Annotated in this window: 49 protein-coding genes, 6 pseudogenes, 1 riboswitch and 1 other annotated feature (2 of these 57 cut by a window edge); of the genes and pseudogenes, 38 read left to right on the top strand and 17 right to left on the bottom strand. The window is 38.3% G+C overall.

Features of this window, described 5'->3' with window-relative positions:
* The 3 genes in view from MKX69_RS10890 to MKX69_RS10880 are tightly spaced (at most 18 nt apart) and all read left to right on the top strand, a layout consistent with a single transcriptional unit that may run on beyond the window.
* On the top strand, window positions 1–726 hold the 3' portion of the coding sequence (locus MKX69_RS10890; protein WP_341010158.1) for an exonuclease SbcCD subunit D. 396 nt of this gene lie to the left of the window's left edge; the window shows 726 of its 1122 coding nt (coding positions 397–1122); its start codon lies off the left edge, out of view; it ends in the stop codon at window positions 724–726.
* A gap of 6 nt (window positions 727–732) precedes the next feature.
* Window positions 733–3861: an SMC family ATPase gene (locus MKX69_RS10885; RefSeq protein ID WP_341010156.1), complete on the top strand. Its 3129-nt coding sequence runs from the start codon at window positions 733–735 to the stop codon at window positions 3859–3861.
* 18 nt (window positions 3862–3879) lie between these two features.
* Window positions 3880–7074, top strand: a complete 3195-nt coding sequence (locus tag MKX69_RS10880; RefSeq protein WP_010728073.1) for a DEAD/DEAH box helicase — start codon at window positions 3880–3882, stop codon at window positions 7072–7074.
* A gap of 185 nt (window positions 7075–7259) precedes the next feature.
* Here MKX69_RS10880 and MKX69_RS10875 read toward each other — a convergent pair whose 3' ends face one another.
* Together MKX69_RS10875 and MKX69_RS10870 are read right to left on the bottom strand one after the other, a co-directional pair.
* Complete coding sequence (locus MKX69_RS10875) at window positions 7260–8552, bottom strand: ISL3 family transposase (RefSeq protein ID WP_341008367.1); 1293 nt, start codon at window positions 8550–8552, stop codon at window positions 7260–7262.
* Window positions 8553–8726: 174 nt separating this feature from the next.
* Window positions 8727–9434: an HAD family hydrolase gene (locus MKX69_RS10870; protein ID WP_341010154.1), complete on the bottom strand. Its 708-nt coding sequence runs from the start codon at window positions 9432–9434 to the stop codon at window positions 8727–8729.
* Window positions 9435–10198: 764 nt separating this feature from the next.
* Between MKX69_RS10870 and spxA the strand changes: the two genes are divergently transcribed.
* The 4 genes and pseudogenes from spxA to pepF all read left to right on the top strand — a co-directional run bounded on the left by spxA (window position 10199) and on the right by pepF (window position 14791).
* Complete coding sequence (gene spxA / locus MKX69_RS10865; RefSeq protein WP_002296384.1) at window positions 10199–10597, top strand: transcriptional regulator SpxA; 399 nt, start codon at window positions 10199–10201, stop codon at window positions 10595–10597.
* 331 nt (window positions 10598–10928) lie between these two features.
* Complete coding sequence (locus MKX69_RS10860; RefSeq protein WP_002299370.1) at window positions 10929–11582, top strand: adaptor protein MecA; 654 nt, start codon at window positions 10929–10931, stop codon at window positions 11580–11582.
* A 226-nt stretch (window positions 11583–11808) separates the two neighbouring features.
* Window positions 11809–12807, top strand: a pseudogene (locus tag MKX69_RS10855) (competence protein CoiA).
* 175 nt (window positions 12808–12982) lie between these two features.
* Window positions 12983–14791 (top strand): oligoendopeptidase F, encoded by a 1809-nt coding sequence (pepF, locus tag MKX69_RS10850; protein WP_341010152.1) that lies wholly within the window; start codon window positions 12983–12985, stop codon window positions 14789–14791.
* Window positions 14792–14911: 120 nt separating this feature from the next.
* Here pepF and MKX69_RS10845 read toward each other — a convergent pair whose 3' ends face one another.
* Window positions 14912–15547: a ClpXP adapter SpxH family protein gene (locus MKX69_RS10845; RefSeq protein ID WP_341010151.1), complete on the bottom strand. Its 636-nt coding sequence runs from the start codon at window positions 15545–15547 to the stop codon at window positions 14912–14914.
* Between the two features lie 117 nt (window positions 15548–15664).
* The gene (locus MKX69_RS10840; RefSeq protein ID WP_341010150.1) at window positions 15665–16240 is read right to left on the bottom strand and encodes a CYTH domain-containing protein; all 576 of its coding nucleotides are present in this window, start codon (window positions 16238–16240) and stop codon (window positions 15665–15667) included.
* A gap of 130 nt (window positions 16241–16370) precedes the next feature.
* Here MKX69_RS10840 and MKX69_RS10835 point away from each other — a divergent pair, with 130 nt between their 5' ends.
* The 4 genes from MKX69_RS10835 to mgtE are packed head-to-tail and all read left to right on the top strand — an operon-like array spanning window position 16371 to window position 20130.
* Complete coding sequence (locus MKX69_RS10835; RefSeq protein WP_002289848.1) at window positions 16371–17075, top strand: GTP pyrophosphokinase; 705 nt, start codon at window positions 16371–16373, stop codon at window positions 17073–17075.
* Window positions 17053–17850, top strand: a complete 798-nt coding sequence (locus MKX69_RS10830) for an NAD kinase (protein ID WP_002289847.1) — start codon at window positions 17053–17055, stop codon at window positions 17848–17850. The genes MKX69_RS10835 and MKX69_RS10830 overlap by 23 nt, the downstream gene beginning before the upstream one ends.
* A gap of 1 nt (window position 17851) precedes the next feature.
* On the top strand, window positions 17852–18751 hold the full coding sequence (locus tag MKX69_RS10825) for an RluA family pseudouridine synthase (protein ID WP_341010149.1): 900 nt from the start codon (window positions 17852–17854) through the stop codon (window positions 18749–18751).
* A 17-nt stretch (window positions 18752–18768) separates the two neighbouring features.
* Complete coding sequence (mgtE, locus tag MKX69_RS10820) at window positions 18769–20130, top strand: magnesium transporter (protein WP_002294561.1); 1362 nt, start codon at window positions 18769–18771, stop codon at window positions 20128–20130.
* Window positions 20131–20191: 61 nt separating this feature from the next.
* Here mgtE and MKX69_RS10815 read toward each other — a convergent pair whose 3' ends face one another.
* Entirely contained in the window at window positions 20192–20833 is a 642-nt protein-coding gene (locus MKX69_RS10815) for a copper homeostasis protein CutC (RefSeq protein WP_002294560.1), read from the bottom strand.
* 108 nt (window positions 20834–20941) lie between these two features.
* Between MKX69_RS10815 and MKX69_RS10810 the strand changes: the two genes are divergently transcribed.
* The 5 genes from MKX69_RS10810 to MKX69_RS10790 all read left to right on the top strand — a co-directional run bounded on the left by MKX69_RS10810 (window position 20942) and on the right by MKX69_RS10790 (window position 26178).
* The gene (locus MKX69_RS10810) at window positions 20942–21808 is read left to right on the top strand and encodes a methyltransferase domain-containing protein (RefSeq protein WP_341010147.1); all 867 of its coding nucleotides are present in this window, start codon (window positions 20942–20944) and stop codon (window positions 21806–21808) included.
* 220 nt (window positions 21809–22028) lie between these two features.
* A complete protein-coding gene (gene trmL / locus MKX69_RS10805; RefSeq protein ID WP_002289592.1) occupies window positions 22029–22532 on the top strand; it encodes a tRNA (uridine(34)/cytosine(34)/5-carboxymethylaminomethyluridine(34)-2'-O)-methyltransferase TrmL in 504 nt (167 codons plus the stop codon).
* A 48-nt stretch (window positions 22533–22580) separates the two neighbouring features.
* Entirely contained in the window at window positions 22581–23240 is a 660-nt protein-coding gene (locus MKX69_RS10800) for a histidine phosphatase family protein (RefSeq protein ID WP_104832974.1), read from the top strand.
* 19 nt (window positions 23241–23259) lie between these two features.
* Window positions 23260–25848 (top strand): SF1B family DNA helicase RecD2, encoded by a 2589-nt coding sequence (recD2, locus tag MKX69_RS10795; protein ID WP_002318546.1) that lies wholly within the window; start codon window positions 23260–23262, stop codon window positions 25846–25848.
* A 102-nt stretch (window positions 25849–25950) separates the two neighbouring features.
* Window positions 25951–26178, top strand: a complete 228-nt coding sequence (locus MKX69_RS10790; RefSeq protein WP_341010144.1) for a cold-shock protein — start codon at window positions 25951–25953, stop codon at window positions 26176–26178.
* Between the two features lie 109 nt (window positions 26179–26287).
* Here the strand turns inward: MKX69_RS10790 and MKX69_RS10785 are convergent.
* Together MKX69_RS10785 and MKX69_RS10780 are read right to left on the bottom strand one after the other, a co-directional pair.
* A pseudogene (locus tag MKX69_RS10785) lies at window positions 26288–26917 on the bottom strand (response regulator transcription factor).
* The gene (locus tag MKX69_RS10780; RefSeq protein WP_445666855.1) at window positions 26914–28023 is read right to left on the bottom strand and encodes a sensor histidine kinase; all 1110 of its coding nucleotides are present in this window, start codon (window positions 28021–28023) and stop codon (window positions 26914–26916) included. Before MKX69_RS10780 ends, MKX69_RS10785 begins: the two are co-directional and overlap by 4 nt.
* Window positions 28024–28109: 86 nt before the next feature.
* On the opposite strand from MKX69_RS10780, the gene MKX69_RS10775 reads away from it, so the two are divergent.
* From MKX69_RS10775 to MKX69_RS10765, 3 genes are read left to right on the top strand one after another with little or no spacing between them, the layout of a single operon-like run.
* Window positions 28110–29042, top strand: a complete 933-nt coding sequence (locus MKX69_RS10775) for an ABC transporter ATP-binding protein (protein ID WP_002327282.1) — start codon at window positions 28110–28112, stop codon at window positions 29040–29042.
* Window positions 29043–29055: 13 nt separating this feature from the next.
* Window positions 29056–30201, top strand: a complete 1146-nt coding sequence (locus tag MKX69_RS10770) for an ABC transporter permease (RefSeq protein WP_002339879.1) — start codon at window positions 29056–29058, stop codon at window positions 30199–30201.
* Window positions 30188–31360 carry an ABC transporter permease gene (locus tag MKX69_RS10765; protein WP_002318551.1) on the top strand — a complete coding sequence of 391 codons (1173 nt, stop codon included), beginning with the start codon at window positions 30188–30190 and terminating at the stop codon, window positions 31358–31360. The genes MKX69_RS10770 and MKX69_RS10765 overlap by 14 nt, the downstream gene beginning before the upstream one ends.
* A 112-nt stretch (window positions 31361–31472) precedes the next feature.
* Here the strand turns inward: MKX69_RS10765 and MKX69_RS14100 are convergent, their stop codons facing one another.
* From MKX69_RS14100 to MKX69_RS10755, 3 genes are all read right to left on the bottom strand, one after another.
* Window positions 31473–32348, bottom strand: a complete 876-nt coding sequence (locus MKX69_RS14100; RefSeq protein WP_322742076.1) for an IS3 family transposase — start codon at window positions 32346–32348, stop codon at window positions 31473–31475.
* Window positions 32318–32899: a transposase gene (locus MKX69_RS14095; RefSeq protein WP_341008892.1), complete on the bottom strand. Its 582-nt coding sequence runs from the start codon at window positions 32897–32899 to the stop codon at window positions 32318–32320. The genes MKX69_RS14100 and MKX69_RS14095 overlap by 31 nt, the downstream gene beginning before the upstream one ends.
* A gap of 123 nt (window positions 32900–33022) precedes the next feature.
* Window positions 33023–33988: a diacylglycerol/lipid kinase family protein gene (locus MKX69_RS10755; RefSeq protein WP_002318552.1), complete on the bottom strand. Its 966-nt coding sequence runs from the start codon at window positions 33986–33988 to the stop codon at window positions 33023–33025.
* A gap of 537 nt (window positions 33989–34525) precedes the next feature.
* Window positions 34526–34572: riboswitch (PreQ1 riboswitch) on the top strand.
* 12 nt (window positions 34573–34584) lie between these two features.
* On the opposite strand from MKX69_RS10755, the gene MKX69_RS10750 reads away from it, so the two are divergent.
* Window positions 34585–35088, top strand: a complete 504-nt coding sequence (locus MKX69_RS10750; RefSeq protein WP_002318553.1) for a QueT transporter family protein — start codon at window positions 34585–34587, stop codon at window positions 35086–35088.
* Between the two features lie 55 nt (window positions 35089–35143).
* On the opposite strand, the gene cbpA is transcribed toward MKX69_RS10750, so the two are convergent.
* Window positions 35144–35788, bottom strand: coding sequence for a cyclic di-AMP binding protein CbpA (gene cbpA, locus MKX69_RS10745; protein WP_002294577.1), 645 nt, complete (start codon window positions 35786–35788; stop codon window positions 35144–35146).
* Window positions 35789–35949: 161 nt separating this feature from the next.
* Between cbpA and rpmG the strand changes: the two genes are divergently transcribed.
* The 5 genes from rpmG (at window position 35950) to MKX69_RS10720 (ending at window position 39098) form a co-directional block, all read left to right on the top strand.
* Window positions 35950–36102 (top strand): 50S ribosomal protein L33, encoded by a 153-nt coding sequence (gene rpmG / locus MKX69_RS10740; protein WP_002294578.1) that lies wholly within the window; start codon window positions 35950–35952, stop codon window positions 36100–36102.
* A 23-nt stretch (window positions 36103–36125) separates the two neighbouring features.
* Window positions 36126–36296 (top strand): preprotein translocase subunit SecE, encoded by a 171-nt coding sequence (gene secE, locus MKX69_RS10735; protein ID WP_002294579.1) that lies wholly within the window; start codon window positions 36126–36128, stop codon window positions 36294–36296.
* 100 nt (window positions 36297–36396) lie between these two features.
* Entirely contained in the window at window positions 36397–36942 is a 546-nt protein-coding gene (nusG, locus tag MKX69_RS10730; protein ID WP_341010136.1) for a transcription termination/antitermination protein NusG, read from the top strand.
* 76 nt (window positions 36943–37018) lie between these two features.
* Window positions 37019–37906 carry an alpha/beta fold hydrolase gene (locus MKX69_RS10725; RefSeq protein ID WP_002294581.1) on the top strand — a complete coding sequence of 296 codons (888 nt, stop codon included), beginning with the start codon at window positions 37019–37021 and terminating at the stop codon, window positions 37904–37906.
* A gap of 91 nt (window positions 37907–37997) precedes the next feature.
* Window positions 37998–39098 (top strand): lactate oxidase, encoded by a 1101-nt coding sequence (locus tag MKX69_RS10720; protein WP_341010131.1) that lies wholly within the window; start codon window positions 37998–38000, stop codon window positions 39096–39098.
* A 90-nt stretch (window positions 39099–39188) separates the two neighbouring features.
* Here the strand turns inward: MKX69_RS10720 and sdaAA are convergent, their stop codons facing one another.
* Together sdaAA and sdaAB are read right to left on the bottom strand one after the other, a co-directional pair.
* Window positions 39189–40061 carry an L-serine ammonia-lyase, iron-sulfur-dependent, subunit alpha gene (sdaAA, locus tag MKX69_RS10715; RefSeq protein ID WP_002294584.1) on the bottom strand — a complete coding sequence of 291 codons (873 nt, stop codon included), beginning with the start codon at window positions 40059–40061 and terminating at the stop codon, window positions 39189–39191.
* A 12-nt stretch (window positions 40062–40073) separates the two neighbouring features.
* Window positions 40074–40742, bottom strand: a complete 669-nt coding sequence (gene sdaAB / locus MKX69_RS10710) for an L-serine ammonia-lyase, iron-sulfur-dependent subunit beta (RefSeq protein WP_002319573.1) — start codon at window positions 40740–40742, stop codon at window positions 40074–40076.
* Window positions 40743–41084: 342 nt separating this feature from the next.
* Here sdaAB and rplK point away from each other — a divergent pair, with 342 nt between their 5' ends.
* From rplK to MKX69_RS10680, 6 genes and pseudogenes are all read left to right on the top strand, one after another.
* Window positions 41085–41507 (top strand): 50S ribosomal protein L11, encoded by a 423-nt coding sequence (gene rplK / locus MKX69_RS10705; RefSeq protein WP_002291638.1) that lies wholly within the window; start codon window positions 41085–41087, stop codon window positions 41505–41507.
* A gap of 103 nt (window positions 41508–41610) precedes the next feature.
* On the top strand, window positions 41611–42300 hold the full coding sequence (gene rplA / locus MKX69_RS10700; RefSeq protein ID WP_002294587.1) for a 50S ribosomal protein L1: 690 nt from the start codon (window positions 41611–41613) through the stop codon (window positions 42298–42300).
* Between the two features lie 78 nt (window positions 42301–42378).
* Window positions 42379–42506, top strand: a sequence feature (ribosomal protein L10 leader region).
* Between the two features lie 120 nt (window positions 42507–42626).
* Window positions 42627–43130, top strand: a complete 504-nt coding sequence (gene rplJ / locus MKX69_RS10695; RefSeq protein ID WP_002291634.1) for a 50S ribosomal protein L10 — start codon at window positions 42627–42629, stop codon at window positions 43128–43130.
* 52 nt (window positions 43131–43182) lie between these two features.
* Complete coding sequence (rplL, locus tag MKX69_RS10690; protein ID WP_002294588.1) at window positions 43183–43551, top strand: 50S ribosomal protein L7/L12; 369 nt, start codon at window positions 43183–43185, stop codon at window positions 43549–43551.
* Between the two features lie 105 nt (window positions 43552–43656).
* Window positions 43657–44348: pseudogene (locus tag MKX69_RS10685) on the top strand (TVP38/TMEM64 family protein).
* Window positions 44349–44429: 81 nt separating this feature from the next.
* Window positions 44430–45632 (top strand): MFS transporter, encoded by a 1203-nt coding sequence (locus MKX69_RS10680; RefSeq protein WP_002339876.1) that lies wholly within the window; start codon window positions 44430–44432, stop codon window positions 45630–45632.
* Between the two features lie 190 nt (window positions 45633–45822).
* Here MKX69_RS10680 and MKX69_RS10675 read toward each other — a convergent pair whose 3' ends face one another.
* A complete protein-coding gene (locus MKX69_RS10675) occupies window positions 45823–47355 on the bottom strand; it encodes an ABC-F family ATP-binding cassette domain-containing protein (RefSeq protein WP_002290558.1) in 1533 nt (510 codons plus the stop codon).
* 233 nt (window positions 47356–47588) lie between these two features.
* Between MKX69_RS10675 and nagB the strand changes: the two genes are divergently transcribed.
* From nagB to MKX69_RS10650, 5 genes and pseudogenes are all read left to right on the top strand, one after another.
* Window positions 47589–48290, top strand: coding sequence for a glucosamine-6-phosphate deaminase (gene nagB, locus MKX69_RS10670; protein ID WP_002287787.1), 702 nt, complete (start codon window positions 47589–47591; stop codon window positions 48288–48290).
* Window positions 48291–48666: 376 nt separating this feature from the next.
* Window positions 48667–49200: pseudogene (locus MKX69_RS10665) on the top strand (MgtC/SapB family protein); the annotation flags it as partial.
* Between the two features lie 94 nt (window positions 49201–49294).
* Window positions 49295–50254, top strand: a complete 960-nt coding sequence (locus tag MKX69_RS10660) for an IS30 family transposase (RefSeq protein ID WP_000222573.1) — start codon at window positions 49295–49297, stop codon at window positions 50252–50254.
* Window positions 50255–50262: 8 nt separating this feature from the next.
* Window positions 50263–50445, top strand: a pseudogene (locus tag MKX69_RS10655) (MgtC/SapB family protein); the annotation flags it as partial.
* Window positions 50446–50754: 309 nt separating this feature from the next.
* Window positions 50755–51893 (top strand): annotated as a pseudogene (locus MKX69_RS10650) (AI-2E family transporter).
* An 88-nt stretch (window positions 51894–51981) separates the two neighbouring features.
* Here the strand turns inward: MKX69_RS10650 and nrdF are convergent.
* The 3 genes from nrdF to nrdH form a co-directional block, all read right to left on the bottom strand.
* A complete protein-coding gene (gene nrdF / locus MKX69_RS10645) occupies window positions 51982–52947 on the bottom strand; it encodes a class 1b ribonucleoside-diphosphate reductase subunit beta (RefSeq protein WP_002287792.1) in 966 nt (321 codons plus the stop codon).
* Window positions 52948–52996: 49 nt separating this feature from the next.
* Window positions 52997–55156 carry a class 1b ribonucleoside-diphosphate reductase subunit alpha gene (nrdE, locus tag MKX69_RS10640; protein ID WP_002319007.1) on the bottom strand — a complete coding sequence of 720 codons (2160 nt, stop codon included), beginning with the start codon at window positions 55154–55156 and terminating at the stop codon, window positions 52997–52999.
* Window positions 55157–55314: 158 nt separating this feature from the next.
* Window positions 55315–55539, bottom strand: a complete 225-nt coding sequence (gene nrdH / locus MKX69_RS10635) for a glutaredoxin-like protein NrdH (protein ID WP_002287795.1) — start codon at window positions 55537–55539, stop codon at window positions 55315–55317.
* 400 nt (window positions 55540–55939) lie between these two features.
* On the opposite strand from nrdH, the gene MKX69_RS10630 reads away from it, so the two are divergent.
* Window positions 55940–56413 carry a FeoA family protein gene (locus tag MKX69_RS10630; RefSeq protein ID WP_002319008.1) on the top strand — a complete coding sequence of 158 codons (474 nt, stop codon included), beginning with the start codon at window positions 55940–55942 and terminating at the stop codon, window positions 56411–56413.
* On the top strand, window positions 56410–57671 hold the 5' portion of the coding sequence (gene feoB / locus MKX69_RS10625) for a ferrous iron transport protein B (protein WP_341010120.1). The gene runs 871 nt beyond the window's last position; the window shows 1262 of its 2133 coding nt (coding positions 1–1262); the start codon lies at window positions 56410–56412; its stop codon lies beyond the right edge, outside the window. The genes MKX69_RS10630 and feoB overlap by 4 nt, the downstream gene beginning before the upstream one ends.

Here is a 57671-nt window from a genome sequence, read left to right as displayed (position 1 = left end):
GCAGCGAGATTATATTTTGAAGATGACAATATCCGAACGATCAAGCAAGCGGTAGCCAAGGTGATAGATAAAATGCAGGAGCTTTTTGATTCAGAGAAAAAACAAGTATTGATTAGCCATTTTTTTGTAATGGGAAGTGTAAAATCTGATTCGGAAACGAAAATCGAAGTAGGCGGGTTGGATTCGATCCCTGGTGAACTACTTACACCGTTTGATTATGTAGCACTAGGACATTTGCATAATCAAGCTGCTTTGAGACAGGATAATGCTCGCTATAGCGGTTCCCCATTGAAATTCTCTTTATCTGAGATCAACCAAAAAAAAGGCGTATGGATCGTTGACCTGACAACAGGCCTGGAGTTGAATTTTAGGGAGGTCGAACCCCTGCATGATATTGAAGAAATAACAGCGAGTTTCAAAGAATTGCTGGATCCTGCCTTTTATCAGTCCGTCAATCGGGAGAATTACATCTATATCTATCTCACTGATAGAACGATCATCCCGAATATGATGAACCAGCTTCGGCAAATATATCCTCGTATTTTGGGGATTGAACGGGCAAACGGTCGAGCAGAACAAACAAAGCGCAAACGAAAAGTACTAGAAATGAAAGATCCTCAAAAATTAGCAGAAGCATTTTTTAGTGAAATGACGGAAGAGCAGCTAACTGCAAACCAAGAAAAATGGCTCGGAGAAACGTTGCAAGAAATCATGGAAATGGAATGATCAAGAATGAAACCGAAAAAATTACAACTTAAAAATTTTGGTCCTTTTATCAATGAGACCGTAGATTTTTCACGTTTGACAGAAGCACCGCTTTTTTTGATCAGCGGGAAGACAGGAGCTGGCAAAACAACGATTTTTGATGGGATCACCTTCGCACTTTTTGGTGAAACTTCCGGAAGACTTCGCTCTGGAAAAGAGATGCGTTCTTTGTTTGCTACACCAGACGAAGAAACAAGCGTGACTTTTTCTTTTGAACATCAGCAGATGAGCTATGAAATCGAACGAAAACCAGAACAAGTTTTAGCAAAACGAAAAGGAAACGGAACAAAAAAACAGGCAGCCAAAGTAACGTTGACCATTTTTGATGGGAAAGGAAAAGAAATCAAACAAATCACAAAACGTACAGAAGCAGATCAGTTGATCAGAGAACTGATGAATCTCGATGCGAAACAGTTTTCTCAAATCGTTTTACTACCCCAAGGAGAATTCCGTAATTTTTTGGTTTCATCAAGCAGTGATAAAGAGACTGTTTTACGTCATTTATTCGGTACTCAGTTTTTCCAACAGTTCAATGAGCGATTAAAAGAAAAAGCAAAACAACAGAAACAAAAATTGGATCATTTAGAGCAAGAACTGCATCTTCTGCAAAAAAGGTTTGTTTTAGTCAAAGAAGAGGAACCAGCAGCAGGGTTTGAAGCCGTTTTAGCCCAATGGACAAACCATCAGGCAATACTCGAAAAACAAATCACGGAAGAAAAAGAAGCTCTAACGGAACTTCAGGAAAAACAAAAGCAACTAGAAAATTCCTACTATCGTTTTGAAAGCTTGAAAAAAAGTTATGAAGAAAAAACGATATTAATAAACAAGCAAAAGGAATTAGCTGCTCAAAAAGACGAAATAGAGGAAAAGAAACGATGGATTGGGTATTATGAATTTACGCAACGATTAGTCGAACCAATCCAGCGCCTACAAGAAATAAAAGCTGAAAAAATAGAACTGTCACAAAAAAGTAGTGAGCAAACAAAGAAACTAGCGATGACTACGCAGAATTATGAAGAGTGGCAAAAAAATGAAGCAAACCGCGTACGCCGACAAACAAAAATCAAAGAAGCTGCTCAAAAACTGCAAAACAAACAGATGATGGTGCCAATTGTCGAATCCTTACGTAGTAAAAAACAAGACGCAGAACAATTAACAATTTCATTGGATAAAGAAGAATTGAATGCCGAGAAGCTGTATCAAAATCTCGTTATCTATCAGGAAAGAACTCGAATTCTTCAAGAAAATTTACTGGATCAGGAAAAACTGCAAGAAGATCGTCTTGCTTTTGGACAGTTAAAATATCTAGATGAAAAGCAGCAAGAAATAGAAAAACAAAAAGCAAAAGACACTAGGTCGCTCGCACAGATAAGAGAAGAACTCAAAAAAGCAACTGAAGAAATAACAAAAAATAGTCAGCTATTGAAAGAACAGACAGAACAAGCAGAACAGCTGAAAAGCCAATGGGCAAAGCAGCAAATTGCTCGTCTTCAGCTTTTTTTGCGTCCAGGGGAGCCATGTCTTGTTTGTGGATCAACGAAACACCCCATACAACAATCAAAACACGAACAGCCAAATAAGGAAGATATCTTAAAAGTAGAACAACAACTGGCAGAAGCTGAGTCTGCTGTAGAAAGAACTCAGCAAATCATTGCCAAAAGTGAAGCACATGAAAATAATCTTCAACAACAATTATCAGATTTAGAACAAAAAATCATGGCAACGAATATACAATTGGCTGAACAAGAAGAACACTTGCAACAGGCTTTGAAAAAGGCATTTCCTGAGATAACAGAACAAAAAACAAAAACAGCTCTTGTAGTAATCGAACAATCTTTAGATAGACGAAAAAGCAAGATGGCCAATGCAAGAATAGAGCTGGAAGAAATAAGACAACAAGCAGAAAAGCTCGAAAAACAATTAGCTGTCTACAAACAGCAGCAGACAGAAAAAAATAATCAGCTCCAGCAACTGCAAGGAGAAATCAAAAGTTTAGAACAACAATTGCAAGATACGGATAGTAACTGTTTAGAAGAGGAGATACGACGACTTGAAAAACAGTTAGAAAAAGACTCGAATCAACTAGCTGTTGAGCAGAAAGCAGGAGTGCAATTGTTGCAAGATCTTCATACGCTTCGGACACAGCTTGATCTTCAACATGAACAAATAGAAAAAATAGATGAAAAAATAGAAAAGGAACAAGAAAGAATAGCTAAAAAGTTAGAAAGCCAGTCGTATTTTTCAACAATTGAAGAAATCTGTGCATTTGCACAACAGCAAGCACAATATAAAGAAAACCAACGTACAGTTACTTCTTATCATGAAGAGCAATTAGTGACAGCTGACCGGCTGCGTCAATTAGAAAATATCCAGCTAACTGAGACATTCCCAGATACAGAAGAGATCAGCCAACAGTTAGAAGAGATAAGACGTATGATCGAAATAAAGCAAGAAAAGATATACGGTTTACAAGAACAAAAAATTAGTAATCAGAAAATCTACGATGAATGTCTTTCGATTTATCACACAAGCCAGACGAAATTAGATGAGCTTACGCAATTACAGCAGCTTTCGCAAACATTCAACGGAGAAAATCCTAAGAAGACTAGCTTGGAACGGTATGTGCTTCAGGTTTATCTTAAAGAAGTGTTACAAGTAGCAAATGATCATCTCCAACGTTTAACGAAAAATCGTTATCAATTTGAGCTAGCGGATACCATTGGCAGTTATCGGGGGAAAACCGGATTAGAAATCAATATCTATGATGATCAGGCAGGTATGTCTCGAAGCGCGCATACCCTGTCTGGCGGTGAGAGTTTTATTGCAGCACTTTCTTTAGCGTTAGCTCTTGCCGATGTGATCCAGACACAAGCTGGTGGTGTAGCAATCGATGCATTGTTTATTGATGAAGGATTTGGGTCATTAGATGAAGAAGCTTTGGAAATGGCAATGGAAGCTTTAGAAACGATCGAAAGTGAAGGAAGAATGATCGGCATCATTAGTCATGTAAGAGAATTGAAAGAACGAGTATTACAACAAATAAGAATTGATACAGAAGGTAGCGGACAAAGCAAAATACGCTATCAACTTGGATAAAAAGGGAGATTGGTAACTATGAAATGGAGTATTCCAGAAAAAGTCATTGCACGTGGACGTCAATACTTGCAAGAAGGCCGAGTGTTATCGGTTGTCCCTGACCAAGAAGAAAACGTGTGGCATGCAGAAGTCTTGGGCAGTGAATTGTATATGGTTGATTTGGATGGTACAGCAAAAGAGATAGATTACTGCCAATGTCCCTATTGGGAGGAACATAAATATTGTAAGCATACAGTTGCTGTGGAACTTTATTTACGGTCGAAAAATCTATCTCGTATCATGAAAAAAGACCAGCCAATGCTAGAACCGGTAAAAGCAACAAGTGAGGGAGAAATCATTGCAAAAGGTTTTTCTCGTCTAAAAACACAAAACAATCCTCAAGCGGTGCAACCTTTGATTATTGAATACCAAGTAGAAACGATCGAGACTAATCAGTATCACCCAGAGCTTTCTATTTTGGCACTTTACTTGCGTATCGGTTCATTGGCATCACCGAAAAAAACATATATCGTAAAAAACATCTATGATTTTTTACAAGCTTACGCAGAAAAAGAAACTTACACTGTTAATAAACAGTACCAGTTTCGTCTAGATAAACGGGCGTTTCAAAAAGAAGATCAAAAAATACTCACGCATCTTGCAGGAAGTGCTCAGACGCATCAATTATTAGGTACGAACGGCTTACAAGTCAAAGGAAAACTAGATAAAAGATATCTGCTTCTCCCAGTAGAACAAGCCCGCTTCCTGTTAGAGCAGATGAATCAGACTACACGTTTGCATCTGCAGATAAATGAACAAAACGATCAAGGAATACAATTTTCCGATCAAAACAAACCTTTATCATTCAAAGTGGAAAAATTTGGAGAAGATTATTTGCTGCAAGCATTGAATGATTTTGATTTTTTCTTTATGCATTATCAGTGGGGAGTTATCCAAGGGACATTTTATTCTCTGACGAAATATCAACAAACGGTTTATCAAACTTGGAAACAATTGATTCGCCGATTGGAGAAACCAGAAGTAGTGTTCAAGAAAAAAGAATTACCGTCTTTGTTTAAAGAGATTATCCCTCTGCTGTCAGAGATCGGCGACGTAGCTATTGCCCCTGCAGTAGAAGAGGAAGTAGCAGATATCCCCGTCGAATTTATTTTCTTTTTCCGAAAAGCAAAAGGAAAAATCCAAGCTCGAGTCGATTTCGTCTATGGCGAAGTCATCTATTCGACTGACCCGAAGCATGAGGTCTCGACAGATCAGACTTTTCAGGTGTTACGTGACACAGTAGAAGAGAAACGAGTACTTGATCTATTCAGAATGTATCGCTACCAGAAAAATGAAACTGGTTATGAACGTCCATTGCCAAGCGGGGAAGAACTATATGCCTTTTTCCGCACAGAACTATCTGTCTTCCGTCAGTTTGGTGAAGTCAGACTTGGAAGAAAATTGCGAGAGTTGTATTTAGATGCGCATAAACATCAACCGAAAATCGAAGTAACCGAGACCGGTTCATGGCTCGATATTCGATTCGATGTGACAGGGATAGAGGAGCAAGAAATCGATCATGTCCTGCAAAGCTTGCTGAGAAATGATGCTTTTTATACATTAGAAAATGGTCAGGTTCTTTCTTTTGATTCAGAAGAATTTCAACAAACAAGCCAAGTGTTGCAACAATTACGGGAATCGATACGTACAGAAGAAGGAACGATCCATGTACCTAAAAATCAAGGATTGATCATTCAAAATCAATTGGAAAAAAGCAATGCTACTTTTAGTGAATCGTTCCAAACGATGGTACAAGATCTCATTCATCCAGAAAGATACCAGGCACAGCTTCCCAAAGGATTGAATGCAACGATGAGAGATTATCAAAAGCAAGGTTTTCGATGGTTGAAGATGTTAGGTCATTATCAGTTTGGCGGTATTTTAGCCGATGAAATGGGACTTGGGAAAACACTACAGACAATTGCCTTTTTACTTTCGGAAAAAGAAGAACGGAAAAGCTTCTCTGCTTTGATCGTAGCGCCTGCGAGCTTAATTTACAACTGGCAGGCAGAGGTGAGAAAATTCGCCCCTTCTTTGAGTATCCAAGTAATCAATGGGAATAAAAAAGAACGTGAAGAATTACTGGCTAAAGACACAGATATCCGAGTGACTTCTTATGCCAGCTTAAGACAAGATCTAGCTAATTATCAGTCGCAAAAAATTGATTATTTGATTCTTGATGAGGCACAAATGGTCAAAAATAGCAGTACGAAAACTGCACAAGCATTGAGAGAATTAGCTGTACCTCAGCGGTTTGCACTGAGTGGGACACCAATCGAGAATAATTTAGAAGAATTGTGGTCATTGTTTGCAACGATTATGCCAGGATTTTTCCCGACTAAAACAAAATTCAGGGAACTTGCCGCAGAAGAAATTGCGCAAATGATTCGACCGTTTATTTTACGGCGAGATAAACAAACTGTGTTGAAAGACTTGCCGGAAAAAACAGAGATGAATCTATATTCTGCACTTACAGAAGAACAAAAAACTGTTTATTTAGCTTACTTGCGTCAAATGCGTGAAGAAATCACATCAATGGATTCTGAAGCATTCAAGAAAAACCGGATCGGGATACTTGCTGGTCTGACAAGACTGCGACAAATTTGCTGCGATCCTCGTCTGTTTATTGAAGATTACCAAGGCGGTTCCGGCAAGCTCGAACAAGTAAAAGATCTACTGGTAGCTGCCAAAGAGAACAAACGAAGAGTTTTGCTGTTTTCTCAATTTACAGGGATGCTGACTATCTTGCAAGAAGAGTTAGCCGAGCTAGGGATCTCGACATTTTATTTAAGAGGCAGTACGAAACCACAAGATCGGTTAAGTATGGTAGACGCATTTAATGCTGGCGAAAAAGATGTTTTTCTGATTTCCTTAAAGGCTGGGGGAACTGGATTGAATCTCACGGGAGCAGATACGGTCATCTTGTATGACCTTTGGTGGAATCCTGCCATTGAAGAACAAGCTGCTGGACGTGCACATCGGATCGGACAAAAAAATGTGGTAGAAGTGTGGCGTATGATCTCTGAAGGAACGATTGAGGAACGCATGGATTCACTCCAGCAAGAAAAACGCGAACTGTTCCAAAAAGTGATCCAAGGTAATGAAGAACAGTTGACGAAACTGACTGAAGAAGACATCCGCATGATTTTAAGTGTAGGAGAAATCGAGGAGTAAAAGACTCGAAAAAGCGTTCAGTAATGGGTAAGAAAGTCTTTCTAAAGAAGCAATTGTTTATTTGATTTAAAAAATAGCAAGGAGGCTGGGATTCCATTTTATCCCGGCTCTTTGTCAAATGATGTTGGTAAAGAGAAATCTTAGAATAATTGGAGATCAAGTGGATCAGTTCCTCTTGATCTTTTTTAGTTGAAAATCAATGCGTTGCCATGACGAATCATGATGCGCAATTTGAAATTATAAAAGCTACGAAAGCCATATGCATTTCGTTTTAACACTTTGATATGGTTGTTCAGACATTCAAGTGGGCCATTTGAATAACTTTGTTGTAAAGCATTTTTGATTTGTGGCAGAAATTTCTGGAACGTTCTCAAGGTCGTCTGATAGCCTTCGGGAAGCATGATATTATTGGTAAGTAGTTCTTCAAACGATACGTAGTCTCGTTCCTTTACAGCGTAAAGAAAGTCTTGATATAACTGATAGCCTACACGCAAAGCAGGGCTCCCTTTCAGTAAGCGATCCACAATATCGGTCTCTGTTAAATGAGCTTTGAAGCCAGGTCGCCAAAGGCGTCGAGTATAATCAAGCTTGCGTTCATCTTTTTGAAGAAGTTTCCAGTATCTTTTTAATTGCTTACCTAATTGATAGTGTTTTTGTTCTTTGCTTTTTAATAGTTGGTTCGTTTCTTTGATTCGATGATTGCGAAAGGTACGACCAATATGTTGGACGATGTGAAACCGGTCAATAATCAGCTGTGCTTTTGGAGACAGCTCTTTAACGAGCGATACATAAGGAGCGTACATATCAATCACGATCCATTCGACCGCTTCACGAATTTCTCGTGAAAAATGACTAAAATAACGTTTTAAAAAAGGCAGTTGTCGGTTCTCGACAATGTCCAATAAGCGCTGTGTTTGTCCATCCATCATGATGAAACTCATAGCACCTGAAACACCCCGAACTGATTTGAATTCATCAAAACAAAGTACCTTAGGTAACGGTGTCCGAAAAGGATTCAACGGACGATAAAATCGCTTCATAATACGGTAAACAGAAGAGACCGATAGATTTTTCTGAGCGGCGATCTCTGTCATTGAGGTATTTTTTTTCAGACGAGTCACGACAGACCAGCGGACTTTCTCACTGATGAAACAGTGTTTTTTCGCAACAGAAGTATCTGCGACAAAGGTCCGCTGACAAGCTTTGCATTTGAAGCGTTGCTTTTTCAATTCGAGGTAGGTACGGTATTCAGAAACATCGTTCATTAACAACCGGACGGTTGTTGTACCCCAACGCACAATATCTGAAGCAATCTGGTGTTTACAGTGGATGCATTCTTGGGCTGTATAAATCAAGTTTCCACGATAAATATGACAGATTTGCCCTTTGTATTTTTCTTTTGTGAGACAATTTTCGTTAAAAGTAACTGATAAGTCTAGAATATCTAATGTTTCTTTGATAAGGTGAGTGTAAGACATCTTGATTCCTCCTTTTGGGTTGGTTCGCCAAATTAATTCTAAAGGATTTCAAGGTGTCTTTTCTATATGTTTTGGAAAATAAAAAAGATGCTGGTGTCATCCACCAACATCAAAAAGTATAGAGCCTTTATCCCAGCTTCCTTGCTATCATTTTTTTATTTCTATTTTTAAAGGTTATACAAAGATTGTCTTCATTGTCTCTAACAGCTGATCAAAAGAAGAAATCTCGATATCGCAAATTGGAGTCTGTTCAATTTTGCGTTCTCGATGGTTGAACCAAAGCGCTTGCCAGTTAGCACTTTTTGCACCTAGAACATCATTGTCGTAATTATCGCCAACGTATAAGGTCTCTTCTGGAAGCATATGAAATTCTTTCTCAGCCAGCTGAAAAATCTCTTTTTCTGGTTTTTGGAAACCTGTTGCTTGAGAAATGAGCATATTGCGGGAAGGAATCCAATTGTTCAATTGAAGTTGCTTCAGTTTTTTTGTCTGATGGTCAGTCGGCCCATTTGTGATAATTCCTAATGGGACATTCTTTTCCTTCAAGAAATCGAGGGTTTTTTTGACCTCCTCATGCAAGCAGATATTATCAAGTTCTTCCTCGTAAATTTTTTGAAATAAGAGGCCATCTTCTTCCGTAATATGAGGGTAGTCTAAATCTTTTAGTGATTTGCTGATCCGATGTGCTCGCATATATTCTAGTGTCCAATCTCCTGCCATTACTTTTGGGAAGTTTTCATCACTATGATGGCGGAACCGGATATATAGTGGATGCATATCTGCATCTGAAACAAGCGGAACGACTCTTTTGACCGCGTTTCGAAATGGCTGCTGCTGATCATACATCGTATCATCAACATCAAACACAACTGATTTAATCAAAATTTTACACGCCTTTCGGTTTTCATTGATTTTTTCACAAATCCTTGACTATTGTAACAGAAAAAATTGTCTAAAAAAGCTGATAAATAAAGGTTTTTCTTACTATATTTCTATTTCCTTGACAGAATAAGGTTTTTATATTTCAGTTTTTTTCACTAAAAATCGTGAAACACGTCAATAAGTTTGATGAACAAATTAATCATTATGGTAGAAGTCGATTGATTTATTTTAATGCAATCTCTGTGGAATTTTCGAAAGATTTATTTTTTTAATACAGTCTCAATATAACTATTCAAACATAAAATAACGTTATTTGATTTATTTGTTTATAGTAAATTTTATTTAGTAATCATTGCTTTAAAATACTACGCTTATATAACAGAGAAAATAAGCGTTATAATAAAGAACAGTATTATTTAAAATGACAGAAAACATTACTATTAAAGAAATAAAAAACATAAAAAATCTTAAGAAATCGATTTCATTTAGCTTTTGAGATAAAATAATAGTACAGTTTTATATGCTGTTTCATATGTTTAGAAAATTTGAATTAGATTTGAAAACTCTAATTTTTAAATGATAAAAAAAGCGAGAGTGCTGGTTTTACTGTATATTAACCTTAGATAACTTTCATTTTTTTAAAAAAATTATGAAAAAAAGGTAGCTATTTAAAAGTTGATTATGTATAATAGAAACAGATGGGAGATTATTATGTTCTTCTGTTACAAAAAAGTGATTCTTATCACGAAAAGGAGTGGTGCACGTTGTTAACATTATATACTTCCCCAAGTTGTACTTCCTGCAGAAAGGCTCGTGCGTGGTTGCAAGAACATCAGATTCCATTTGTTGAACGTAATATTTTTTCAGAACCATTGAACAGTTCTGAATTAAAAGCGATTTTACAAATGACAGAAGACGGAACAGAAGAAATCATCTCGACACGTTCCAAAGTATTCCAAAAACTGAACATGGATTTAGATGATCTGCCGTTACAAGAATTATTGGAACTTGTGCAAAACAATCCTGGATTGCTTCGCCGTCCAATCATGATTGATGATAAACGTCTGCAAGTTGGTTTTAATGAAGATGAAATTCGTCGGTTCCTACCGCGCGATGTACGACAATTAGAATTACGTCAAGCACAATTGATGGCTGGATTATAGAAGGATAATACGAAACTTGGAAAAGACTATTACAAAGATAGTTTTTCCAAGTTTTTTTGTTTTTACAAAAAGTATTCTTGATTAGATGTATAAAAAGGTAGTAGAAGATGATGATTGCGCGAAAAATAGAGAGGAAAAATTAGCTGAAAAGTCGGCTATATAGTATTCGTCTGCCAAAAATGTTATAGTTAAATAAGATAGCTTGAAAGGTTGAAAAATCCGCTGGTTTTATTAAATTCACTTAACAGCGAGATTTTTTTTCTTTACATTTAAGCTGATTTCGCTACAATGAATCTATATTAAACATTGTGGCAAAGTGAGGTGTAGCAAAATGGAAATGGAACATATTAATGAAAATACGATCCGTGTACTAATTGGTCATGAAGATTTAGAGGAACGGGGCGTTTCATTTTTGGATTTACTTGGCAATCACAAAGAAATCGAAAATTTCTTTTATAGTATTTTGGAAGAAGTTGATATCGAAGAGGAGTTCCGAGGAAGCGAAGCTGTCACTTTCCAAGTTTTGCCAAAAGGAGACGGATTAGAACTGTTTATCAGTAAAAATCTTCCGGATGAAGAAATTTCTCAATCAGAAGATTCTACTGTTGATTCAGAAGATGTGAGTGACTTTCTTCGTCAGCAGATTATTGGCAGCGATCCGGAGGAAGAATTATCTGGAAGCGCCCTAGAAGAACAGGAAAGACAAGCAACTTTTGCTTTTGAAGATTTTGAACAAGTGATCCAACTTGCAACAGATGTCGAACTAGAGTCTGCTTGGACTGATTTGTATTTATTCGAAGAGCGCTATTACCTAGTCGTTCACTTCTGGATGGAAAATCTCAACCAAGCGGATGTAGAGAATCAGATTGCTCGAATTTTGGAGTTTGCTGAAAAGAGCGATCGTACACCAGAAACATTGAATGAATATGGAAAATGTCTGATGGCGCGTAATGCTATCGAGCGAACGAAATTTTATTTTGTATAAATCAGCATTATAGTAAGAGACTGTGACAAAAATTGTGTCGCAGTCTTTTTTTCGTATAAATAGTGTTCAAAAGCTTGCATCTGCGGTAACAAGCCCAACCAAACGAAAAATATTGGGAACTATTTTTGTTTAGCTGTTCTTATTACTTGATGCAGAATAGCTTTTTCACGCCCTCTTTTTTCGTGTAAATAAATTCTTAGACGTAAATAAGTTCAGAGGGAGAAAAATGCTGCTTGCAATGAATGAATATAATAAGTGCTGTTTTGCTAAACATGCAGAAAAAGGAAAGAAATATTATTGTCGTGGCTGTCGAAAAAGAGTGATTTTGAAAAAGGGAAAGAAAAAATGTGCTCATTTTGCCCATCAAAAATCAGATAACTGTTCGGTCTTTAGTGAAAGAGAATCAAAAGAGCACTTACAGTTAAAGGAATGCTTCATGGATTGGCTGGGACAGTCAGTAGAACCAGTATTTTTGGAAGCCTATTTGCCGAGGTTGCGGCAAAGGCCGGATATTTTGTTGGCGAATCTAGCAATAGAAATCCAATGTTCTAGACTGTCTCACGAGAGATTTATTGAAAGAACCCAAAATTATTTGAATAACAGTTACCAAGTATGGTGGATACTTGGGAATTCTTTTTTTGGACAATCGCAATTCTCATTGATAGAAAAAAGTTGCTGCTACTATAATAGAAAAAGAGGAGTGCATTGCTGGAAAGCTGATCTCAAGAAACAAAAGCTTTATTTGTATCATCATATTACAGAGACTGTATCAGGGCATATTTCCTTTTGCAGTAGCTGCTGGACTTTTTCTAGTAGCGACCTTAAAGAAATATTCACTAGTAACGAAATTAAAATGAACCAAATGAAAAAAATAGAAAAAGTGAGTGAAGATGGGAAGAAATAGCTGACACGCCAACTTATTCACAAGCAAAAGGATACAGTATCCATACAAGAACAATGCTACTTGCGTCATAAACATCTTTTGCATCTATCATCGTGGATCTATCAAAAAAGTCGGTTTTTCTTTTATTTACAAGAACAGGTTTTTCTTTATCGAATGTTGTACGAAGAAGCCTTGGAAAAACAGAAAGTTCCTGATTTCAACTCATGGCTTTGCCAAATAAAAGAACATAAAAGGGAATGGCTTTTTCCTATGATTGATGAAGAGATGGTCTATCAGCAGTTTTTTAACGAATGCATACACTTATCTTCTTTGAAAAAATAGTAAGTATAAAAATAGGCTAGGAATCGGTTTTCTATGTAAAACAAGATTTAGTTATGCTAAAATTGATGGAAGCAGACACATGAATGAGTAGAAAAGTTAGATGCTGTGACATGTGGATGTTAGACTATGATCTATTTTGATAGATAGAGCTAAGGGAAGAAAAGGAGTGGATTTCATGGAAGTAAAGCAGTTGCCAAAACGAGAAGAATTGCCTGAAAATTTAACTTGGGACTTGACCAAGATCTTTTCAAGCGACCAAGAGTTTGATGAGAAATATTTGGAATTATCAGAAGAGTTAAAACAATCTGAAAAACACAAAGGAACACTTAATCAAGGCGCTTCTCAATTTTTAAATGCGATTGAATTCGTATTGAGGGTTTATCGCCAAACTGAAGTCATTTATGTATATGCGCACCTTAAAAACGATCAAGACACTGGAAATACAGATTACCAAGCGCTTTATGCAAGAGCAAGCAGTCTGTTTTCGAAAGTTAGTGAAGCCGTTTCCTGGTTTGAACCAGAAATATTGCAATTGTCAGATGACCAGATTTGGCAATATTTCAAAAAAGAACCAAAATTGGAAGTCTATCGCCATTATATCCAGCAAATAGTAGATAATCGAGCCCATGTCTTATCTGCTGAGCAGGAATCTCTTCTTGCTGGAGCAGGTGAAATCTTTGATGCTTCAAGTGATACATTTGCTGTTTTGAATAATGCAGATCTAGTTTTTCCAACGATTGAAGGAGAAAATGGTGAAATAGTCCAATTATCTCATGGCGTGTATGGTCAGTTGCTAGAAAGCACGGATCGAAGGGTACGCGAAGCAGCATTTAAGGGATTGTACAGTGTTTACGAACAATTTAGAAATACATTTGCTTCTACTTTAGGCACACATATAAAAGGACATAATTTTAAAGCGAAAGTCCGTAATTACAGCTCTGCCAGAGAAGCGTCTTTGAGCAATAATCATATTCCTGAAAGTGTATACGATACTTTGGTAGACGTGGTAAACAAGCATTTGCCTTTGTTACATCGATACATGGAATTACGGAAACGTTTATTAGAAGTGGAAAAACTGCACATGTATGATCTTTATACACCGGTCTTAGGGGAAGCTCCAATTACCTTTACGTACGAAGAAGCAAAAGAAAAAGCTTTAGAAGCACTGAAACCAATGGGTGAAGAATACATGGCCATCGTAGAAAAAGCATTCTCTGAACGTTGGATCGATGTTGTCGAAAATAAAGGGAAACGAAGCGGTGCTTATTCTTCGGGAAGCTATGACACAAATCCATATATTTTATTGAATTGGCATGATACGCTGGATCAGCTATTTACGCTTGTCCACGAAATGGGACATAGTGTTCATAGTTATTTCACTCGTTCGAACCAGCCTTATGTGTACGGCGACTACTCCATCTTTTTAGCAGAAATTGCTTCGACAACGAATGAAAATATCCTAACGGAGTATTTATTGGAAACAGAAAAAGACCCTCGTGTACGGGCTTATGTACTCAACCATTACTTGGATGGGTTTAAAGGAACAGTTTTCCGCCAGACACAATTCGCTGAATTCGAGCATTTCATGCATACGGAAGATGAAAAAGGTGTGCCATTGACTAGTGAATACCTAAGTGATAGTTATGGTAAATTGAATGCAAAATATTATGGTCCAGCAGTCGAAGAAGACCCAGAAATTAAATTCGAATGGTCACGGATACCGCATTTTTATTATAATTACTATGTTTTCCAATACTCGACTGGCTTTTCTGCTGCTTCAGCACTGGCGAAGAAAATACTAAACCAGGAACCAGAGGCACTAGAGAACTACTTGGCTTACCTAAAAGCAGGTAACAGCGATTATCCTGTGGAAGTAATGAAAAAAGCAGGAGTTGATATGACACAGGCTGCATATATCGAAGATGCAATGTCGATGTTTGAACAACGTCTAAATGAATTAGAAGAATTGATCGATCGTTTATAAGGCTTTCTATTTTTGATTTTCTCGAATAGAAACGAAAAAAATACGTCGGCTCTCTTGTAAGGGAGTCGACGTATTTTTTTAATTAGAGAGCAAGTGTAAATGGCTAGTTCTTGAATGGAACTAAGAATCATTTGTATGTAAATGTTCACCATTAAAAACTTGATATGAGTTATCTGTTGTTTTACACAGCTCTGTGATTCTCCAAAGGCTACTTGTACCTTTTACTTCTACTAAAACACCAAAATCACGGTCGCAGGCATAATTGTAAACGACTGCAGAAGGGTGTTTTGTGATGCCCATTTCCCGAGCAATTTTTTGATCGGAAAAGAATGCTTCTTTAACGAAGTCAGACTGCCGATCTTCTTTAAACATATTCAAATCGCCGCCGATTTCTTCAAATATGGATTCAGCAAGTTCTTGAGAATATGGTATGTCATTACAGCCGACTGCTTCTTGCAATTTGATCAAAAAACGGCGGCCTTTTTTCTTTCCTTGAAACTGCGCCGCTTTGCAGTCTAATGCTGCAGAATAAGTCATTGAGAATAAGTGATTACGTTCCTCAAGATTGTTCTGAGAAATTCCTTTTTGTTGCATGACATCCCCAATTGTCTGCAAATTGACCAAAGGAAGAAAGCGAAATTGCATCTTTTCTTTTGATGGTGTCCCGTACTCTTCTTCGATAAATTGTAATAACTGTTGTTCCATTTCGAAACAGTATTCCCCTAAAGGATTAACAAATAAATAGATTTCGATCATATGAATCTCCCCCAAAATAGATTCTATACAACTAGTGACTAGATTCTTTCACAACCTATAACTTAACAGAAAAAAGTAAAAAAATGAACTCAAGTGCCTTGTGAAAATGAAAGGTTTCTAATTTTTAGCTTCAAGCATACGTTGGATCTTGTTCTTAGCAGGACGATAAGGTAAAGAAAAACGTTTTAAAAAATTTATAAAAGCAATTTTTCCCACAGATGCATCCCCTACCTCTAGTTCCAGTTCAAAATCGTGTAGATTGTCTCCCCAGCTTTCATCAATAGCTAAAAGTCCTTCTTCAATAGGGAATTCAGCCCGTTTTGTTGTAAGCTTTCCGGTTTGGATTAATGAAGCAGGATCGATATTCAAATCAGAAATTTTTTGAAAAACTGCGCCTGAACGAGGCAGACGTTTTTCGAAGATAAATGCTTCTGCTTCTTCTGTTATAAAGGTATCCGTTGTTTCGAGACGCCCTTTTTCAGCAGGTGTTTTTAATGTATATTCAGCTTGATGACCAACGAAACGGATCCGTAGGCCACAATTTTGTTTCTTCAGCTGTTCATCAACGGTATCGAAATAAATATTAGTCTGTACACGGAAATCTTTATCTGTTAATTGATAGTGAGCGATGAATATCTCGTACTCTTGCTTTGTCAGCATAGATTTATATTCGATTTCAAGCATTTGTGTCATTTGATCGACTCCTTTTTGTCTATTTTGCCTAATTTTCTTTTTTTGGTCAATGCATAAATCAAGAGTACGAAAAAACTTTGCATATATGGTAGAATAAACAATGAATGTTAATGAAGTAGAGGTATCAGCTATGGAACGAGATTGGGAAGCATTTTTAGCACCATATGAACAAACTGTATCAGAATTGAAAGTGAAACTGCGGGGGATCCGCAAACAGTTCCGTGAACAAAATCGACATGTCCCGATTGAATTTGTCACTGGGAGAGTCAAGCCAGTCGATAGTATTGTAACAAAATCACAATTACGGCATATTCCAATGGGACGTTTAGAAGAAGAAATGTCTGATATTGCCGGGTTAAGGATCATGTGTCAGTTTGTAGAAGATATCCATCAAGTTGTTGAGATCATCCGTAAAAGAAAAGACATGAAAGTTCTCCAAGAACGAGATTACATCACAAATAAAAAAGCAAGTGGCTACCGTTCTTATCATCTGGTGATCGAGTATCCTGTACAGCTGATCAGCGGTGAGAAGAAAATTTTGGCGGAAATCCAGATTCGGACTCTTGCGATGAATTTCTGGGCAACGATTGAGCATTCGCTGAATTATAAATATCAAGGCGTTTTTCCAGAAGAAATGAGTGAACGACTTCAGCGTGCGGCAGAAGCTGCCTATCAGTTGGATGAAGAGATGTCCAGTATCCGTGAAGAAATCCAAGAAGCACAGCGGTTATTCTCCCATGGAAGAGGAAAATCAGATGATGTCTACTATCGAACGCTTTTGAAGAAAGAAAGCGAAAGAGAGGAGGCAGGGGATGAAAGTAGCGATCGTTCATAATAAAGAAGCAAAGACTATAGAAGTGACAGAACGTTTGAACGCACTTTTAGAACAAGCAGGGATTCAACGAGATGATCATGAGCCAGAATTGGTCATCTCAGTCGGCGGAGACGGCACATTATTGTCGGCGTTCCATCACTACAGTCATTGTCTGAATGATGTGCGTTTCTTGGGCGTGCATACAGGTCATTTAGGGTTTTACACGGATTGGCGGGATTACGAGCTGGAAGAACTAGTAGACAGCTTACGAACGAACCGGGAACAAAGTGTTAGTTATCCCTTGCTGGATGTTCGGATCAGTTATTTGGATGAAACACCGGACCAGCATTTTTTAGCACTGAATGAATCAACGATTAAACGGGCCAATCGTACGATGGTAGCCGATGTATACATCAAAAACGAGCTGTTTGAAAGTTTTAGAGGAGATGGATTGACGATTTCTACGCCTACTGGTTCGACAGCATATAATAAAAGTGTCGGCGGTGCTGTGATCCATCCTAGTATCAATGCCTTTCAGTTGGCAGAGATTGCTTCACTGAATAATCGAGTGTTTCGTACTTTGGGTTCTCCGATCGTGATTGCCCATGATGAATGGCTAGAAATAAAATTGGAAAATACAGAAGATTATCTTGTAACGGTTGATCAATTGAATGTCGCAAAAGCAAATATCCGCTCAATTTATTATCGAATAGCAGAAGAACGGATCCATTTTGCTTCTTATCGACATATGCATTTTTGGCATCGTGTGAAAGATGCCTTTATTAGTGAGGATTGATATGCAGTTTACATGGGATTATGAGAAAGATCATTCTCAGCAAGTAAAATATTTTTTAAAAGAAAAAGGGATCTCAAAGGGTCTGTTAGCGAAAATAAAATTTCAAGGCGGTCAAATCAAAGTTAATGATCAAGTAGAAAATGTCTTGTTTTCTCTAGCTAAGGATGATAAGGTAACCATTGTGATTCCTGATGAAGGAGAACATGAAACCGTACTTTTGGATGAAACACCGATCGATATCGTGTATGAAGATGAACACGTTCTGGTAGTAAATAAACCAGCAGGCGTTTCGTCTATTCCTGCCCAATACCATCCAAATGGGACAATGGCTAATCGTGTAAAGGCTTATTATAAAAAACAAGGTTACGAAAACCAAGTAATCCATGTGGTGACGCGACTAGATCGGGATACATCTGGTTTGATGCTTTTTGCAAAGCATGGATTTGCGCACGCAAAATTAGATATGCAACTTCGTAAAAAGAAGTTTGTGAAAAAATATCAGGCCTTAGTCAGTGGAAGGCTTTCAGATTTATCGGCACATGGACATATCGATTTGCCGATCGCCCGAGATTATTCTTCGCTATTGAAGCGAATGGTCTCTGATGAAGGACGTTCGGCACAGACTGAGTACTGGATAGAGAAGCGACTAACAGAAATCGCGTTAGTTGATATCCAGCTGCATACAGGAAGGACACATCAAATAAGAGTTCATTTTTCCGCAATTGGCTGTGCCCTGCTCGGTGATGATATGTATGGCGGGCGAATGGATCTGGGAATAAAAAGACAAGCCCTTCATTGTTATGATCTGTGTTTTTACCATCCATTTACAGAAGAGTTGCTGGAGTTCAAGCAGCCTTTAGCCGCAGACATGGAGGCAGTTGTGAGACGGTTTGAAGAATAAGGCGAGGTGAGATTGGTCTGGATGAAAATCAAGAATTAGAGGAAAGATTTGCCCAGTTGACTCAAGATTTAAGGGAAAATAATATTCAGGCATTCAGAAACAGTTTTTTAGAGATGCATATCTATGAGCAGGGGCAATTCTACCAATCTCTTACAGAAGAGAACAGGCAGCTGATCTATTCCTATCTGTCGCCTAAAGAATTAGCGGATATGTTCGATGTGATTGAAGAAGACAACGAACATATGAAAGAATACCTAGATGAGATGCGTCCTAGCTATGCAGCTGATATGCTTTCTGAGATGTATACAGATAATGCTGTTGACTTGCTTAATACGCTGGATAAAAAGCAAATTGCTAAATATTTAAGTTTGATGTCGGCAGACGATGCCAGTGAAATCAAGGAACTTCTCCATTACGAGGATGAAACAGCTGGCGCGATCATGACAACTGAATTTGTTTCGATCGTAGCCAATCAAACTGTTCGCTCTGCGATGTACGTGCTGAAGAACGAAGCAGATGTAGCTGAAACAATCTATTACATCTATGTCGTTAATCAAGAAGGTCAGCTAGTAGGGGTTATTTCTCTGCGCGACCTAATCGTGAATGATGACGACGCAATGATTTCTGATCTGATGAGCGAACGAGTGCTTTCAGTTCATGTAGGCGACGACCAAGAAGATGTGGCACAAACATTTAGGGATTATGACTTCTTAGCTCTTCCTGTTACCGATTATGATGATCATTTGTTAGGAATCGTCACAGTCGATGATATCATCGACGTTATTGATGATGAAGCTGCTAGCGATTATTCAGGACTTGCCGGGGTCAATGTGGAAGAAATTAATGAAAATCCAGTAAAGGCAGCGTCTCGACGTTTGCCTTGGCTGATCACTCTGTTGTTTTTAGGTATGTCGACCGCTTCTTTAATCAGTCACTATGAAGACTTGGTAAGTGAAGCGAGTATTTTAGCAGTCTTCATTTCGCTGATTACAGGAACTGCCGGTAATGCTGGAACCCAGTCGCTAGCTGTGGCTGTTCGTCGACTTGCGATTTCTGATGAGAAAGATCATGGATTTGTTCGACTTGTTTTGGCTGAAGTCTTGACCGGCGTTGTCACAGGAGCTGTTACGGGGATCACGATTTTTCTAATCGTAGGTTTTTGGAAACATAATTTTATCTTGGGGTTTGTCATAGGGATGGCTATGCTATTTGCAATCACAGTGGCGAATCTTGCAGGTAGTTTAATCCCGATGCTAATGGATCGTCTAGGATTTGATCCAGCAGTAGCAAGCGGTCCCTTTATCACGACTTTGAGCGATTTGACGAGTGTACTGATTTATTTCAATATTGCTTCTTTATTTATGGGCTATTTTATGTAAAAAAACAAAAACATTTGCAATAAGCATTATGCCTGTTGCAAATGTTTTTTTGTTTATAAGATTATAACTGAAGATCCACGATTTTGGTTCCGTGTACTTCGCTTACGTTCAATTCTTTAGCTACATGTGCTGCATTCTCTGCAGTGACACCACCACCAGGCAAAATGATTAAGCGGCCATCTGTATAGGCAATCAATTCTTTAAGCCGTGGGAAATTTTCTACAATAGTTTTGTCAGCAGGACCGCCATGAGTCAAGATACGGTCAACACCATGTTCTACCAGCCAATCGATTGCTTCGAATTGCCGATCTTCAGGAATACTGTCAAAAGCCATATGGAAGGTGATCTGCAACCCTTCTGCTGTTTCGATCAATAGTTCTAAGGCCTCTTCGTCTAGCCAGCCTGAAGGAGTAAGACAACCAAATACTACGCCATCCGTCCCTAATTTCTTTGCTTCAATCAAATCAGTATGCATGATTTTCAATTCGATATCGTTATAGACGAAGTCGCCCCCTCTAGGACGAATAATCGTCATTACGGGGATATCTTTTTCCCCAGCATAACTTAACGTTTCTTCGATCACACCAGTACTCGGGGTTGTGCCACCGACCGCTAAGTTGTCACACAATTCGATCCGATCGGCTCCTCTAGCAATTGCTAGAGGAATAGATGTGTAGTTTTCAGCGCAAAATTCTTTGATCATCTAATCTTCTCCTTTATCTTTCACTTTCTTCTAGGCATTGTATCATATTTTTAGCAGTTGCCAAAGTGAGCATCTAACGGTAAGATAAAACAGAAATGAGGGGGAACTATGTTAAAAAAAATTGACCGAGGACGCCAGTTTTTGGCAGAAAATCATCAGCTGTTCCGCTGTCCGGTTTGCCAAGAAGAAGTAAAAAAGTCTGATAATGGCTTGATATGCAAAAATAATCACCGTTTTGACCTTTCCAAAAAAGGAACACTTTATTTTTTATCCCATGCGGTTAAAACAGAATACGATCAAGGAATGTTCGTTCCAAGGCGTAGAATGATCCAATCTGGCATGTATCAGCCCGTTATTGAGACTATTGCGCAGCATTTACCTGAAGAAGTCTCGCTATTAGATGTTGGCTGCGGAGAAGGTAGCTTCTTGAATGAATTTTCAAAATTGAAAAAGATTCAAAATGCTGTTGGATTTGATATTTCAAAAGAAGGAGTCTACGCAGCTACAGAACAATCTGCCGAAGCATTTTGGTGTGTAGCTGATTTGACCAATTTGCCGTTTGCTGATCAAACATTCAACGCGGTTTTAAATATCTTTTCGCCTTCTCATTACCAAGAATTCCAACGTGTACTCTCAGAAGATGGAGAAGTGTTGAAGGTGGTGCCACAAGAAAATTATTTAAAGGAACTACGTCAGGCTTTTTATCCGAATCAACCTGAAAAACAGAGTTATTCCAATGAACGTGTAGTAGCCAAGTTTGCTGAAGCAATGAAATTAACTGAACGTCAGCGTGTAACCTATGAATTTGAGATACCAGAGGAAAATCAAAAAGATCTTTTGGCCATGTCACCTTTAGAATGGCAGGTAGAAGAGCGAATCAAAGCAGACTTATATAAGAATCCTTTGAAGAAGATTACAATTGACATAGAATTATTAAAAGGAACTAAGAGAAAACGTTTTTCTAGCAGTTTTTAATGAGTAGAGGTTGCAAAAAAAAGTTGAGGGTGTTATATTAGCAACAAGTTGTTTTTTCATTGGTTTTTATCAGGTTCCTGTTCTGATAAAAGTTAGTGAGAAGAGCTTCACTAACGTAACGACTCGCAGTGACTGACACCGAGTTGATACGTTTTTTTTTATGCAAAAATCAAATTGTCAGAAAATAGAAACGAACATAAATATGAGAGGAATGATCCTGATGAATCATATCGTTTTATTTGAACCATTAATCCCTGCAAACACTGGAAATATTGCCCGTACGTGTGCAGCCACGAATACTCCGCTTCATTTAATCGAGCCACTAGGTTTTTCAACTGATGACAAACATCTAAAACGGGCAGGGTTGGATTATTGGAATGATGTAAATATTACTTACCACAGTAATTTAGAAGCTTTTTTAACATTTTTAGGTAATCGTAAACTACATTTGATCTCAAAATTTGCCCATAAAGTATATAGTGACGAAAATTTTGCTGATGGAGAAGAGCACTTCTTTTTATTTGGAAAAGAAACAACCGGTTTGCCAGAAACATTTATGCGTGAAAACGAAGAAAAGTGTTTACGCATCCCTATGAATGATGAGCATGTCCGCTCATTGAATTTATCGAATACAGCTGCAATGATAGTGTATGAAGCACTTCGCCAGCAAGGATTCCCTAATTTAGAATTGACGCATCACTATGAAAATGACAAGCTGGATTAGACAGTTTATTATAGAGTAAAATAAAAGAAAGACAGGAGTTTGCTGCGTATGGAACTATATTTTACCCGACATGGGAAGACACAATGGAATCAGGAAAGACGTTTTCAAGGGAGCAATGGCGATTCTCCGCTTTTGCCACAAAGTTACGAAGAAATCAAAGCATTTGGGAAAAAGGTAAAATATGTTCCTTTTAAAGCAATTTATTCCAGTACAGCAAAGCGAGCACGTGATACAGCAGAAGGTATCAACAAAGAGCTTGCTCGTCCGGTAGAGATTTTTTATACAGATAAGCTAAGAGAACTAGGGCTGGGTACTTTAGAAGGTCAGTCGATCGATGAAATGTACCAGAAATATCCGGATAATCTGCCGAATTTGCGTAATCATTTAGATCTGTATGATCCTTCTCCTTTTCACGGAGAAACGATTGAATCGGCAATCACACGTATCGAAACTGTTGTAGCAGAAGCGGTTGCCCAACATAAAGATGGCCCACTTTTATTCGTAGGACATGGAGCTTCTTTAACTGCAGCCATTCAATGGATGACAGGAAAAGAGCTAAGTGAGTTGCGTGAAATGGGTGGATTGTTCAATAGTAGTTTGACGATTTTAGAGACTGAAGAGCCTTGCAGATTATTGCCATATGAACTGAAAGTATGGAACCAAACAGATTTTTTAGGAACTGAAACAGCACCAGAACCTTTACTATAGAAGAAGGAGGCGGCTTCCGATGCAGCCAGAAGAAATGCCTTATTTCGTTGGTACAGTTGCCGCGATTTTTTTTCAAAATCCTAGTAATTTTTACAAAGTGCTTTTGGTACACATCAGTGAAACCACAGCTGATTACCGTGAAAAAGAGATTGTAGTCACCGGAAGTTTCGGCGATATTCAAGAAAATGAGACTTATCGTTTTTATGGAGAATTAGTGGATCATCCTAAATACGGAAGGCAGCTTAAACTCGAAAGATATGAGCAAGAAAAGCCAACAACTGCAAATGGGATCGTAGCGTATCTTTCCAGCGAAAAATTCCCAGGAATCGGGAAGAAAACAGCAGAAAAAATTGTAGAATTGCTGGGAGAAGATGCTATCGAAAAAATCATTGCTGATCCTTCGGTATTAAAACAAATCTCCGGTTTGACGAAGCCAAAAAGAGAAATGCTTGCTGAGACGATTCGGCTAAACCACGGGATGGATCAAGTGATCATGGGACTGAATCGTTACGGGTTCGGTAGTCAGTTAGCTTTCAGTATCTACCAGGCCTATAAGAACGAGTCTTTGGATATCATCGAAGAAAATCCGTACCAGCTAGTCGAAGACATAGAAGGAATCGGGTTCAAACGTGCAGATAATCTAGCCGAACAAATCGGTATTGCAGCAGATTCACCGAGAAGAATTCGAGCAGCTATCTTGCATCAGATTTTTCAGCATGCAGTTCAAACAGGAGATACATACGTACCGGCGGAGACATTGCTTCAGCAAACGATCCGTATTTTAGAAACAAGTCGCCCAATTGAAATCCAGCCTGATCAGGTTGCTACTGTAATTATCCAACTTGTTGAAGAAGGAAAGATACAACAAGAAGAGACTAATCTTTACGAAAACAGTTTGTACTTTTCTGAATGGGGGATCGGTAATTCGATCCAGCGCCTTCTCAGTCGTAAAAAAGAAATCCATTATCCTGAAAAAGAAGTGCAGAAGAATATTCGGCGTATCGAAAAAATATTCGGCATACAGTATGGACCTTCGCAAGAACAAGCTATCGCTGAAGCAATCCGTTCCCCTCTATTTATTTTAACAGGAGGACCAGGTACGGGGAAAACTACTGTGATCAACGGAATCGTCAATCTTTTTGCAGAGTTGAACGGACTGGAATTGGATCCTTCAAAATATACCCAAGAAATTTTTCCTATTCTACTTGCAGCACCAACTGGCCGAGCAGCTAAACGAATGAACGAAACGACAGGTCTGCCTGCCAGTACGATCCATCGTCTTCTGGGGCTGAATGGACGGGAAAAAACACCTTCAGTCAGTACGAAAGAATTAGAAGGCGGACTTTTGATTGTTGATGAGATGTCTATGGTCGATACATGGCTGGCTAACACATTATTCAAAGCGATTCCGACGAATATGCAAGTTATCTTAGTAGGAGACAAAGATCAGCTTCCCTCTGTCGGTCCTGGTCAAGTACTCCATGATCTTTTGGAAATCGAACAAATTCCCAAAATGGAACTCAATCAGATTTATCGGCAAGGTGATGGTTCTAGTATTATTCCTCTTGCCCATGAGATCAAAGAAGGACGTCTGCCAAAAGATTTCACAAAGAATCAAAAAGATCGTTCCTATTTCCGAAGTGATGCTTATCAAATTGAACCCTTGATCTCTAAAATTGTGGAAAAAGCGAAAAATAAGGGATTCCGTGCACAAGATATCCAAGTATTAGCACCAATGTATCGGGGACCTGCAGGGATCGATGCGTTAAATAAAATGATGCAGGAGATATTCAATCCAGGGAAACCTGGAAAAAAGGAAGTACATTGGAACGACACCGTTTATCGGATAGGAGACAAAGTCCTCCAATTAGTCAATACTCCCGAATTGAATGTATTCAATGGAGATATGGGAGAAATCACGGGTATCATCTTGGCAAAAGATTCTGAAGATAAAGTGGATGAATTAGTTATCCAGTTTGATGCAAATGAGGTCACTTATAAAAGAAACGAATGGAATAAAATCACTCTTTCTTATTGTTGCTCAATCCATAAATCACAAGGCAGTGAATTCAAGATGGTTATTTTGCCCATGGTCCATCAATATCAGCGGATGCTTCAGCGTAATTTGCTCTACACGGCAGTGACCCGCAGTAAGGAACTGTTGATTTTGTTAGGGGAAGAGCAAGCCTATGTCACTTGTGTAGCGAATGAATCAGCAAGCCGGATGACTACGTTGAAATCAAGGATCATAGATAATGATAAAATGAATATCACTCTGCGGACAAAACTAGCAGCTTATGAAGATTCTTTGGTCGGAAATGATCCATTTGAAGATGGGAACTATACAAAAGAGCCACGGGTTGTAAAAGAAAAGCTACCTGTAGAAGATGACAGTGGGACGAATGAATCGAAAAAACAAGTAATGGAAACAGTGGAACCAGATCTGTTTTCTTCATTTGTTGGAGAAGAAAAGAAAGAAGAGGTAGAACCTGCTGTTTCTAAAGATTTCGTTCTTACAGCAGAAGTGATCGATAACCAGTTAGTAGATCCGATGATTGGTATGGAAAACAGTTCTCCCTACGATTTTATACCGGCAAAAAATGCTTGATTTTAAAGATGAGAAATAGCTAAAAATGATCATTGGTTAGCGTTTTCTTTTGTTTTTTCAGTGTGATATGCTAAGCTGAAATCAAAAGGGGGGCGTTACTTTATGGCTAAAAAAACCGAAGATAAATTAGCGAAATTAGCAAAAGAATCTGGCAATGACTTTAAAAAGTTAGATGAGATGGAAAAAGAATTCAAATTGAATGAAAGTCCTGATGTAGAACGAGACGATCGTGAAGAATCAAAACTAGAAAAAACGTTAGACAAGGCGCCTATTTTTCCGCCTAACACGCCGAACAATCCAACGAATCCTGGCAGCCCTGCGAATCCTTGATTCTTTCAATCGTGAGGAAATGGTTTGCGGGACAATTGAATAGAAGATGTGAAAAAAACCTGAATGATGCGAAGGAGCATCATTCAGGTTTTTTTGTGTTAGATAAGACTTATTGCAAATGCTGATAAAAATAGATAGCCAATTGCGTGCGATCCCGTAAATCTAGCTTTTCTAGTAATTGGCTGATGTAATTGCGAACAGTGCCGTCACTCAAGTACAAGGCATCTGCAATTTCTTTATTGTTTTTCCCGGCAGCTACTTCTTTGATGATTGCAAGCTCACGTTCACTAAAAGAAGCATAAGCATGACTATCAATCGTCGGTTTATTCTTCATCATTTGAGTGAAAGTCTCGATGATTTCATTACCAAATACGGCCTATCCATTATAAGCGGATTTGACAGAAGGAATAATCGCTTGCAAGTTCTGTTTGATTAAATACCCTTTGACACCGATGGAAAATGCTTCGCGGATGTATTCTTCATCTTTGAATGTCGTCAAAAGCAAAAGGATGGCTTTGGGAAATTTAGCCAAAATTTCTTTGGCAGCATCGATGCCCGTTTGTTTAGGCATGCGGATGTCCGTCAGCAAAACATCGGGACGATGGGTTTCGTATAAGACTAGCGCATCCTTGGCACAATGACCAATGCCTAACACACGGATCTCTTTCGTGCTTTCTAAAATGGTTTGTAACGATTTCGTCACAAATGGATCATCATCAATAATGACTACTGTTATCATTGGTGTCCCTCCCTTGGTAAAATGATCGTTAACTGAAATTGCTGGTTTTCTTGGAAAATATGGACTTGTCCCTTTTGTTCTTGAAAACGTTGACGCATCGTTTTCAAACCAATACCGGGAGCAGAATTTTTTTGTGGGCTGGTGCCATCATTCGTGATTTGCAAGCGATAAAAGGCCGGCAACGTTCGAAAATGTAAAACAACGGTTTTGGCATGACTATGTTTGATACTGTTGGTTAAGGCTTCTTTGATGACCATTAAGAAGCAGTTTTGCTGCGTTTCATTCAATCCTTCAAACAAGTTTCCTTCAATCGTAACAGAAGAAGGAAAATCAGCGATCAGAAACTCTAAGGAGTGTTGAAAAGAGATCGATGTCTCATGGAGGTCATGGACACTTTGACGAATCCGATCCATCCCAGTGTGAACGGTGGCACTTAAATTTTCTAATGGTTCTTTTAGTTTTGGTTCTTGATTGATCATTTCAAGCGCACCAATTTGTAAAATCGCACTTGACAGCAGATGACCGACATTGTCATGGATGTCTCGGGCAATTCGGTTCCGTTCTTCCACAATTTGCAAGGCTAATTGTGTTTCTTGTGACAGGGCCAATGCTTTATTTTGTTCCGATAACTCTTGTTGTTTTTCCCAATGAGTATCTTTGGAGACAATGTACTTTTTCTCAAGATCGGTCGTTCGTTGATCTTTTTTTCGTAAGTAAAAGGAAAAAAACAGCAAAATTACGACAAAGGCGACCTTGACGGGGGGATGATTACCAACCGTCGAGATCAACAAAAAACCTAACAAAAACAAGTAATCAAGGTGGCTTTCTTCAGGGGCGATCACTCGCATCGTCGCTGGCAGAAACAGGACAAGATCAGGTAAAAAGGCACATAAAAGAAATAGAATAACTTGGAAAATCCAATTTGGCTTTGTAGGCAGTAAATAACTGACACCAGTGAATAAAACGGCGATCAATAAATAGATAACTTGCATAGCAACGAATCCTTGACTTACCAGCAAAAGCAATGAGATAACCAGTAGAAAGCTAGTTTCGTTGAGTAGCCGAGATTTATGCATAGCAGACTCCTTCATTGTGACAAATGTCATGTGTGGTTTAGCCAATCGTCACTAGTTTCTTTTCTTGCACTTTATTATAGTCAGATCAACAAGAAATTTGGAAGGAGTTTTTCATGATGATTATCGAAATTGATAAATTAGTCAAACGCTATGGAGATTTTGTAGCATTGAATCATTTTGATCTGCAAGTACAAGAAGGAGAAGTCTTAGGTCTGTTAGGACCAAACGGCAGTGGGAAATCGACTGCCATCAACTGTATGCTTTCTTTGTTAAATTATGACAAAGGAACCATTAAATTGTTCGGGACAACAATGACTCCTGAAAATTATGCTGTCAAGGCAATGATTGGGGTCGTTCCTCAAGACGTTGCGGTCTTTGACGAACTAAGTGTGCAAGAAAATATCGATTATTTTTGCGGTTTATATGTTTCCGAAAAAGAGAAAAGGAAAGCCTTGATTGAAGAGGTGATTCAATTAGTGGGATTAGAAAAATATGTGTCGTTTCGTCCAGGAGAACTTAGTGGTGGCTTGAAACGTCGGTTGAACATCGCATGTGGGATTGCCCACAAGCCGCGGTTAATTTTTTTAGATGAGCCGACAGTAGCTGTAGACCCCCAAAGTCGGAATAAAATTTTAGAAAGTATCAAGGAGCTGAATCGACAAGGAGCAACCATTGTCTATACAACACATTACATGGAAGAAGTAGAAATTCTTTGCGACCAGATCGTGATCATGGATCAAGGACAGGTGATTGCTAAAGGAACCAAAGAATCTCTAAAAGATATGGTACGGACGGCGGATCGTTTGACGATCGACATCCCATTACTCCCAGAAAACGTGTTGTCAGCGATTCAGCGGACAATAGCTTCTGATGGGATCGCTTATAAAAAAGGTCAGCTCCAAGTAACAACTACTGAACTAAATACAGTATTGTTGCCGATTCTTACAATCTTACAAGAAGAAAAGATCAGTTACGGAAAAATAGCAACCAAAGAATCGTCCTTGAATGATGTCTTTTTAGAGATTACCGGCAAGGAATTGAGAGACTAGAGGAGGGGAAATAATGTTTTGGCATTTTTATAAATATCGTACAAAAATACTGCTGCGAAATAAATCCATGTTGTTTTGGACATTGGCCTTTCCAATTCTTTTAGGATTGATGTTTATGGCGGCCTTTGGCGAGATTGATCAAGGTGGCAATCTCGAAACGATTAATACTGGAATTGTAATCAAAGCGGATCAAACAGCGCTTTCGGAAAATTTTACCACAGTCTTAGAACAAGTCGAAGTTAATGATAAACCATTATTTGAAGTACAGGAACTATCAGAAGTAGAAGCGAATGAAAAGCTAAATGCAGATGATTTGGCTGGTTTTTATCTCATTGATGGTTCATCTGTTTCGCTCCATGTGGGTCAAGCAGGAATGAGTCAGACGTTGATGAAAAACGTCATGGATCAATTTTTACAGCGTATTGGTATAATTTCGAGTAAAGTGGCAGAAGTGGAGAACGTTGATCTCGCGCCCATCATGACTGCTTTTGAACAAGAAGTATCTTTTCAAGAAGTTCATGCAGGTCGTAATATGAGTTTCAAAAGTTTTTATTTCTTCACTCTGATTGGAATGGCGATTCTCTACGGGACGATGTGGGGGGTCCGCAATGTACAGGATCAGCAAGCAAATCAATCGTCAAATGGTATTCGCTTGTCCTTGATTCCTAGAAAGCAATCGTTAGTTTCAATCGCTAATTTGGCAGCAAGCTTTACGATTGTTTTGACAGAGATTTATATTATGTTAGCTGTCTTTCGTTTTATCTATCAAGTAGACTTTGGTGAACGTTGGCAATGGTTGATGATTGTTACCGCTCTGGGGTCGTTGTGTGCGATTTTGTTAGGTACATTGATTGGTAATTTGATACCAAAAATGAATCTGGTGCAAAAGGATAGCATCTTGATTTCAGTGACGATTGCGATGAGCTTTTTTGCTGGTATGATGGGGTCGGAACAAGTGAAGTATTGGATTGATCTTCATATTCCGATTGTTGGTCAATTAAATCTCGTCAACTTGATCAGCGAAAGTTTGTATAAACTTTATTTCTACACTGATTTGGCTAGTTTTTATACCAATCTTCTATGGTTGATCGGATTTATTTTCCTTTTTGCGTTAGGAAATGCTTGGATGGAAAGAGGGGTGCGTTATGACGCTTTATAAAACGATTTGGACATTGCTTAAAGCAAATAAATCGAATTTACTGATAGGTGTAATTATCACTGTTGTTGCCACATTCTTTTTTGCGCAAAATATTGATGTTGAAAATACCTCTCTGCAAGATGCGAAAATCGCCTTGATTAGTGAAGAAGAGTCGCCTGTAGTCGAAGGCCTTCGTAAATATTTGAATGACAAGGAAACAGTCGTTACATTGGATGGAACCTCACAAAAAGAAATCGATGATGCTCTTTATTTTAATCGTGTAAACATTATCTTACATCTGCCTGCAGACTTTACCGAACAAGTCGAAGTAGGAAAGATGCCGACGATCAAGATACAGAGTCGCCCAGATGCCTTTTCTAAAACAGTTGTTACACAGCAAGTGAACACCTTTTTGCAAACACTGATTCTGTTTCAAGAAGAAGATAAAACAATCGATGCAGCTATGGAACAGACACAAATGGCACTCTCGGTTACTGGAGAAGTTGAGCTAAGTGCGGGATATAGTCAGCGGATGAAAAAGCTGTTGACGGGCACAACCTTTAATTTCTTGTCTTATGGGTTGTTTCTATCCATTTTTAGCGGTTTCAGCGTCATCAATCTAGCGTTTAATCGCAAAGAGATCAGTAAACGAAACCAGAGTGCGCCCATTACCAAACGAAACTTGAATCGCAAAGTAACCTTTAGTTTGATTAGTTACTCGCTGCTGTTGTTCAGTGGCTTCTTACTTCTAATGGTTCTGTTAGTGATCCACACCTCGTGGGATATAACGGTATGGTATCATATTTTAAATACTTTCTTGTTTTTATTGCCGGTCATTAGCTTTTCGGCTTGTATCACTTCATTGGTAAAAAACTCAGAAACCAGCGGTGGGATCAAAGATATTTTTATCACAGGCAGTTGCTTTATCGGTGGGGTGTTTGTACCAGCAGAATACTTGCCAGAAATGGTTAGCAAAATAGCGGCATTCACACCAACATATTGGTTTGTTCAAAATAATAACTTGATCAGTGAAACACTCAGTTACAATCAAACATTTGCAGAATCTTTTTGGTTCAATGGTTGTGTCTTAGTTGCTTTTGCTGCGGTGTTTTCAATGATCCAATTTATTTTGGGTAAAGAAAGAAACTATCGATGGCAACCCAATTGGGCAAAGAATTAACTGCATAGTAAAAAAAGGACTGTGACAAAAGTCGTGTGTAGTGACCCCCAAAAGTTAGACTTTTTTGGAGTGGAGAAATCCACTCCTTTTTTCATGCTCTAAAATGATATTTTTACACAACCGTTGCGGTTGTTTTACGAAATTGGACGGGACTTTGCCAGTTTAATTTCTGTTTTATCCGTTCATTATTGTAGTAATAGATATAGCTATCGATGGCTGATTTTAATTCCTCGAAACAGTTATAAACTTTCCCGTGAAAAATCTCTTGTTTTAATAAGCCAAAAAAATTCTCCATAAGTGAATTATCTAAGCAGTTCCCTTTCCGAGACATGCTTTGAAAGATTTTGTACTCCTTCAATTTGTTTCTATAAGCTTTCATTTGATACGCCCAACCTTGATCTGAGTGAAACGTACGACGATAGGGACAATCGTTAGTGGTCTGGATAGCTTCCTCCAAACCTTCCATTACCGCTAATGCATTGGGCTTTTCAGAGATACGATAGGATAAAATCTCACTATTGAACATATCCATAAAAGGATCTAGATACAATTTCTTTTGACGGATAATGCCTTTGGCATCCACTTCATGGTATTTAAATTCAGTTGTATCCGTCGTGATTTTCTGATGGCAGATACTGGTGTAGAAACGACGATGGATCCGATTTTTGGCTACTGCTCCGACTTGTCCTCGATAAGAATTGTAGCGCCGCGATTTACGTGTGTATGTCGTTACTTTTATTCCTAGCTTCTTGATCAGGCGCTGAACTTTCTTTTTATTGATAGAGAAACCGCGGTTTCTTAGTTCATTGGTCATCCGTAAACAGCCATAATCCTTGTGCTTCTCCCGAATTTTAAGCATTTCCGCTTCAATCTCTTGATCTGGATTTTTACGGTCCAATCGTTTTTGCCAGTACATAAAGGTTGCCTTAGGGAACTTTAAAGTTTCTAGAAGCTCAACTAATTTAAACGGTCCTCGGAGGCTTGCGATGATTCGTGCGATTGCTTCATTCGTCGTTGTTGGGCTTCCTGTTTTCGCAGCTTCCTCAATTCTTTTAAAAAGGCATTTTCAATTTGAAGGGAACGGACTCGTTTCTCCAACTCCTCGATGCGTTCACGTTCTTCAGACGTTGCTTTAGTTGTAGATTTTTTCTTATTTTTGGGTTCATTTTTCTTAGACAAGATAGGTGGACATCCTTTCGTTTTTGAGAGTCCATCGATCCCACCCTCACGGAATTGATGCATCCAACTAGCGATCAAATTAGGGTTGTTCATGTTAAGTGTGTTGGCAACTTCACGATAGGACAGCTCACTTGTTAGATATAACTCTATCGCATCCAGCTTAAATTGAACAGAATATTTTTTCTTTTGTCGCTTTCTTACTAGACCCTCTTCACCAAATTCTTGATAGGCATTGATCCAGCGCTTCACTTGTGATGGAGCCTTAATGGAATACTTCTTTGCCAGATAATCACTTCCGCCTTTGCCATCCAAATAATCATGAACGATCTTTAATTTAAGTTCAAAAGTATACTTAGCCATAAAAAATACCGACCTCCAAAAGTTAGATTTTTTGGTCTAACTTTTGGGGGTCGGTACAGTGTCACAGTCCTTTTTTCCGAATAAACGGTGTTCCAGATGTAGCTTCTGACACAACCTCTTTTATTAACACCAAAACAACTGTTTAGTTGTGGTTATTGTGATATCAAAAGGTCGTTTTTCCATTTCTTCTCCATCTTCTTGACCATGTTGCGGTGTTGTTGAAACGATACGTAACCTGTTTGTTGTGTAGTGATGGAAATATTTCGATTTCAATTGTTTTTTCTGTATAAGTAAAAGAATGAGCCACAAGATTTTAAAGAAATTGATTCGTTCGACCACGACAAAATCAATGACTGGTTTAGACGCATCAGCAGTTGGAACAATCGCGATTCCTCCGCCAAAAAAAGGATGCTTCGTTGCTGTACATAAAAATGCGTTTGAAAAACTTAATTGTTTTCCTCCTGCATCTACCAGAATTGGAAATCCTTTTTGAGTGAATAAAGCACGGAGAATAGAGAATAAATACGAAAATGATCCTAAGTTGTATTTGTTCAATCGCTTTTTTGTGGAAGAATGATTTGTCGCATGGACGATAGCTGCATCTAATCCTATACCGAAATTATTAACAGCTATTCCTTTTTTTTCACTTATTTTTTCTTCATAAGCCATTATGTGGACTTTTTCTGGTGATTGAGCTGCTAAAATCAGCTGAAGTCCTTTTTTGGGATTTTTTGGAAGGCCTGCCCCTCGAGCAAAATCATTTCCAGAACCTGCTGGAATATAAGCAACTGGGAATTCTACTTCCATCTGATAGAAAGTATCAAGTACCTGATGTAAGGTGCCGTCACCTCCTACGATGATCAAAAGGGGGAAAATATCGATTGTTTTCTGTTCTTCTTCTATCCAAGGAATCAATGTTTCTTTTGCCAAAGTTTCAGCAATCTCAGCATCGTGTCCTTTGTATTCACTATAATGAAGTGTATAGTCAATATGCTTATTTTTTAATACCGGTAAAATTCTTTCTGCTACTTTATAGCCATTTCCGCTGCCTGCCGATGGATTGATCAATATATGATAATGGAATTTCATAATTTCCTCCTGCTATTCAATAAAACAAGATATTTTAATACTCCTGTTTGCTGGTTAACCAATAATTAGCAAGCTTTTTCTATTTTTTGAATGAAAGAAACTTGTTTTTTCAAAAAAATCTGTTACAAAATTAATTCTTGGTTATTATAGCAGAAGTCTAGGAAAATGAAAAAGGTCCGAAGACCGAAAAACACAAAAAAGCCTAGCAAGCGCATGATCCATTACTTACGTAAGGAGAAGTTCCAAGGTTCGGCATGTCCACTTAGATCTTCAGCTGCTTGCTAGACCGTTCTCTAGTAAGAGGTTGCTCAAATTCCCACATCCTTTTTTATTTATTTAAGTTTCACAACAATTCTGTTCTTGCAGATCCTACTTCGTCTGCTTTACTGGGAATTCTTATGACCCCTTACACTTACTTTATACCATATCCCACGATTTTTAGCAAACGTTTACATTGTTCAAGCTTTTGCTTTTTTAAAAGCAGATAAGACGGATTGAAATAAATGAAAAGTCTGTTATAATTATTGTTTGTTTCACATAACCGCGGTTCATCAACCATCCCGCGTTAAAAAAACTAGGAGAAAAGAGGAGAGAAAATGCAAAAAACGAAAAGCAGACAACGGTTATCCGTAATCGTTGTAAATGGCATCATCATGGCTCTTTATCTAGCGTTAACTATTTTAGTTGCGCCTGTATCCTCAGGGCCGATCCAGTTTCGTATTTCAGAAAGTTTGAATCATTTAGTTGTCTTTAACCGTAAATTGCTTTGGGGAGTTTTAGGCGGGGTCATCGTCTATAATGCCTTCTTTGGTTTTGGTATCATGGATGTGGTTTTTGGTGGCGGCCAAACATTGCTTTCTTTAGGCCTGACAGCTTTATTGCAAAACAAAGTGAAAAATGTAAAGATGCGTTTAGTATTGAACACGATCTTCTTTACCGTCAGCATGGGACTGATTGCTTATATGTTAGTTCCAACAGGTGGCCAAGCATTTTGGACAACCTATGGCACGCTTGCATTAAGTGAGTTTATCGTCATGGCTGTTTCAGCACCATTGATGTATTATTTAGATCGCGCGCTTGATTTTGAAAAGCGTGTCTAATTATAAAAAGCGAAAAAAGAAAGCAGATTAGCTGTTTTCTTTTTTCGCTTTTTGATTATGCTTCTTGGTTTTGCAAATTTTCAATTTCTACCACTTTATAATTCTTTTTCTCTAAGTGGTTGACGATCGTTTCACATACTTTCGCTTCAGTGTTAGCCGGTAGCGTGATCAATGTACGTCGAATGTATTCGTCTTTTTCAATATCAAGAGTAATACAGCTGGCAATGCTGCTGTGTTTTGAAATGATTTTTGCAATAGCAGCCAAATCTCCTTGCTTTCCTGTGGAAGCAATTGTCAGTACATAGCTTCCTTGTTCTACGCTCCAAGATTGAGAGAGCATATTAAGCAACGTACTATGTGTCAAAATACCATAAAAATGATTTTCACTGTCAAGGACAGCAATATAAGGAAGCTCTTTGATCGTAAAGAATACTTTGAAGAAAGAAGTATCCAGGTAAATGAACTTTGTAGCGTTTTTCAAAAGATGAGTGACAGGAAGCGTCATATCACCGCCATTTGCTTTATGACGATAGATATGCATTTTGTAAATGTTTCCACGGAAAATATTACCTGAAGAATCTAAGATCGGCACACAACGGTATCCGGAAGTTTCTAAAATTTTTAATGCTTCTTCTAATGTACTAGTCTCTGTAACGGTTGTCAGATCTTTTTTCTTATATACAAGTGTTTTTAATAGCATCGCTATACCTCCAATTGTCTCATTTTAGCTTAATTTCAAATTAATCATATCATAATTTTATCCAAAACAATAGATAGTTTATTTCACAAATTGACAAGTAAAAAGTTACGTGATACTGTTATGAAGTATAAGTCTGATTCTCAGCAAGGGGGCAGAAGTAAATGGCAAAGAAAAAAGCAGCACTCGCTTGTTCCGTTTGTGGGTCTCGCAACTACACAAAATCAGTCAGTGAAGGAAAAAGCGGCGAACGTTTGGAAATCAATAAGTTTTGTAAATATTGTAATCAATATACATTACATAAAGAAACGAAATAAACAGTAGCAAGGGAGGTTGTCTCATGAAATTTCTAAAAAGCGTAAAAGATGAAATCAAACAAGTAACTTGGCCAAGCAGAAAACAACTCCGTAAAGATACGTTAGTAGTCATCGAAACTTCTATTATTTTCGGATTGATGTTTTACGTAATGGATACAGCCATCCAAAGTTTATTTGGCTGGATCTTAAAATAACTCGCTAGCCACAACGTACTTTTAGTGCTATAATGAAGCGAAAGAAAAACTTCGGGTGTACTGAGGTTTTTTTATTTTACAATGAAATGAGGAGCCTTCAATGGAATCTTTTGAAAAAAACTGGTATGTCTTGCATACATATTCAGGATATGAAAACAAAGTAAAAGCAAATATCGAATCTCGTGCGCAAAGTATGAAAATGGCCGACTTTATTTTCCGTGTCGTTGTTCCTGAAGAAAAAGAAACTGAAGTCAAAAATGGGAGAGAAAAAGAAATCGTTCATAAAACATTCCCAGGATACGTACTTGTTGAAATGATCATGACAGACGCTTCATGGTATGTTGTCCGCAACACACCTGGTGTGACAGGATTCGTTGGTTCACACGGAGCCGGAAGCAAACCAGCACCATTACTTCCAGAAGAAGTCAATCATATCTTGCGTTCTATCGGTATGAGCCTGCGACAAAATGATCTAGAAGTAGAAGTTGGCGAAGTCGTGAAAATCATCGAAGGCGCATTTGCTGGATTAGAAGGACAAGTAACAGAAGTTGACGGAGAAAAAGAAAAATTGAAAGTCAACATCGATATGTTTGGACGTGAAACCAGTACAGAACTTGATTTCGATCAAGTAGATAAAATCGATTAATAAAGAGACTTGAAATGTCGATCATATGATTGGCCTTTCAAGTCTTTCTTTTTTCTATATGGAAAGGAAGAGGTGTATGACAGAACCAATCAAAAATTTATGCAAACGTGCAACTGCAGCAGCTTTAGTCCTTATCAGTTTGTTTGCGTTAAGTGGTTGCCAGACGACGAAGATAAATACTACTGAAGTTTCTGATAAAGAAAAAACGGCAGAATCCAGTAAAGTGATAGAAAAAACCACTATTCCAACACTTTTTTTCCACGGCTACAGCGGGACAGAAAATTCCTTTAAAGGGATGTTGCGGCGTTTGGAAAAAAATCAGCAAGCAGTAAAAGAATTGGTTTTAACAGTAGGAACAGATGGACAAATACAAGCAACAGGAGATTTGTCTGGAAAAGCAGACAATCCGATGGTCCAAGTATTGTTTGAAGATAATAAAAATAACGAGTGGAATCAAGCAGAATGGATCAAAACTTGTCTTTTGTATCTGAAAGAAAACTACGGCATAGATAAAGTCAACATAGTGGGGCATTCCATGGGAGGAGTTAGTGCACTACGCTATTTAGGAACGTATGGACAGGATACGTCATTGCCACAAGTTCAGACATTAACAGCAATTGGTGCGCCTTTTAATGATTTTGTCGATGATAGTGCGCAGTCCCTGACAGATGAGTTAGCAAAGGGACCTGCTGTCGTTTCTAACCGCTATCAAGATTACCAGCAAATGATCGGTAATATTCCTATAACCACTCGATTTTTCTTGATTGCTGGTCAACTAGATGAAACAGACTTGAGTGATGGAACAGTACCGTTAAACAGTGCATTAGCGGTCTATGCGTTGTTGAAGCAACGCGGAAATGAAATAGAGGAAAAAGTAGTGACAGGTGAAAATGCCTCTCATAGTATGCTTCATGAAAACCAAGAAGTAGATCAGCTTGTAAGTCGATTTATTTGGAAAGAATAGCGATAAAAGTATCTGAGAGTAAATGTTTGCTTACTTTTTGTAAGTTTAGTATGATTTATATGTAATCAAGAAGATGAAAGAAGGATCTACTATGACTTATCATACAAGTAATGAAGAACATCCAATCGATATTGTAAACATTGCCTCACTAGAAGGTCGTGTAAAAGAGCGCATGGAAGCAGGAGCTTTTGGCTATATTCGCGGTGGTTCTGAAGATGAGTGGACGATGAAAGAAAATACGACTTCTTTTAATACAAAGAAAATCATGCCACGGATATTACGCGGAATCGACTCAGCCGATTTGCATACATCTGTTTTCGGAATTGAATTAGATACACCGATTATCCAAGCGCCATCAGCGGCCCAAGGATTGGCACATGAAAAAGGGGAAGCTGATACAGCTAAAGGAGTAGCTGCTGCTGGATCAATCTTTTCCATCAGCACTTATGCAAATACGACAATCAAAGACGCAGCCGATGCAGCGCCAGGCGCACCGCAGTTTTTCCAATTATATATGAGTAAAGACGACAGATTCAATGAGTTCATTTTGAACAAAGCAGTAGAAGCAGGGGCTAAAGCTATCATTTTAACGGCAGATTCAACGCTCGGTGGTTACCGTGAAGAAGACGTCATCAATCAATTCCAATTTCCATTACCAATGCCTAACTTAGCTGCTTATAGCGAACAAAGTGCAAGTGGTAATGGCGAAGGAAAAGGAATCGCAGAAATTTATGCAGCTTCAAAACAAGGCTTGACACCAGATGACATCAAAACAATCAAAGAAATCACCCATCTTCCAGTTATCGTAAAAGGAATACAATCGCCAGAAGATGCAGTAATCGCTATCTCTGCAGGGGCAGATGGTATCTGGGTATCCAATCATGGTGGACGTCAATTAGATGGAGGTCCTGCTTCCTTTGAAGTATTGCCAAAAATTGCCGAAGTAGTCAACAAACGTGTACCAGTGATTTTCGACTCTGGTGTCCGTCGAGGAGAGCATGTCTTCAAAGCTCTGGCAAGTGGTGCTGACTTAGTTGCGATTGGCCGACCAGTGATTTATGGGTTGAATCTAGGTGGGGCAGAAGGAGTAACATCTGTTTTTGAACACCTCAACAAAGAATTGTCGATCACGATGCAACTTGCAGGAACAAAAACGATCGATGAAGTAAAAAATACGAAATTGATGGATTAATAAAAAACGAAGAGAAGGGCAATTAGTCCTCTCTTCGTTTTTTGTTATGAAGATAACTAATCTCTTAATACTCGAAATTAAGGAGCTTTATCACGCCCTCTTATTTAAAATCTCTTCCGCAAGTCGTTTAGCAGTTGGCGTAACAGCTAAGCCACCTTCTGCTGTTTCTTTGAAAATCGACGGCATTTGACGTCCGACTTGGTACATTGCAGCAACGACTTCATCCGGCGGAATGACACTTTCGATACCCGCTAATGCCATATCAGCAGAGATAAAAGCTTGAGAAGAGCCTAAAGCATTACGTTTGACACACGGGACTTCAACTAAGCCTGCAACGGGATCGCAAATCAGTCCCATCATATTTTTCAATGTAATGGCTACTGCTTGTGCTGCTTGATGAGGAGTCCCATTTTTTGCACAAACCAAAGCTGCTGCTGCCATTGCACTTGCAGAACCAACTTCTGCTTGACATCCCCCTTCTGCACCACTGATAGAAGCGTTGTTTGCGATAACTAACCCGAAAGCGCCAGCGGTAAATAAGAATTCCAATTGCTGTTCATGTGTCAAATCAAGCCGATCTCGGACAGCCATCAGCACACCAGGAACAACACCCGCGCTTCCGGCAGTCGGTGTAGCACAAATCAACCCCATTTTTGCATTGACTTCATTAACAGCTACAGCATTGCGTACAGCTTTTAAGATTGTTTCTCCACTTAAAAAGTCTGCCTCATTTAAATAATCATCTAATTTTTTTGCATCACCACCGGTAATTCCTGTGACGGAGGTAACACCTTCTTTTCCCTCGTTGATTGATTGTTCCATTACTGAGAGGTTTTTTTCCATGATCTCGATGATGTGACTACGGGAACGGCCACTCATTTCCATTTCAACTGCAATCATCAATTCTGCTACACTTGGATAAGCTTTTGCTTGATCTACTAATTCTTCAATCGATAAAAACATTTTTTTAGCTCCTTAATCGAAATAATTTACGCTGTCGATATTTGGCAGCTGTTTGAGTCTTTTTACCGTTTCTTCAACTTGAGGATTATCTACTTCAATTATCATAATGGCATTTTCACCTTTTGATTCCCGTGTCACTGTCATAGTGCCGATATTCGTATTGGTCTCAGAAAGTATACTAGTCACTTTAGCAATCATACCTGGAACATCTTGGTGGACAACGATCAAGGTAGGAGTACCCATGCTTAAAGAAATTTTGAATCCATTCAATTCAGAAATCTGGATATTGCCACCGCCGATCGAAATGCCGGTGACTGAAAGCTTTCGTGTTCCTTTTTTTAGAAGCATCTTTACAGAGTTTGGATGTTCGGCTTTTTCACTCTTAGGAACAAACAAGACTTCCATACCGGCTTCATATGCCAATTTCAAAGAATCAGCTAAACGTTCATCATCGGGTTCCATCCCTAACAGACCGCCAACTAATGCAATATCTGTTCCGTGCCCCCGATAGGTTTTTGCAAATGATTCATATAGATAAATATCTACAGAATCAGGTTGTTCGCCAAATATACTACGTATGATTTTCCCGATTCTAGCAGCTCCGGCAGTGTGAGAGCTACTTGGACCAATCATCACAGGTCCAATAATATCAAAGACACTTCTATACCTTAAATCTTTCATTTTCTCCACCTCATTTTGTTATGTAGGAATCTTTGTACAAGGGTCTAAAAAAACGTGTTATTGTTTGCTTTCATCTGTTGAACCATGCTAGCGCAAGTGTAACATAAAAGAAGAAATGGGAACGAAAAATTGTTGTTTTTTTAGAATAAATTTAGCGTTTATTCAAGCAAAATGTAAAAATAGAAGAAAAAAATCTTGAAAAAACAAATAAATTTGCTATACTGTACCAGTGTGCATTGTTTTGCACATTATTTGTCTGGATTTTTTCAGATCAGATAAAACGTGGGAGGAGAAATATGCATCTCCAATTAACCACATCACGGACTTAAGGAGGTATGTCTCGTGGCAAAGAAAGTAGAAAAAATCGTTAAATTGCAAATTCCTGCAGGTAAAGCAACTCCAGCTCCACCAGTAGGTCCTGCACTAGGTCAAGCGGGTATCAATATCATGGGATTCACAAAAGAATTCAACGCTCGTACAGCTGATCAAGCAGGTTTGATCATTCCGGTTGTTATTTCTGTATACGAAGACCGTTCATTCACATTCGTTACAAAAACACCGCCAGCTGCTGTTCTATTGAAAAAAGCAGCTAAAATTGAAAAAGGTTCAGGCGAACCAAACAAAAATAAAGTTGCGAAAGTTTCTAGCGATCAAGTAAGAGAAATCGCTGAATTAAAAATGGAAGACCTAAACGCAGCTAACGTTGAAGCAGCAATGCGCATGGTTGAAGGAACTGCACGAAGCATGGGGATCACTGTAGAATAATCTCTACACCCTAAGACAGCAGCTTCTCAGTTGGCTCTATATTGAAAGATATAGAACACGTGGGAGGTACAACCGTTATAACCACAATCAAGGAGGAACCAAAATGGCTAAAAAGAGCAAAAAAATGCAAGATGCATTAAAAAAAGTTGATTCAAGTAAAGTTTATCCTGTTGCCGAAGCAGTAGCTTTAGCAAAAGAAACAAACATTGCAAAATTTGATGCAACAGTTGAAGTTGCATACCGTTTGAACGTAGACCCTAAAAAAGCAGACCAACAAATCCGTGGTGCTGTTGTATTACCAAACGGAACTGGTAAAACACAAACTGTTTTAGTTTTTGCTAAAGGAGACAAAGCAAAAGAAGCTGAAGCAGCTGGTGCAGATTTCGTAGGTGACGACGACATGGTTCAAAAAATCCAAAACGGATGGTTTGACTTTGATGTAGTTGTTGCAACACCTGATATGATGGCTACTGTAGGTCGTCTAGGACGAGTATTAGGACCAAAAGGCTTAATGCCAAACCCTAAAACTGGTACAGTTACAATGGACGTAACAAAAGCAGTAAACGAAGTGAAAGCTGGTAAAGTAACTTACCGCGTGGACAAAGCTGGAAATATCCATGTACCAATCGGAAAAGTTTCATTTGACGATGAAAAATTAGTTGAAAACTTTGCAGCAATCCATGATGTATTGCTAAAAGCTAAACCATCAGCAGCTAAAGGTCAATACATGAAAAATGTAACGATCACAACAACATTTGGACCTGGTATCCATGTTGACCAAGCTTCTTTCTAATTAAATATTAGAATGTTGATTGATCCAACTGAAAAATAATTCTTGACTCAACTAGTTTAGCATGCTAAGCTAGTTGAGGTTAATAATTAACTTGTACCGAAGACAGTAGGTGGCATCAAGCCTTAATTTCCTACCGAGGACGTTTATTGAATATATTCAATAGTCCCTCTATGTCTGCGGTGGCATAGAGTTTTTTATTGTGAATTACTATGAACGAAGTGAATAGATGATGAACAATACTGGTTGAGCAAAGTAACTATAAAAGTGATTTGCCTTTTCAGTGCAAAAAAACTCTTCCATCAAAATTCAGGAGGTGAAACTCAAAAATGAGTGAAGCAATTATCGCAAAAAAAGCAGCAATCGTTGATGAAGTAAGCGAAAAATTTACAGCAGCTGCATCAGTAGTAGTCGTTGACTACCGCGGATTAACAGTTGATGAAGTAACACGTTTACGTAAACAACTTCGTGATGCTAACGTAGAAATGAAAGTTATCAAAAATTCTATTCTTTCACGTGCAGCTAAAAAAGCTGGCCTTGAAGGCATGGACGAAGTATTCACTGGACCTACAGCTGTTGCATTCAGTAACGAAGATGTAGTCGCACCAGCGAAAATCATGGACGAATTTGCTAAAGAAGCAAAAGCATTAGAAATCAAAGGCGGTATCATCGAAGGTAAAGTCTCTTCATTGGAAGAAATCACAGCATTGGCAAAATTGCCAAATCGCGAAGGACTTCTATCTATGTTGCTATCTGTACTACAAGCGCCAGTCCGCAACGTGGCTTACGCTGTCAAAGCAGTGGCAGACAAAGAAGATGGAGATGCAGCTTAATTGCCGCATAAAGCATTAAATAAAAAAGAACAATTAAACGGAGGAAATTATAATGGCATTGAACATTGAAAACATCGTTGCTGAGTTAAAAGAAGCAACTATCCTAGAACTTAACGACCTAGTTAAAGCTATTGAAGAAGAATTTGGCGTATCTGCTGCTGCTCCTGTAGCTGTAGCTGCTGCTGGTGGCGCTGCTGCTGCTGAAGAACAAACAGAATTCACTGTAGAATTAACTGCAGCTGGAGACCAAAAAGTTAAAGTTATCAAAGCAGTTCGTGAAGCAACTGGTTTAGGCTTGAAAGAAGCTAAAGCTGTAGTTGATGGCGCTCCTGCACCAGTTAAAGAAGGCGTATCTAAAGAAGAAGCTGAAGAATTGAAAGCTAAACTTGAAGAAGTTGGCGCATCTGTAACTGTTAAATAATTTTTACTATTTAAAAGCACTGAGATCCTATGTTGGATTTCGGTGCTTTTTTGTTTTTATGTTAAACTATTATTTAATGAATATAGATTTTTTTCAGGAGGAAATATGAAAAAGAAAATAATCCGATTGATGTTGATCACGTTGGGAATCATTCTGATACTGGTAGTGGGCTATCGGTTGTATTTAGAATATCAGACAGACATCCAATTATTTTTAAATCCGAGAGCGAGTAAGGCAGAGCTACTCGCACATATTCGTTCGCATGGGACTTTTGCATCGATACTCTTGATCGTATTGACAGCGGTGATGTGTGTGCTGTTCCAGGTATTCCTACTTCAGTAGTTGGAGTCATCGCTGGTTTGAGCTTTGGTCCGTTTATTGGGGCAGGTATCAATGTTTTAGGGAATGCTTTGGGCAATATCTCCGCTGTGTTTTTGATGCACCGATTGAAATTTTTAGATAAGAAAACCGAAACGAATCATTGGGTGCAATCCATTCGGCAAATGAAACATCCAAAAATAGGCGTAATGTTAGGTTACATGATACCGGTGATCCCATCTTCTATGGTCAATTTTGCTGCAGATGCGATGAAATTGCCTCTTCAGCAAATCGTAATGTCGATCGTGATTGGAGTCATCCCTTCATCTGTGTTGTATGCGTGTGGGGGAGAAGCTCTGTTTCACGGATATAACAAAACTGCAGTCACGTTGGTTGCAAGTGTTACTGTGCTAGTAGGGTTAGTTGTCTTCATTTATAAAGATCGCAAGAAAAAACAAGGAAAACAAAGACAAAAATAATAAGTGTGGCGAATAGTTGTATTTTTCTATTTCCAATCTTTTCCATAAGTTGTAAACTAAGATAGGAAATGGGGGAAATCAATGAAGAGTAATGAAAAAACACCTTTAACAACGTCGCTTATTTTATTATTATCAATCACTTGCGGCGTTGTTGTTGCCAATATGTATTATATCCAGCCGATTGGAACGAAAGTAGCAGCAAGCTTATCTGTTAGCACAAGTGCAGTCGGGATATTGACGATGTTGACCCAATTAGGCTATGCGTTAGGGTTACTGTTTTTAGTTCCTTTAGGGGACGTGGTGGATCGTCCAAAATTGATCATTCGAATGGCAGCGTTATCTGCCGTCTCTCTGTTGGCCGCTTTTTTTGCGCCTTCGTTTACGTTATTTGCATGCGCTTCTTTCTTGATTGGGTTACTTTCGATCGTACCACAGATCATCATTCCTTACGGTGCGGTATTAGCGGGACCAAAAGCAAGAGGGAAGGTCATGAGTACATTGCTTAGCGGTTTACTCGTGGGGATTTTGCTTTCTCGCACGGTGTCTGGCATTGTTGCAAGTCTTTTTTCTTGGCGGATGATCTATTTATTTGCTTTATGTGCAGTCGGAATTCTTACACTTCTGCTTTACTGGAAAATGCCGCGTTCTGTCCAGCAAAGTAGTACAGCTGTTTCATACCTTGATTCACTTAAAAGTTTGCCGCATTTAGTTGCTTCTCAACGTCTATTAAGAGAAGCGGCAGTCAGTGGATTTTTCATGTTTGGAACATTTTCGATCTTTTGGTCTACGTTGATTTTTTATATCAGCAGTCCCGCCTACAATTGGGGAACATTCGAAGCAGGGATATTAGCTATTTTTGGTTTGTCTGGAGCAGTTGCTGCACCTATCGTGGGACGACTGGCAGATTCTTATTCTGAAAGAAAAATCGTGTATATGGGACTTGTTATGCAAACAATAAGCTTTATTGCTTTATTGGTTGGCGGAAGCCATTTGGCCATTTTGCTTTTAGCTATTATTTTATTAGACGTCGGGAATCAATTTGGTCAAGTCGCCAATCAAACACGAGTACAAGGGCTAGGTGAAGCAGCAAGCAACCGAAATAATACTGTATTTATGTTTATGTACTTTATTGGAGGTGCGGCTGGTTCATTGCTAGGGACGACAATGTGGCAGCAGTATGGCTGGTTAGGTGTAACGGTTAGCGGGCTTGTTTTTCAAGGATGTGCGTTCTTCTTTCAAACAGTTGTTTTTAAAGGAAAGAGAAATCTCGAAAATAAAAAATAGACGAAAAGAGGTTGTGAAAAGCTGTTCTGCGTCAAGTAATAAGAATAGCCAAATAAAAATAGCTCCTCATATTTTGCCGTTTTTTGAGCTAATACCGAAGGTCAGCTAATTGGACACCATTTATTCAGAAGAAGGAGTTGTGACAAAACTTTTGTCACAGCTCCTTTTTTTCAACTATTCAATCAAACGTTTATTTTGGTTCAATCTCAATGACTCGTTGCACAAGATCTTGATAAAATTCTTGTTCATGAGAGACGATGATTACTGTTCCTGGAAATTTCTGTATCCCGTCTTGTAAGCTTTCTTTCGTTTCTTGATCGATATGGTTCGTCGGTTCATCGAGAATCAGTAAATTGCCTTGGTTCATTGTCAACTGTGCAAGTTTCACCTTAGTTTGTTCCCCACCACTTAATGTAGTGAGAGGTTCACTTGCTAATTGATTAACTAACCCTGCTTTAGCTAGTTGGCGACGTAATTCTTTGATAGTCGCTTTTGGAAATTGACTGCTTAAATATTGTAGTGGTGTTTCTAATGGATTTTCCCAGTACAGATCTTGTGAAAAGTAATTGATTTTTGTGTTATCTGGGAAGTGGAAATCGCCACTTATTTTTTCAATCTCACCGATCAGTGTTTTTAATAAAGTAGATTTTCCAATCCCGTTGAAGCCTCGAATGGCAATATTTTCACCAAAGCGGATGGTCAAATTGATGGGTGCAAGTAGCGGTCGATCATATCCGATGACTAAATCAGTTGTTTCCACTGCTAATGTCGTGACAATAGGCGAGAATGGAAAATCAAAGACAGCTTTACTTGCTGAAGCTGGAGGCGTCAGCCGTTCGATTTTATCTAATTGTTTTTGTCGGCTTTTTGCCATCGTTGATCGGGAACCGGCTTTGTATTTTCGAATATAAGCTTCGGTCTTTTCGATTTGTTTTTGTTGAGCATGATATTGGCGCAAATAGCTTTCGCGATTTTGTTCCTTTTGTTTCAATGCTTGTTTTAGATGGCCAGTATACTTAGTAATCTTTCCAAACTCGATGTCTGCGATATGGGTGGTGATCTGATCAAGAAATTCTTGGTCATGGGAAATCACGATATACGCACCGTCAAAATCCTGAAGAAACTGCGTCAGCCATTGGATATGCTGATCATCTAAGTGATTGGTTGGTTCATCTAAGATCAGAACATCTGGGTTTTCTAAAAGTAGTTTTGCTAAAATCACCTTTGAACGTTGTCCACCACTTAGATTTTTCAACAGTGAATCTAAACCTAAGACATCGATCCCCAACCCGCTGCTCATCTCAGCAACTAAGGTGTCGATTTGATAAAACACTCCTTGGTCTAATTCCGTTTGGAGTTTCCCAGCTTTTTCCAGCAAGGAATCATCGAAGGTCTCGCTATATGTTTGGTAAAGAAAAGCAATTTTTTCTTCCTTTTCGTATTCTTTTGCGTACGCAGTTTTTAGAAATTCTTCGATTGTTAATGTTTCATCGACTTCCACATATTGATCGAGGTAACCTTTGTGAATATTTTTTTGCCAATGGATCTGTCCGTCATCTGGTAAGATCTCACCAGTGATGATTTTAATCAATGTACTTTTACCGGCTCCGTTTTGTCCAATCAGCCCAAGATGTTCGCCAGCATTTAATTGCAGATCGACACCTTCATAGAGGATTTTGTCGCCAAATTGCTGGGTAATGTTGTTTAATGTCAGTATACTCATAATAACTCCTTTTTCATAAAAAAACTGCAGACATAAAGCGTCCACAGTGAATCACTTGCTTGGTTTTCATGCAACATGGATTGTTTGATTGAACCATCTTATGAAACCTAACACGGATTCCTATTTATTGTCAAGAAAATGAAAAAAATGCACTTTGGTCTATACTAATTATTGTAAAAAGAAAAAAAGAATGCTATAATTGGGTTATACCAAAATACAAAGGAGCAATCACTATGGAAATCATTCGTGTAAAAAACGCTGAAGAAGGCGGAAAAAAAGCATTTGAAATCATCAAAGAAGGTATGAACAAAGGTGCAAAAGTATTAGGATTGGCAACAGGAAGCACACCAGTTACTTTATATAAAGAAATGACTTCAAGCGATTTGGATTTCAGTGAAATGACTTCTGTAAACTTAGATGAGTACGTTGGACTAGGCGGTTCAGATGAACAAAGCTACCGTCATTTCATGGATGTCCAATTATTTGATAAAAAACCATTCAAAGAAACGTTTGTACCAGATGGAAAAGCAGAAGATCTGGAAGCAGCATGCAAAAAGTATGATCAAATCATCGATGCACATCCAATCGATATCCAAATCTTAGGAATCGGGCAAAATGGACATATCGGTTTCAATGAACCTGGTGCTTCATTTGACGGAACGACTTCAGTAGTTGACTTAACAGAATCAACAATCAATGCAAACAAACGATTCTTCGATAAAGCAGAAGATGTACCAACAAAAGCTGTTTCAATGGGAATCGGTTCAATTATGAAAAGTAAAGAAATCGTCTTGATGGCATTTGGCGAAAGCAAAGCTGATGCAATCAAAGGGATGATTGAAGGACCTGTAACGAATCATTTACCAGCAAGTGTATTGCAAAACCACGACAATGTTGTTGTGATCATCGATGAAGAAGCAGCAAGTAAGTTGTAATTTTCAATAGTAGGCTAAAGAGGTTGTAAAATCAGCGTTTTGACCTGAGTATTAGAGAAGACAAAGGAAAAATAGCTCCCCATATTTTGCCGTTTGTTGAGCTAATACCGAGGGTCAGCTGATTGAACACCGTTTAGTAGAGAGGTTGTAAAATCAGCGTTTTGACCTGAGTATTAGAGAAGACAAAGGAAAAATAGCTCCCCATATTTTGCCGTTTGTTGAGCTAATACCGAGGGTCAGCTGATTGAACACCGTTTATTCATAAAAAGGACTATGACAAAAATTTTGTCACAGTCCTTTTTTCGTAAAAGGTAAAAATTGCACTTTTTTTGTCTGCTCCTTTCAGACATGATATATTGGACTGGAGGGTGTTTAGATGAATGATATGGTATTGACAATTCCAGAGATTATTTTACGTTTAGGGATCGCTATGCTATTTGGCGGAGCAATCGGTTTTGAACGACAATATAAAAATCGTCCAGCAGGTATGCGTACGCATATTTTAGTTTGTATGGGTGCATGTATCATTGCATTGATCCAAGTCGAGATCGCTAGTGGAGCATTAAGAGATGCTTTAGAGTATCCACAGCTTGCTGGAACGATTCGTTCAGATGAAGCAAGGCTGATTGCTCAAGTGGTGAGTGGTGTCGGTTTCTTAGGCGCGGGAACGATCATCGTCACGAAACAATCGGTGACGGGACTTACGACTGCCGCTTCTTTATGGGCTATTGCTGGATTAGGGATCGCCATCGGCATGGGTTACTATTCCATTGCGATCATCAGTTTTATCGGGATTGCTATTGCACTCACAGTAGTGAAACGCGTGATCCATGTACCTACGACTAAAAAGTTAGAAATCCAATTTATCCATAGAAAAGAAACCAAAGATTTTCTTACCGATTATTTTGAAGCGCCGATTGTAAAATTAAGCTAGACAACTAAAAAAGTCATTTGTGCTACACTCAAAATAGTTCCGTCCAAAGAATTATAAGGAGTGAGTACAAATGACCTATACCCATCTTACAACGGATGAACTTGTAATGATAGAGTCTTATTTCAAAATAAATCAATCTGTTGCGAAAACTGCGCATTGCTTGAATCGTTCAAGACAAACGATCCATAAAGTATACCTGTTCTTCAAGCAAGGAAAATCAGCCTTAGAGTACTATCAACAGTATAAGAAAAACAAATCAAACTGTGGTAGACGCCCGCTTGTTTTACCTGAGGAACAATCAGAATATATTCAAAGAAAGGTTGTTCAAGGATGGACACCCGATGTGATTGTTGGTCGTGCAGCGTTTCCTATTCGTTGTTCTGCTCGTACCATTTATCGTATGTTCAAAAAGGGGCTATTTAATCCTTCTGACTTACCGATGAAAGGCAAGCGTAAACCAAATGGACATCAAGAAAGACGTGGAAAACAAGCTTTCCGTCGCTCTATTCATGAACGTGAAAAAGATTATAGCCAATTCTCAAATGAGTTTGGTCACCTTGAAGGTGACACTATCGTAGGTTTGAAACATAAAAGTGCTGTAATTACCTTAGTTGAGCGATTATCAAAAGTTATCATCACATTGAAACCGTGTGGTAGACAAGCGATTGATATTGAAAACAAATTAAATCATTGGTTTGAATCTGTACCGAAAAATCTATTCAAATCCATCACTTTTGATTGTGGAAAGGAATTTTCAAATTGGAAACAGATCAGTAATGCCAATGATATTGCCATTTATTTCGCTGATCCAGGAACGCCGTCTCAAAGAGGCCTAAACGAGAATTCTAACGGATTGTTACGTAGAGATGGTTTATTGAAATCTATGGATTTCAATTCAGTAGATGAATCTTTTATTCAATCTGTCGCATCGAAACGAAATAATATTCCTAGAAAATCACTGAATTATCGAACACCTTTGGAAGTATTTTTGAGTTACGTAAGTATTGATGATTTGTCTAACTTAATTTGACAATTAAGAAAGAGAAAAATATCGTAATCGAAGATGTGAATTTTGACGTAAAATTCGTTGATGACTACCGAGTGTACAAAAATATCTATACGATTGATCTTCCAAAAGGGCTCACTTATGCCGATGTGATCGAGGAGTTGTCCGTACACAAAAATATCACAAAATTGCATTTAGTCAGTATTACGCAATAAATGATCTGAGGTTGTAAAATAGATGTCCTACATCAAGTAATAAGCCCAGCCAAATAAAAATAGTTCCTTATATTTTTCGTTTGGCTGGGCTTATTACGAAGATGCAAGCTTTTGAACACCGTTTATTTGGAAAAAGGGACTGCAGTATAATTTTTGTCACTACTCCAAACCGTGTTTTTGTTTAAGTACTCGTCTACTCATTAAAATATGTTTATTTTTTTTTGTTTTTTTTAAGCAAATGAAAATCTCAGCGCGTAACTCTTTGTTAAATGATAGAATAGAAGTATCAAAGGACCTTGGAGGAGATGTATGCAATCACGTTTTAAACAATCAAAATTATTTTTCTGGACAGTGGAGCTAGTACTCACGATCATCGGCGTGTACTTTATTTTACAAATGCCGAATATTTTTAGTCCAATATTGAAAATGCTTTCGGCTATTTTTTACCATTGCTTATTGCTGGTTTTATCTATTATATGTTCGATCCAATCGTTGTTTTTCTCGAAAAGCATCGGATCCCGAGAGTGTTCGGTTTTTTATTGACGTTTTTGGTCGTAATCATTTTAGTTGTTTTAACTGTCATGAATGTAGTGCCTCAGTTAATGGAACAGACAATTCAATTGACCCAGAGCTTGCCAACGTATGCAGATGAAACAAGCAAATGGTTAAATGAATTGGCGCAGCGGGAAGAGTTTAAAAATTTCAATTTGGAAGAACAATTAGCATCAGCAAATTTATCTCTTAGTAATTTGTTCAATATCATATTAGTCAGTTTATCTGCAAGTGTCTCAAAAATCATTTCATTTATGATGCAATTTTTTATTTTGTTATTTACCGTTCCATTTATTTTGCTATTTATGTTCAAGGATGGGCACAAATTTATTGATGCGTTGTCTCACTTCTTTCCGAAAGCGATTCGTAAAGAGTTACGCCAAACGGTAAAAGAATTAAACGAAACATTATCTGCCTATATCAGCAGTACGATCTTAGATGCTTTGATTATTGGTGTAATGAGCTTTTTGGCAATGAGAATATTCGATCAGCCTTATAGCTTGTTGCTTGCGGTCATTTGCGGAATCACGAATATTATCCCGTATGTCGGCCCTTTTATTGGAGCGGTACCAGCAATCATTGTCGGTTTGTTTATCTCTCCATTTCAAGCTTTGTATATGGCGTTGTCGATTTTAGTGATCCAACAATTAGATGGAAATTTGATCAAGCCGTTGTTATTTGGGAAATCAATGAATATCCATCCTTTGACGATCATCTTGGTATTGATTGGAGCAGGAAGTGTCGCAGGAATATTAGGCATGCTGATTTGCATACCTGTCTATGCAGTGATTAAGACGATAATATTAAATATCCGGAAAATCTATTTATTGAGAAGAATGGAACATGTTTCGGAAAAGTTAGACAGTCCAAAAGTGCTGGAAGAAACAAGTGAATAAGCATAAAAAAGAGTTCAGTGTACATTTAAAATATCTGTACGCTAAACTCTTTTTATTTTTCGAAAAATTTTTGAATTAAAATAAATCCTTATTCCAATCCAATCAAATAATCGTCGTCTTTCATCGCTTCTACATGACCTAACAAATAGCCGTTTCCGACTTGTGAGAAGAAGTCATGGTTGCTTGTGCCTGTTGAAATCCCGTTCATTACGATTGGGTTGACATCATTGGCAGTATCTGGAAAGAGTGGATCCATCCCTAAGTTCATCAATGCTTTGTTGGCATTATAGCGTAGGAATGTCTTGACTTCTTCTGTCCAGCCGATTGGATCGTATAATTCTTCTGTATAACGTTCTTCGTTTTCGTAAAGCTCATAAAGAAGATTGTACATCCAGTCTTTTAACGTTTCTTGTTCTGCTTCAGGTAATTCGTTGAATCCTAATTGGAATTTGTAACCGATGTAGGTTCCATGTACAGATTCATCTCGGATGATTAGTTTGATGATCTCTGCTACGTTAGCCAATTTGTTGTTTCCTAAATAATAAAGAGGAGTATAAAAACCTGAATAGAACAAGAATGTTTCTAAAAAGACGCTGGCAATTTTCTTTTCTAGCGGTGTACCGTGTTTGTAGATTTCATTGATACGCTCAGCTTTTTTTTGCAGATAAGGATTCGTATTTGTCCAGTCAAAAATTTCTTCGATTTCTTTTTTCGTATTCAGTGTACTAAAAATAGAAGAATAACTTTTGGCATGAACGGATTCCATGAATTGAATATTGTTCAAAACGGCTTCTTCATGGGGAGTGCGGACATCTTTACGCAACTGATCCATGCCACTTTCAGATTGGACAGTATCTAGCAGTGTCAAACCGCCAAATACATGTCCTACTGTATCTTTTTCCAATTGAGACAATGTACGCCAATCATCTAGGTCATTTGAAAGTGGGATACGTGTATCTAGCCAAAATTGCTCTGTCAGCTTCTCCCAAGTGGATTTATCAATGATATCTTCAATTTCATTCCAGTTTATTGCTTCATAATATGTTTCTGACATGAGAATGCTCCTTTAATTAAAATATGAATAAGCGAATCTATCTATGATATTAGATCACGCAGCTTTCACATTGATTGCTTCCGATTTCTTCTGCATCATCAGTAAAGGTACGTACGTAATAAATGGATTTGATTCCTTTATGGAAAGCGTAATGTCTTAAAATATTCAAATCACGTGTCGTTTGCTTCGTTGTTGTCTTCCATTCATAAATGCCTTCTGGGATTTCAGAACGCATGAATAAAGTCAAACTCATGCCTTGATCGACGTGTTGTTGTGCCGTTGCATAAACATCGATTACTTTACGCATGTCCATATCATAAGCAGAAGTGTAATACGGAATCGTCTCATTGGATAGATAAGGCGCTGGGTAATAAATTTTACCGATTTTCTTCTCTTGGCGTTCTTCGATCATGCGAGTGATAGGATGAATACTTGCACTCGTATCGTTGATATATGAAATTGAGCCATTTGGTGCTACTGCCAAGCGATTTTGATGATACAGTCCATCTTTCATTACTGCTTGTTTCAAAGCATTCCAATCTTCAGCAGTTGGGATAAAAATGCCTTCAAACAATGCTTTGACTTTTTCTGATTTTGGCTGGAATTCTCCAGTTACGTATTTTTCGAAATAAGTGCCGTCAGCATAAGCTGATTTTTCAAAATTATGGAAAACTTGTTTTCTTTCACGAGCGATATTGTTGCTTTCAACAAGTGTCCAATAATTCAACAGCATGAAGTAAATATTTGTAAAGTCTAATGAATCCTCTGAGCCATATTCCATTTGTTCTTTTGCAAGATAAGTGTGTAAGCCCATGGCACCTAATCCAATCGTATGATTCAGCTTATTTCCGTTTTGGATCGGTGGTACGACATCGATATCAGATGCATCTGTAATAAATGTCAATGCACGAGTCATCGTACGCACAGATTGACCAAAGTTAGGGCTTTGCATCAAATTCACGATATTTGTCGAGCCTAAGTTACATGAGATATCTGTTCCTAATACTTCATATTCCTGTTTGCCGTTAATCACAGAAGGCGTTTGAACTTGTAAAATCTCTGAACATAAATTACTCATGATGATCTTGCCATCGATTGGATTCTCGCGGTTCGCTGTATCAATATTGATTACGTAAGGATAGCCAGATTCTTGTTGTAATTTTGAGATTTCATTTTCAAGATCACGCGCTTTGATTTTTTGTTTGCGAATGTTTGGATTTGCAACTAGATGATCATACTCAGCTGTAATATCTACATAAGAGAATGGGACACCATATTCTTTTTCGACACTATATGGACTAAATAAATACATATCTTCGTTTTTACGTGTCAATTCATAAAATTTATCAGGTACGATCACGCCAAGAGAAAGAGTTTTTACGCGAATCTTTTCATCTGCATTTTCTTTTTTTGCTGAAAGGAAAGCAATAATGTCTGGATGGAAAACGTTCAAATAAACCACGCCAGCTCCTTGACGCTGACCTAATTGATTAGAATAGCTGAAACTATCTTCGAATAATTTCATGACTGGAACGACACCACTTGCAGCACCCTCATATCCTTTGATAGGAGCGCCGGCTTCACGAAGATTTGATAAAGTAATCCCTACGCCGCCACCAATACGGGACAATTGCAAAGCAGAGTTGATTGAGCGCCCGATAGAGTTCATATCGTCAGTGACTTGAGTCAAGAAACAAGACACCAATTCGCCCCGACGTTTACGTCCAGCATTCAAGAAAGAAGGTGTAGCTGGCTGATATCGTTGATGGATCATTTCGTCTGCAAGAGCAAGTGCTAATTCTTCATCCCCGTTCGCAAAGTAAAGCGCATTGAAGGCTACTCGATCTTCATAAGTTTCCAGATAAGCGGAACCGTCGTTGGTTTTCAACGCATATTGAGAATAAAATTTGTAAGCAGCCATAAAAGATTTGAAAGAAAAATGTTGCTCGTCCAAAAATTGATATAGCTTTTCAATAAATGATGGTGAATACAATTGAATGAATTCTGCTTCTATATATTCTTGATCGATCAAGTAATTGATTTTTTCCATAATAGATGGAAAAGTCATCGTATTTGGTTTGACATTTTCCTCAAAAAAGGCAACTAAAGCTTCTTTATCCTTATTCAAAGGGATTTGACCATTGACTGGCCGATTGATTTCATTATTCAGCTTGAAATAACTGACATCTTGTAAATTTTTAAGACTCATACGTACGCCCAACCTTCATTTCGTATTTGATGATGCTTGATTGCAAATCATTGCATTGTTTTTAAGCTTTAAAAAAGGATTTGGAAGTTTGCGACAAAAACTGGTGCTGTCTCAAGCCCTTCAAATCCATGTATCACGTTTTGATTCTTTTAGTCATGTTAGCTGGCAAGTTTACGCAACTGATCAGGACGGAATCCGATAACTGTTTCTGCATCAGAGGTAATGACAGGAACACTTTGGAATCCTTGTGCTTTCAACCAGTCTACTGCTTCAGGCTGTTCATCGATATTGACTTCTTCAAAAGCAATTTGATTTTCTGTTAAAAACCGTTTGACCATCTTACATTGCATACAATTATTTTTAGAAAAGATTTTTACGTTCATGGTGAGTGCCTCCTCTAACACATTCTTATTATCTATAATAGATAGTATAAAACTCTTAGTAAAAAAGTCAAACAACAAACACTACATATTGTGTTGTGGAAACTGTGGAATACTAAGTTTTGTGTTTTTGAAAAAAGAGCTGAAAACAAGTATCGTGTGGGAAAATAGCAAATTTAATAGAGAAAAAATTGTGGAAAACTATGAAGAAATATTTTTTTCTCATTTTTATCTATCAATACTAAAGATTCGCTCATAATATCACAAGTATAATTGACATTCTCAATTACCGAGAGTATTCTATGTGAGAATGATTCTCATTTATTTGCGTAACACGTAAGAAAATTAGAACATATAATGAATGATTTTAATACATGATTTATTTCACAAGAGAGGAATCAATATGCAGACCTTAGCGCAGGCAAAGCAAAATTTCGTTTATCAAGTCGAACGAATCGAAACAGAAGAAAAAACAAAACGCCATTTGCAAAATATCGGGATCGTTGCCGGAAGTAAAATCGTCGTCGTCAATTTATCAGGCAACAATGCCATTTTACTGGTAAAAAGTCATCGAGTGGCAGTAAGTCGGGAAATACTAGGTCAAATCTTTGTCAATAAAAAGACTGCTTCCTCTGAAAGCTGGACTTCTCTTGATCAATTAAAAGCAGGAGATACTGGGATCGTCGTAGCAATCCACGGACAAGGCGCAGTGAAGCGACGGTTAATGGATATGGGATTGACGCGAAATGTAAAAATAGTTATCCGAAAACTAGCCCCTCTGGGAGATCCAATCGAACTGACAGTGCGAGGGTATGAACTGACGTTACGAAAGTCAGAGGCCGAACTAATCTTGATACAAAGGGAGGAAAAAGAATGAATATCGCGTTAGTCGGAAATCCAAACAGCGGGAAAACTAGCTTGTTCAATCTCTTGACTGGTTCGAATCAATATGTAGGGAATTGGCCGGGCGTAACAGTAGAAAAAAAAGAAGGATCGTTGAAAAAAAATCCGAACATTCATATTCAGGACCTACCCGGCATCTATTCTTTGTCTCCTTATACACCAGAAGAAGTGATTGCAAGAGATTATTTGGTTCAGGAACAGCCTGAACTGATCATCAACATTATTGATGCTACCAATTTAGAACGGAATCTTTATTTAACTACGCAGTTATTGGATTTAGACATTCCTATGATCATTGGTCTGAATATGATGGATGTCATCAAAAAAGAAGGAAAAAAAATCAATCTAGAAAAGCTTTCCTATGGTCTTGGTGTACCAGTTTTACCAATCAGCGTATTGAAAAAGCAAGGAATCGAAAAACTAATCGAAAAGATTCAGGAGTCTGCAAAAAAGCGGCCTTCTATTCCTGTTCCCTGTACATATGATCCACGTGTAGAAGCAGCTTTACATGAAATTGAAGATGTACTAGGAGAACAAAGCGGCAAGAAACGCTGGTATGCAATGAAATATTTTGAACGAGATCAGAAGGTAAGAGAGGATTACGAGATAGCAGTTTCTCAGCAAAAAGAGATCGAGCAACTGATCCAGTTAACAGAGAAACTATTGGACGACGATAGTGAGACGATTCTGGTCAATGAACGTTATGAATTTATTACCCAACTATGTACACTCTGTGTTGTGTCAAATGATTCTTTCCAATTATCGATGAGTGACAAAATCGATCAGATTGCAACGAATCGTTGGTTAGCCTTGCCGATCTTCGCATTTGTGATGTGGCTGATCTATTATCTGGCTATTCAAACAGTAGGAACAATGGGGACAGATTGGATCAATGACACATTGTTTGGTACATGGTTACCAGAACATGTTGGCAGATTGTTAGCTGAATGGCAAGTAGCGGGATGGATGCAGGAGCTGATCTTGAACGGCATCATCGCAGGCGTGGGAGCAGTGTTAGGATTTCTACCGCAATTGATTATATTGTTTTTATGCTTGAGCTTTCTGGAAGACTGCGGATATATGGCGAGGATCGCTTTTGTCATGGATCGACTTTTCAGGAAATTCGGTCTTTCAGGAAAATCCTTCATTCCTATGCTGATTGCTACAGGATGTGGAGTGCCAGGCGTCATGGCCAGTCGCACGATTGAAAACGAGCAAGATCGTCGTTTGAC

The sequence above is a fragment of the Enterococcus sp. FSL R5-0957 genome (genome assembly GCF_038008005.1).
Classification (GTDB): domain Bacteria; phylum Bacillota; class Bacilli; order Lactobacillales; family Enterococcaceae; genus Enterococcus_B; species Enterococcus_B faecium.
The sequence above is the reverse complement of the archived record's forward strand: the minus strand, read 5'-3'. Positions and strand labels throughout refer to the sequence as shown.

Coding starts and splice junctions, on each gene's coding strand:
- nusG (WP_341010136.1), top strand. CDS start 36,397: ATGGAATCTTTTGAAAAAAACTGGTATGTCTTGCATACATATTCAGGA.
- MKX69_RS10675 (WP_002290558.1), bottom strand. CDS start 47,355: ATGAGTATACTGACATTAAACAACATTACCCAGCAATTTGGCGACAAA.
- MKX69_RS10680 (WP_002339876.1), top strand. CDS start 44,430: ATGAAGAGTAATGAAAAAACACCTTTAACAACGTCGCTTATTTTATTA.
- rplJ (WP_002291634.1), top strand. CDS start 42,627: ATGAGTGAAGCAATTATCGCAAAAAAAGCAGCAATCGTTGATGAAGTA.
- MKX69_RS10885 (WP_341010156.1), top strand. CDS start 733: ATGAAACCGAAAAAATTACAACTTAAAAATTTTGGTCCTTTTATCAAT.
- MKX69_RS10880 (WP_010728073.1), top strand. CDS start 3,880: ATGAAATGGAGTATTCCAGAAAAAGTCATTGCACGTGGACGTCAATAC.
- MKX69_RS10790 (WP_341010144.1), top strand. CDS start 25,951: ATGGCTAAAAAAACCGAAGATAAATTAGCGAAATTAGCAAAAGAATCT.
- MKX69_RS10750 (WP_002318553.1), top strand. CDS start 34,585: ATGCAAAAAACGAAAAGCAGACAACGGTTATCCGTAATCGTTGTAAAT.
- trmL (WP_002289592.1), top strand. CDS start 22,029: ATGAATCATATCGTTTTATTTGAACCATTAATCCCTGCAAACACTGGA.
- MKX69_RS10780 (WP_445666855.1), bottom strand. CDS start 28,023: ATGACATTTGTCACAATGAAGGAGTCTGCTATGCATAAATCTCGGCTA.
- MKX69_RS10660 (WP_000222573.1), top strand. CDS start 49,295: ATGACCTATACCCATCTTACAACGGATGAACTTGTAATGATAGAGTCT.
- rplL (WP_002294588.1), top strand. CDS start 43,183: ATGGCATTGAACATTGAAAACATCGTTGCTGAGTTAAAAGAAGCAACT.
- MKX69_RS10770 (WP_002339879.1), top strand. CDS start 29,056: ATGTTTTGGCATTTTTATAAATATCGTACAAAAATACTGCTGCGAAAT.
- MKX69_RS10825 (WP_341010149.1), top strand. CDS start 17,852: ATGCAGTTTACATGGGATTATGAGAAAGATCATTCTCAGCAAGTAAAA.
- MKX69_RS14095 (WP_341008892.1), bottom strand. CDS start 32,899: ATGGCTAAGTATACTTTTGAACTTAAATTAAAGATCGTTCATGATTAT.
- MKX69_RS10830 (WP_002289847.1), top strand. CDS start 17,053: ATGAAAGTAGCGATCGTTCATAATAAAGAAGCAAAGACTATAGAAGTG.
- sdaAB (WP_002319573.1), bottom strand. CDS start 40,742: ATGAAAGATTTAAGGTATAGAAGTGTCTTTGATATTATTGGACCTGTG.
- MKX69_RS10845 (WP_341010151.1), bottom strand. CDS start 15,547: ATGATCGAAATCTATTTATTTGTTAATCCTTTAGGGGAATACTGTTTC.
- pepF (WP_341010152.1), top strand. CDS start 12,983: ATGGAAGTAAAGCAGTTGCCAAAACGAGAAGAATTGCCTGAAAATTTA.
- nagB (WP_002287787.1), top strand. CDS start 47,589: ATGGAAATCATTCGTGTAAAAAACGCTGAAGAAGGCGGAAAAAAAGCA.
- MKX69_RS10875 (WP_341008367.1), bottom strand. CDS start 8,552: ATGTCTTACACTCACCTTATCAAAGAAACATTAGATATTCTAGACTTA.
- MKX69_RS10815 (WP_002294560.1), bottom strand. CDS start 20,833: ATGATCAAAGAATTTTGCGCTGAAAACTACACATCTATTCCTCTAGCA.
- rpmG (WP_002294578.1), top strand. CDS start 35,950: ATGGCAAAGAAAAAAGCAGCACTCGCTTGTTCCGTTTGTGGGTCTCGC.
- MKX69_RS10775 (WP_002327282.1), top strand. CDS start 28,110: ATGATTATCGAAATTGATAAATTAGTCAAACGCTATGGAGATTTTGTA.
- MKX69_RS10835 (WP_002289848.1), top strand. CDS start 16,371: ATGGAACGAGATTGGGAAGCATTTTTAGCACCATATGAACAAACTGTA.
- secE (WP_002294579.1), top strand. CDS start 36,126: ATGAAATTTCTAAAAAGCGTAAAAGATGAAATCAAACAAGTAACTTGG.
- nrdE (WP_002319007.1), bottom strand. CDS start 55,156: ATGAGTCTTAAAAATTTACAAGATGTCAGTTATTTCAAGCTGAATAAT.
- MKX69_RS10725 (WP_002294581.1), top strand. CDS start 37,019: ATGACAGAACCAATCAAAAATTTATGCAAACGTGCAACTGCAGCAGCT.
- MKX69_RS10860 (WP_002299370.1), top strand. CDS start 10,929: ATGGAAATGGAACATATTAATGAAAATACGATCCGTGTACTAATTGGT.
- rplA (WP_002294587.1), top strand. CDS start 41,611: ATGGCTAAAAAGAGCAAAAAAATGCAAGATGCATTAAAAAAAGTTGAT.
- MKX69_RS10765 (WP_002318551.1), top strand. CDS start 30,188: ATGACGCTTTATAAAACGATTTGGACATTGCTTAAAGCAAATAAATCG.
- MKX69_RS10810 (WP_341010147.1), top strand. CDS start 20,942: ATGTTAAAAAAAATTGACCGAGGACGCCAGTTTTTGGCAGAAAATCAT.
- MKX69_RS10755 (WP_002318552.1), bottom strand. CDS start 33,988: ATGAAATTCCATTATCATATATTGATCAATCCATCGGCAGGCAGCGGA.
- sdaAA (WP_002294584.1), bottom strand. CDS start 40,061: ATGTTTTTATCGATTGAAGAATTAGTAGATCAAGCAAAAGCTTATCCA.
- MKX69_RS10720 (WP_341010131.1), top strand. CDS start 37,998: ATGACTTATCATACAAGTAATGAAGAACATCCAATCGATATTGTAAAC.
- cbpA (WP_002294577.1), bottom strand. CDS start 35,788: ATGCTATTAAAAACACTTGTATATAAGAAAAAAGATCTGACAACCGTT.
- MKX69_RS10630 (WP_002319008.1), top strand. CDS start 55,940: ATGCAGACCTTAGCGCAGGCAAAGCAAAATTTCGTTTATCAAGTCGAA.
- recD2 (WP_002318546.1), top strand. CDS start 23,260: ATGCAGCCAGAAGAAATGCCTTATTTCGTTGGTACAGTTGCCGCGATT.
- nrdH (WP_002287795.1), bottom strand. CDS start 55,539: ATGAACGTAAAAATCTTTTCTAAAAATAATTGTATGCAATGTAAGATG.
- MKX69_RS10800 (WP_104832974.1), top strand. CDS start 22,581: ATGGAACTATATTTTACCCGACATGGGAAGACACAATGGAATCAGGAA.
- MKX69_RS10840 (WP_341010150.1), bottom strand. CDS start 16,240: ATGACACAAATGCTTGAAATCGAATATAAATCTATGCTGACAAAGCAA.
- nrdF (WP_002287792.1), bottom strand. CDS start 52,947: ATGTCAGAAACATATTATGAAGCAATAAACTGGAATGAAATTGAAGAT.